Here is a 52,950-nt window from a genome sequence, read left to right on the forward strand (position 1 = left end):
AGTTCGATAATCCTTTCAGTTTTGAGTTTCGTCAACCCAATGCGCTTCCCAATCCGATCATCATGATGGATGAAGTATCCGCAGGCTATGATAACAACCTGATCCTAGAAAAAATTCGTTTCAATCTTGTGCCTGGCAGCCGTATCGGCTTACTGGGCCGAAATGGCGCAGGGAAATCAACTCTGATCAAGTTATTATCGGGAGAACTAGCACCTCAAAGTGGCGATCTCAATTACTCACAAGGAGTGAAAATAGGCTATTTTGCCCAGCACCAATTGGAAACGCTCCACCCGCAAGAAACGCCTCTACAGCATATGATGCAGATCGCGCCGGACAAAAATGAACTTGAACTGCGCAATTATCTGGGCAGCTTTGGTTTTCAGGGTGACAAAGCCTTAGAACCAGTCGAACCCTTTTCTGGAGGAGAAAAAGCTCGCTTAGTTCTTGCGCTAGTTGTATGGCAAAAGCCCAATTTACTACTGCTTGATGAACCCACTAACCACTTAGACCTCGATATGCGTCAGGCATTAACGTTTGCCCTGCAGACCTTTGAAGGAGCAATGGTGATTGTGTCCCACGATCGTTATTTGCTGCGCGCGACCACCGACGACCTTTATCTGGTGCATGATCAGCAGGTTGCACCTTTTGACGGAGACCTTAACGATTACTACAAATGGCTAACTGAACAACAAAAGGCAGAACGTCGCGAAACACAGGCTCTATTGCCAGAAAAAAACACCGCCAACAGTGCTGCAGCAAAAAAAGAACAAAAGCGGCGTGATGCTGAACTTCGCAAACAAACAGCCCCTATCCGCAAAGCATTGACCAAATTAGAAGCTCAAATGAATAGTTTAAGCTCGGCACTCAGCCAAACAGAGTTAGAATTATCCGATACCTCACTGTATGAGCCGGAAAATAAAGCTAAACTTAATCAAGTATTAACGACTCAAAGCCAAGCCAAAATAAAACTTGGAGACATCGAATTAGAATGGATGACATATCAAGAAGAACTAGAAAAAATGGAACAGGAGTTTAATAGCCAATGAGCTCAAAGCACGTATCAGTGTCCCTAACATTAGAACGCCTGTGGCAATTTAGCTTGCAATATTATAGCGTCCGGGAAGTCAAAGATGCGTGCCTCAATCTTCAAAACCAGTTCAAAGGCAATGTAAATCTTCTCCTGCTGCTTAAATGGCTGGATGAGCAGCAAGCCACTTTCCTTGACGAAGATTGGCATAAAATCGAACAATGCCTAGGACGTTCTGAAACCTTGCTACACAGCTACCGAGATATACGTCGCAAGCTTAAGTCTCATGTCCCAGAGACCTTGTATCGTGAATCACTCCAGTTTGAACTGCAACTTGAAAAGCAACAGCAATCTGACCTAGTTGACTGCATCAACAGTATAACCTTATTACACAATAAAAATGATCCTCTGACATTAAGGTACTGTCGTCAACTCGGGGGAGAACACTTACACCAAGCGTTTGCCCAGCCAATAGATGACCTTACTCACCAATAGGATTTGCTATGACCCATTTCACTGCAGCCAAAGGTTTATCCAATCCGCATTTACAAACGTTAGCTCCTCGCTTTATTCGAAAAAAAGCATTATTTGAGCCAATTTGGCAACGACTTGATACGCCAGATAATGATTTCCTTGATTTAGCATGGAGCGAAGATTGGCAAACCGCACAAGCACAAAAAAAACCGATTTTTATTCTCTTTCATGGCCTAGAAGGTTGTTTTTATAGCCCATATGCCAATGGCTTAATGCATGCTTTTGCAAAACAAGGTTGGTTATCTGTTATGATGCATTTTCGTGGTTGCAGTGGCCAACCTAACCACAATGCACGTAGTTATCACTCGGGTGAAATAGAAGATGCGCGTTATTTCCTTGAGCATATAAACTTCCAGTTTCCCAACCAAACAAAAGTTGCCGTTGGTATATCACTAGGTGGTAACATGTTGGCGAATTATCTCGCACAATATAATCAGGATCCTATGATCTCTGCTGCAACAATCATATCAGCACCTTTAGACCTCTCAGCTTGTTCTACGCGTATCGAACAAGGTTTTTCAAAAATCTACAAGACTTACTTACTCTCTTCACTGAAAAAAAATGCACTGCGAAAACATCACTTAATCAAAGGTGAGTTAGACGTTTCTTACCAAAGCATTAAACGTGTAACTAAGCTTTATGAATTTGATGATTTAATCACAGCACCATTACACGGTTTTAACGGTGCACAGGACTATTATCATCGCTGCTCTGGCATTAACAAACTCAAGAATATTCGTCTTCCCCTACAAATCATCCATGCAAAAGACGACCCTTTTATGACAGAGGCAGTGATCCCTAAATATGCATTACCTAGCAATATCGACTATCGATTATTTGAGCAAGGCGGCCATGTAGGCTTTGTAACTGGAAGTGCTTTAAGACCTAAGTTCTGGCTTGAAGAGGCACTGCCTGCTTACTATCAAAGTTGGGCTTTATCTAAATAAAGCATGACGCATCATCGAACATAAAAGACAGAGGTATTTATGATCGTTCCTTGGCAACAAATTGCTCCAGAAACGTTAGATAACTTAATTCAAGAATTCATACTGCGAGAAGGTACCGATTACGGCGTATCAGAAGTCTCTTTACCCGACAAGATCGACCAAGTTAAACACCAGCTCGCATCTGGAGAAGCTGTCGTGGTGTTCTCAGAACTTCACGATACAGTCGATATCCAGCTCAAACAAAAATTTTCTTTTTAAAACACAGCATACAGTGCTCTCTCTACAAAGCATGTTATAGTGAAATGCAACAATGGACAGTTATTCATAGACAAGGGTTGGCATGTCAGCAAAACATCCAGTTATCGCCGTTACTGGCTCTTCAGGTGCCGGAACTACAACTACATCCGAAGCTTTTCGCAAGATGTTCAACATGATGAAGGTTAAACCTGCTTGGGTTGAGGGTGATAGCTTCCACCGCTTTACGCGTCCCGAAATGGACGTAGAAATTCGCAAAGCCAGAGAGCAAGGACGACATATTAGCTACTTTGGGCCTCAAGCAAATGACTTCCCTACCCTGGCAGAGTTTTTCCGTAAATATGGTAATGACGGTATTGGTAAAATCCGCCGTTACCTCCATACTTTTGACGAAGCAGTACCCTACAATCAGATGCCGGGAACATTTACTCCTTGGCAAGAGCTCCCAGAGAGCTCTGATGTTCTTTTTTATGAAGGGTTACATGGTGGTGTCGTTGATGGTGATATTAACGTCGCGCAGCATGTTGACTTTCTAATTGGTATGGTACCGATCGTCAATCTTGAATGGATTCAAAAGTTTGTTCGGGATACTCGCGATAGAGGTCATTCCCGTGAAGCTGTGATGGACTCCATTGTACGCTCGATGGATGACTACTTAAACTACATCACGCCTCAATTTTCTCGAACTCATATTAACTTCCAAAGGGTCCCGACCGTTGATACCTCGAACCCGCTCAATGCTAAAGGGATCCCAAGTCTTGATGAAAGTTTTGTGGTCATTCGTCTCCGCGGGATTAAAAATGTTGATTTCCCTTACTTACTGGCAATGATAGATGGCTCATTTATGTCGCGCCATAACACCATTGTTGTACCTGGCGGAAAGATGAGTTTTGCTGTTGAGTTAATTGTTCGTCCGATACTTCAACAATTAATTGAAACCGGAAAAATTGGTTAAGACTTACTTATATACACGATTACTTTTCATACCGTGATCATGTGCACATTTCTGCGTACGAAATAGCCAATCACAGGCGATTAAAATCAAGAAATCAATTCAAAAAAAAGATACTATTTGAAACAGAAACAAAGATGGCTTGCAGCATTTGAAAAGTGCTCTTATCCTAGTAAGTCTTGATTCAAGGCTTAGCTAATACATGGAAAGTAGCAAGCGTACCCTGCAGAGGAAGTGAGATATTATGGTTCTAGGTAAACCTCAAACTGATCCAACATTAGAGTGGTTCCTTTCACATTGTCATATTCATAAGTACCCATCTAAGAGCACATTGATCCATGCTGGCGAGAAAGCGGAGACGCTTTACTACATTGTCAAAGGTTCAGTCGCGGTACTTATCAAAGACGAAGAAGGCAAGGAAATGATACTGTCTTACCTAAACCAAGGTGACTTTATCGGTGAGCTTGGTTTATTCGAAGAAGACCAAGAACGTACAGCATGGGTTAGAGCTAAGTCGCCTTGTGAAGTAGCTGAGATTTCGTTTAAGAAATTCCGTCAACTTATTCAAGTCAATCCTGATATCCTAATGCGCCTTTCTTCACAGATGGCGAGTCGCTTGCAAGTGACCAGCCAGAAAGTGGGTGATCTTGCTTTCTTAGATGTCACTGGCCGTATTGCTCAGACACTACTAAATCTAGCAAAACAGCCTGACGCAATGACACACCCAGACGGCATGCAGATCAAGATTACTCGCCAAGAAATTGGCCAGATTGTTGGCTGTTCACGTGAAACGGTTGGTCGTATTTTGAAGATGTTGGAAGAGCAAAATCTAATTTCAGCACATGGTAAAACGATCGTCGTATACGGCACTCGATAACCATCAATCTGAAGATTAAGCCGAGTGCAAATTTGCTCGGCTTAGATTTTAAATTTGTCAATTAACTAGCCCTATCCTAACCTTAGTTTGAATTTTAATCATAATTTTCAAACAGGATAGACTCATGCTAACAAGGCTTACCTCTCAACTGTTATTGGTTTGCAGTCTTATTTCATCATTGGCAGTTGCCCAAACCACCATAATTCACCCTATTCCACGAGAAGGCTCAGAGCTCGATCGCTACGCCATTGACCTCATTCAGTTTCTTGTCGATAAATCAGGTGAAGGCATATTACTCCAGCCTTATAAAACACCTGTTGATTCTCAATCTCGCAAAGTTAGCTTGCTTAAAGATGGTAAAATCACCATTGATTGGCTTGGTGCAGATAAAACTCTGGAACAAGAACTAATCCCTATTCGCTATCCTGTTTTTCGAGGGCTACTCGGTCACCGTATTTTTATCACCAACAAAGCGACTGCAGCCAAATTGGGAGACATAAACAATATAGAGGAATTACGTAAACTCGGTATAATACAAGGCCAGGGCTGGGCAGATGTCAAAGTCTTAAAGTCTGGAGGGTTTAAAGTCAGAGAAGTCCCCAGTTTTGATAATATTTTTCGTATTGTTGATAGCGAGCGTACCGATTTATTCCCCAGAGCTGTTATCGAGCCCTATAGTGAAGTTGCCCAGCGTAGCCAGTTAACTAATTTAGTCGTCGATGACAAACTCATGCTGATTTACCGTTTCCCGATGTTGTTGTTTGTTAGTCCCAATAACCCTGACGTTGCCGATATTTTGCAAAAAGCTTTTGAAACCTCATACCAGGATGGTTCTTTTGTCGCCTTCTTTGAACAATCACCTCTAGTGAAAAAAACCTTCGAACAAGCGGGCATAAGAAGCAGAAAAGCATTTACCATAGATAACCCTCACCTAAGCGAAAAGACTCGCTCAATTCCCGACCAATACTGGCTCAGTGTGACAGAATAAGAAAAGGCGCCTATATTAGGCACCTTTTTACTAATAGGTTACAGCCTCTCCTAACAACAGATAGCCACTTAAACCAACTAGTTATTGGTACTTTCGAATATCTTATCTGCCGATGCAGCAACAAACCCAGAGTACAGTTCCCCATTATTCATTGGGTAACGCTTTGCGAACTCATAAAAACCGCCAGGGACTGTTTGAACGCTCTCTGCAAAAGATACTGGCACTTTATCTGCCATCGTCGAGGACTGCTCAAGCAACACTTGCGGCGATCCCTTTATCTCACCACCCGACTCGTTAATTGTGAAACCTGCTTGGCGAAGGTAATCATTAACTTGTTTAGCTTCATCAAATGCACCAAGTTGATTAACACTAACGGTAAAATGATTTGCACCATAGCCATGAGCGGCAAGCCAAGACGCATATTCACTCTCTTTTGCTAATTGCTGGTAGTCTTCAAAACTCAGCTCCCAAAGACGACCAGCGGATAAGAATTCATGACCCTTTAGCTGATTAGCGTCCACTTGTTTAACTAATTTGGTTACTATTTCCTGTAATTCTAAGGAACACTCTTCTACTTTTAATTCGCTAATAAACACTTTAGGTTGCTTAGGATCAGAGTGTTCATAGTGTTTGGCAACCAACTTTTTCGCCACAAACTGATAATCACCACACGCCACATAGCCTACATCAATAAAAGGTTGAGCTATGGCTTCCATACCCACTGGGTTTAAGTTAAACGTGCGCAATGCAATATGATCGTTGATAAGTGGTTCACTTTCTTGCAGCAGTTGGTGAACTTTATCCGCAGAAGGACACAAGCGTTGAATATAGTCATTCCATAACGACTGAAACAAAACATCTGGCGTCATAACGCCTCCTTGTCGGGTTATCTAGTTGGAATTAGGCTCGCTGATAAGTCAATTTAGCAAGCCTTCACAGCCCTAAAATCAATAGGACTCAGTGCGATTTATAACTCCACACCAGGACTAAGTGTTGCAGGTAAAATTGTTTCACCACCTTCCATTGACGCCATAGGGTACGCACAATAATCAGCAGCGTAATACGCGCTAGGGCGCAAGTTTCCTGATGCACCAGGCCCACCAAATGGGGCATCACCACTTGCACCAGTAAGCTGGCGATTACGATTCACAATACCAGCACGAATGTTATCCACAAAATAGTTCCACTCATCATCATCAGTTGAAACTAAACCTGCCGACAAACCAAAGCGCGTGTCATTGGCCAGCTCAACAGCTTTCTCTAAGCCTTGATATCGAACAACCTGAAGCAAAGGACCGAAGTATTCCTCATCAGGTAAATCAGCAATTGGCGTTACATCGATGATACCCGGCGTAACAAACGCAGCTTCACCCGCTTTTGCTTCTAATAAGCTTTGCCCACCAAGTTTGACCAAATTGGATTGAGCTTGCAGAATAAAGTCCGCCGCCGCTTTTGAAATCTGTGGCCCCATAAAGGGAGCTGGCTCTGAAAATGGCTGACCAACAACAATCTTCTGTGTTGCTTCAAGTAGCTTACTTACCAATACATCGCCTTTTTCTCCACTCGGGATGTAAAGGCGACGCGCACATGTACAACGTTGACCTGCGCTAATAAACGCCGATTGAATAATGGTATAAACCGTCGCATCCAGCTCACCGTATTGCTCGGAAATCACCATGGGGTTATTGCCGCCCATTTCTAGAGCTAGCATTTTATCAGGTTGTCCTGCAAATTGACGATGGAGAATATGACCGGTATTAGCACTACCAGTAAATAGAACGCCATCAATGCCTTTTGACTCAGCCAGTGCTACTCCTGTTTCCTTCGCTCCTTGAACCAAGTTAATCACACCAACAGGCAAGCCTGCTTGCTGCCACAGCTTCATCGCAAATTCACCCGTTAGTGGCGTCTGTTCCGATGGTTTAAAGACCACGGTGTTACCGGCTAATAGCGCGGGGACAATATGTCCATTGGGTAAGTGGCCAGGGAAATTATAGGGACCAAACACGGCCAATACACCTAGGGGGCGATGGCGTAAAACAATATGATTACCAGCAGCTTCACGCCGCGATCCACCGGTACGGTCATGGTAGGCACGAATTGATATGGCAATTTTTCCAGCCATTGCCGCCGCTTCCGTTCTCGTTTCCCATAAGGGCTTACCCGTTTCTTTAGCGATAATCTCAGCGATTTTTTCACTGTTCTGTTTCAATTTTTCGGCAAAATCGAGCACTACTGCTTCACGTTCAGCGTAGGTACTTTTCTTCCAGCTTGTAAATGCAGCTCGAGCCGCATTAACAGCAGATTCAACCTGCTCAGGCGATGCACTATCACCTTGCCAAATTACTTCATTGTTGTATGGGCTTGTGGAGTTCATCGATTCACCTTGCCCAGCAAGCCACTCACCCGCAATCCAATGTGTCATATTTTTACTCCTATCTTATTATTGAGCCAACATGCGCACATAGTCGCCCTGATTGACTTTCAATGCCTTGGCAACGTCCGGTGACACAATGACAGATTCAGACTCTTGATCGTAAGCAGCCTTAGTTGCCACCGCTCTAAAATGCTCAAATGAAGTATTTGAAATCAGGTAATCTTGCGAGCTAGAATGCTCTGAAATGGTCACTTTTGCTCGGAAAGAATGACGGACAGACTCAATATTTCGTACATCGCACTCAACCGAAGGGCCGCCATCGAAAATGTCTACATAGTTACGACAAGTAAAACCTTCTTTTTCAAGCAAGCGTAGTGCAGGTTTGGTATTTTCATGTACTTGCCCTATCACTGCCTGAGCCTCCTTACTGAGTAAATTGATATAGATTGGTAACTTAGGCATAAGATCAGCAATAAAGCCTTTCTTACCAATACCTGTCAAATAATCAGCCATAGTGAACTCAATAGAGAAAAAGTGTTCTTGCAACCATTGCCAAAATGGTGAGTTGCCTTCATCGTCCGATACGCCGCGCATTTCAGCAAATACCGTGTTAGAAAAACGATGAGGGTGCTCTGCCATCATCAGAAAGCGGCACTTTGACATCAAGCGACCATTGAGTCCGCCACGAAAGTTAGGCCTTAAAAACAAAGTACAGATTTCACTACAACCTGTGTAATTATTCCCAAATGTCAAAAGCTTAACTACATTGTTGACATCGAGCTTGGGTGAAGAATGCACTATGGTACTGATATGATAAGAGTAAAACGGCACATCCCAACCAATAGATGCTTCAATGCCAGTACATCCAGCCACCTCACCGCTGTCGCTATCAAAACCAACCATTAAGTAACCTTCGTCGCCGGGTTCAGTCACATTAGGTTTATTGAAGCTATATTCGGAGTGTGTAATTCGATTGGTCAACAATTCTTCATTAACCGGAAGTGATGTAAATCCATGTCCAGATTCTACAGCGCATGTATGCAAAGCATCATAGTCCGACATTGTTATCGGGCGAACAACTAGCATCGATATTCCCTCCTGATGCATGTGCCAGTACCACTTATCATCGACTTACTGCTAAGTTTTGCCATGGCAGCCAAGTGGTATTCACAACAGGTTATATGTGTTTAAGAGCCAAGTATCGTCTTAGTGTTGGGAATACATAATGTGTGGAACCGGAAAAGGAAGATCGCCCCGCTAGGACGATCTTCCGTGTTTCTTAATTATTTACTGAGTGTTGCTAGAGCTTTATCAAGCCTTGATAAACCCTCTTCAACTTCTTGCTTAGTGATGACCAAAGATGGTGTAAAGCGAACAACATTGGTACCCGCGACAAGAACCATCAAGCCTTCTTGACCTGCAGCAACTAAGACATCACGAGCGCGGCTTTGCCACTCATCATTTAGCGCAGCGCCAAGCAAAAGACCCTTACCACGAATCTCAGCAAACATCTGATACTTTTCATTGAGTTTATTTAGGCCATCTCTAAACCATGTTTCGCGCTCAGCAACACCTTGTAGAGTCTGTGGGTCGCTAACAATATCAACAACAGCTTCAGCCACAGCACATGCCAGCGGGTTACCACCATAAGTTGAACCATGAGTACCAATTTTAAGATGCTCCGCAAGCACGGCCGTGGTGAGCATAGCGCCTATTGGGAAACCGCCTCCAAGTGATTTTGCTGTACTCAAAATATCTGGAGTGACACCAAGGCCTTGGTAAGCATAAAAGTGCCCAGTACGACCATTACCTGTCTGCACTTCATCAAAAATGAGCAGAGCATTGTGCTTATCACACAATTCACGAACCGTTTGTACAAACTCGTCTGTTGGCGAAATGATGCCACCTTCCCCTTGCAAAGGTTCCATCATGATCGCACAAGTGCGATCTGAAATATGAGCTCGCAGAGTGTCGATGTCATTATATGGTAAATGGGTTACATCACCCGGTTTTGGACCAAAACCATCAGAATAGGCCGCTTGTCCACCGACGGTAACGGTAAAGAAAGTTCGGCCATGAAAACCTTGCTTAAAGGCGATAATTTCAGACTTCTCTGGACCAAATTTATCGGCAGCGTAACGACGAGCTAGCTTGAGGGCAGCTTCGTTTGCCTCTGCTCCTGAGTTGGCATAAAACACTTTCTCTGCAAAACTCTTTTCGGTGAGTTTTTTCGCCAGACGAAGCGCAGGTTCATTGGTCATCACATTGCTCAGATGCCAAAGCTTTTGGCCTTGCTCGGTCAAGGCGCTTACCATCGCAGGGTGGCAGTGACCAAGGCAGCTCACTGCGATACCACCAGCAAAGTCAATGTACTCTTTACCTTGCTGATCCCAAACGCGAGCACCTTCACCTTTGACAGGCACTATTTCCATTGGGTTATAACAAGGTACCATGACCTCATCAAACAAACCGCGTTCTACTTTATTTTCAACTGTCATTGCACATTCCCTCTCGATACCGCATGCCAGGCAATTTTTGCATCCTTGCTTCCTTATTAAGGAAAGCACATTTTGTTTTGCATATAAGCAATTACGGCATTGTATTTACATTTAATTAACCATTTCAATAGTGAATTATTCTTTTTATTCGACTATGAAAAGACGTCTCTTCACTTACATTGAGTATTTATGCACTAAGTCACTGCTTTTATGAAGCAATATATTCTTATAGTTGGCATAAGCTGTCGTTAAACATAGTGATAACAAGGCTCGAAGGATAGACACCAAAGAGACGACGAATAGTTTTTCACAACATATTCGCAGGGTGAAATATGAGAAAAATGTTAAAAAAGTGATCGCTATCAGAATTTAGCTGGAGATAAATCACTCATCGACGTAAGAAATTAGCCAGTAGCTCGTGGCCTTGTTCGGTTTTAATTGACTCAGGATGAAACTGAACTGCTTCAATAGGCAGGGTTTTATGTTGAAAACCCATGATTTCATCCATTGAACCATCTTCTCGCGTTGTCCATGCGGTCAGTTCGAAGCAATCGGGTAAGCTGTCATTTTTCACCACCAGCGAATGGTAACGGGTCACAGTGAGTGGGTTATTGAGTTGGGTAAATACACTGCGGTTATTATGGCGAATAGCAGATGTTTTACCGTGCATCACCTGACGTGCGCGCACGACTTCTCCGCCAAATACTTGCGCAATGGCTTGATGGCCTAAGCACACGCCCAAAATAGGCAGTTTACCCGCAAAGTGCTTAATAGCACTCAGTGAGATGCCTGCTTCGTTCGGCGTACATGGACCTGGTGATATCACTAAATGAGTGGGGTTAAGCGCTTCAATCTCTTCAAGGCTAATTTGATCGTTACGCACCACCTTGACCTCTGCCCCCAACTCGCAAAAGTACTGATACAAGTTGTAGGTAAATGAGTCGTAATTATCGATGATCAGCAGCATAGCTCTCAAGTGGTTTTGATAAATCGCATATATGAGGCGGTATTGTGCATTACCAAAGCCGAAAGGCAAGTATTAACTCTACAAAGCCAGAGAAAAAGGCTTGGCACATAAGGCCTGGTTAAATCGTCGCTCAATAACGAAATGATTTATCGAACATTTATAGAACAATCACTACCTATTGATAATTATTATCTCTATACTTTGCCGCTTATTAAAAGTTAACATGATTGTTATCAAATAAGATCGTTATCAAATAAACGAGAACTATAAATGAGACTACAACATATTGCAGTGGCTGGACTTTCAACCTTCATATTAAGTGCCTGCCAAACCACCCCAGTTGAAAATATCCACACCACGGCCTCGCAAGAAACCATCGATGAAGCGAGAAAAAACTTCAAGGATATAGAAAACTTTAAAGTGTTAGATAACGGCGTTATCTATTATTCTCGCTATATATCAGGAAACTATCGCTGGAGCCCTGCTCGTTCGAAGGAGTTAACCTACCGCCTAGCATGTGAAGACTTACGTTGGTATTTAGAGCGTGGCATGGTATTAAGAGCGGCTAGAAGAGGCAAAGGTGCGATAACGCTAGACTATGATTTAGAGCGCTGCGAAACCGAAACACCGACCAATATTTATGGGTAAAAAATAGCCGCTTATATAGGCGGCTATTTTTAATGTTAGTAATCCAGCGGTGGTGGGTTGCCAAGAGTGACATGTAAAGCAGTACACCATCCAGCACGAAGCTGATTTTCATCAAAGTGCACAGCGACAGACTTTCCTGCAGTAAAAGCTGCAAGAACCATGGAATATGCTGCTGTATCATCAGCAAAAAATAGTACACCGTTACCTTCCCACTTTTTACAGCTGCCTGCTTTGTCGAGCTTTAAAGTAAACCAAAACAGATTTTTTTGTGAGGCGGGCTTATCAAAACTTTGTGTACGAATATATTCAATCTCGCCACTTACCACTCCAGCAGCTGACACTGGCGCTGATAACAAACTAACCACAATCGTTAATACACCGAATAATTTTTTCATTATTGTTCCTAAATAGACATAGATTATGGGTTATGGGTTAAATAAGGTCACTCATAGACTCACCAAACAAAAGACAAGCCTATCTGGCTTAACTTAAATATTGATGCGGATGTGACTCCTGTAACAAAACCACTTATTTAATGTTTCATCACCAAGAATGCTTATATTATCGCATTGTTATTATTCAAAAAATAAATATCATTCGCAATCTTTATATTGAACTGTCTTATTGGTAGGAATAACCCAATGAAAAAACTTCTATTTGCTTTATTGCTTCTCACTTCCCCTGTTTCTTTTGCTCAAGAAGCCAAGGGGGTGATTGAAGCTATCAAAATCTGTGGTACTGGCGCTCGTGGGTATAACAATAATGGTGTCGATTGGGCCAGAACCTTACAATTTAAAGTTGATGGACGATGGTTTGGTACTTACGCCGACTACTACGGCTCTCCTAACGACAATGATAATAATATTTCTACCTCACTCGTGTTTATGGCTTATTCACAAAAACTGCCCTTACATATTAAGGCCACTGATGCTTGGCATAACCATATGAAAAAATGTGGTGTCAGCGAAGGCGCCATTTTTCAGCGTAATGCTGGCGACTTTATCAGTATTGGCGAATAAGCAGTCCAATACTTGTGATGATACTCACTCTATTCTGGCCGCTACTGATTTAAGTGGCGCGGCATAACTCAACTCTAACTCTTACTACCCATTTTTGAGAAAACTTTTATGAAAAAACTTCTATTTGCTTTATTACTTCTCACTTCCCCTGTTTCTTTTGCTCAAGAAGCCAAGGGGTGATTGAAGAAATCCAGATTTGCGGAACTGGTCAAGTACAACCTAATAATTGGCATCGCTCATTACAATTTAAAGTTGATGGTAAATGGTTTGGTACTTGGGCAGATTACTATGGGCCAATTTCAACTGACTACGAAAACAACCTAGCTACCTCTATGATTTATATGACTTTTTCACAGGGAACGCCGGTACATGTGAAAGCGACCACAAACTGGCACCCTCTATTTGAAAAATGTGGTGTTAGTGATGGAAGAATTTTTAATAGTAATGCCGGCGACTTTATCCGTATTAGCCGCTAATAAAAAATGTCTTTAATAAACCCCGCCACAGCTTTTAGTGGCGGGGCTTATTTTGCAGCATTTGGTTTACCGCATTTATTTACAAGCTTTATTTTACAACCTTTATTTTAAAGTAAAGGCTAGTTACGTCTGCGCCATAGGGCTAGGCCAAATAAAGATAAGACAGCGCCAAGACCAAATGAGCCACCTTTTTCTGAGTTGATTGTAAGTTCAAGCACCGCAGGGTCGTGATCTGATGAGCGAAGGTGATCGGTATATTTTGGCAAATCACCTGTGTATCTATCACTGTATTCAAATAGGGTCGACTCACCACCATTAATATGCCACTCAGTGGCATCGACCATATACTCTTCAAGACTAGGACTTATCAAGATATGATCGAGCGCGCCCACTTCATCATTGTATGAGAAGCTCCAATTATTTGGATGCTTGGCGGCTACCGCATTAATGTAGCCATAGCTGTGATGAATGACCTCGCCCTCATCGCCAACCTGCTCAGCGCCGCCAATATAAGTATTGCGCGCCGCTTTAATCACTTTGCCATACTGCTTTTGGCTGTAATCGGTTAAAACCAGCATGGGATCTTCTTTACCGTAAGCATTTAAATCGCCCAAAATTACCTTGTGACCTTTAATGTTTTTCAGTGCATCCCCCAAGGCAACTGCCGCAGAAACTCGAAAGTTTTCACACGCGCCTTGCTGATCGACATCTTGTCCACCCTGACCGCCCTGCTCGATTGGCGCAGCGTCTTCCCAACATTTGGAGCCTTTTGACTTAAAGTGGTTAACCGCAACAGTGATCAGTTCCTCTGTATCTTGCTTTTGGTCTTTGTTTTTTATCCTGAAGGTCGGAGCGAGTGTATTTCGCTGGTAATTCTTACCATCTTCAATAACCTTGCCATCATCATCAATCACTTCTGGCGCTTGTTGATTTGGCATCTCAATGACTCGTGAGCTTTGTAACTCAACCGATTTAGAGCGATAAAGGACTCCTGTGGTAATCGCATCCGTACCGATATAATCATTTTTGTCGATGGTTTTGTCGCCATTGCTATCAATAGCAACAAACCTATAACGATCTTTTTTGTTATCAATCTGCTGGTTTAACTGCTCAACAAGCTGGCCAATCGCGCCATTTTCACCCAAGCCATTATTTTCAATTTCCATTAAACCTATGATATCGGCATCAAGGCGTAAAATGGCATTAACAATTTTGGCTTGCTGAATTTCAAATTCAGGGTAAGTCTTGGCACCTCGATTGCCCCCATTGGGATTCGAGTCTCCCCCAAAAGGAGAATTGAAATAATTAAGCACATTAAAGGTCGCAATTCTTAAATCACCCTTCTCTTTCACCTCTGGCGATTGAGTACGTGGGTCGCGGCGAACAAAGTTATCTTTGCTTAACGTGTTGGTGGCAATTAAGCGATAGTCACCATAGCTATAACTTAGCACCCCTTCCAAACCAACAATGGTATCGCCAATACGAATATAATCTTCGGTCGAGCCATCTTGATTAACGTCGGTGAGACCAAAGTCAGGGTAATAAGGGATAACGCCATTGGGCGCTTTGTTGTCAGATTCAATAAACAATCGCCGCTGACTATTATCAATACTTTGCTGCTTAGCCTTCTCTGAGCCTGCGGCAAAGAGTTGGTTTGGGTGCATATTGATGTTCCCCTGCGCCAGTACCATATTATTGCGCTTAGCCGCATAATCGTAGCCGAAGGTGCGCGTGACTCGCATATCAAGACTAGCACTTGTCTTAACCAACATACCTTCATAGCGCTCAAGGGTTTGTTCAAAGCTGCCATCATCGGCAAAAATATCAATACCTGTTGCAACTGGGGGAGTTTGCTCACCCTGCTTAACCCAAGTGTTTTTACCTGCTTTTAGCTGAGTCTGCTGATAGTTTTCCTGCACTTTACCTTTAACACACACTAAATCGCCTGGTTTAAGCTCAGGCTGAGATTGATTGGTTTCAACAAACAGGCCTTCTGAAGTTTTCGGGTTGCCATCATCGTTGAGCGCTTGCAGATAAAACCCCTTAGTCAGGCCTCTGGTGGCGGCGCTGACTACACCTTGTACATACACTTCCTCATCAGATATGAAGGCATCATTATCGAGCAATGGAGAGCGACTGCCCTCACCTTGAATGTCATGAATTGAGGTAAAGACTGGGTCCTGACCGTCTTGCTCGCAAGCAAACGGCTCTGGCGCTTGACCGCCATTAAGCTCACCCAAACCTTGAATGTCATTTTTATCTGACTCTAGCCAATTTGAAGCTTGATAACGAGAAGAAGGAGAAAAATCATCTTGGCTGCGCGTCAAAGTGACGTCTTTTGCAAAATCATTGCCGCCCATTTGACCAATCACATCATGTATTTCATCACCCTTAAGCAAGGCAATCGGATCATTACCGTTAAAGCCAAGCACATCCTTATCTAGAAAATGACTGATGTTTTTAATGTCATCGCTTGATTGCGAGTGACCAATCACTAAGACGCTTTTAGCCTGTATGACTTTACCGTCCAATGGCAGCTCGCTATCCCATTGACCACGGCCATTAATTGATTTAGCCAAACTATAACCATCAAGCAACACCTGACTATCGCCGGTATTGGCAATTTCAATGGCTTTATTATTACTGCTACCTTCGACATATTGAGAAATAACGATCTCAGACATTACTGGTGTAGAGAGAACACTTGCGACCATTGCTGCAAGTAGGGTAGGAGTTAGTTGTTGTTTCATTCTGTCCACCTTGCATCGCTTCCTTTATTATGCGGTTTAGAAAACGCGTTTCAATTCACTTTTCCTGTTGAGAAAAGACTTATAAAGCTCGACCAGTGTTGATGTTTTTTATGAAACTAAAAACAACATTCAATGACATTGAGATTTCGATCTCATAGACAAGATGAATATTTGAATAAGCGTCAAACTTTAAACCGGATTGAAATGCGTGTTACAGCTTAGGGATCAGGTGGGTAATCGCTTTTACTCAGAATTGAATTAAAGCTCAATCATAAAAAGGCGCTAGAGTACCGCGCCTATGTACTCACTATGGCTTATTAAGATGATTGGTGTCTTCATCATTTTTACGCTGATATTCACCCTCGAAGGTATGGCCATCATTATCGCTACCTTGTCCAAAATGACCACCAAAACCAGCAGCGGATTTTACCACCATTTTAGTCATAAGATATTTGGCTAAAGCACGACGTGGAGCAGGTAATAGCACTACCATACCGACCATATCGGTTAGAAAACCAGGAATAAAAAGCAATACACCAGCAACCGCAAGCAACACACCTTCAAGTATTTGTTGTGCTGGTAGCTCCCCTTGCTGAAGACGACTTTGAACAGAAAGTAGTGTTTGTAAGCCTTGGCTACGAACCAGAGAGGCGCCAATAAATGCGGTCAAAAAGACCATCCCAATTGTTGTCCATAAGCCAAAATAACCTCCGACCGAGATAAACAGACTTATCTCGATAACGGGGACCAATACAAATATTAAGAATACGATAGCAAACACATGCCCTCCTTTGTTAGGACTAGTGTAAGCTCAAAGCTAACTTAAGCTCAAACTAAAGCGACAAAATTCACTGCGGCCTAACGATTTGAGCAATATTTAGTATTTAAAAATGTTCAGCTAACCCAAAAATAAAAAAGGTGATCAAGATACTATTTTTATCCGCTGAGTGAAGTATCATGAGCCACATAAGTCAGGACGTATTTTACAGCCAAAAACTCTGACGAATGGATTCTTAAGTTGCAGAATGGCGAGCATTTGTATTTATCACCAGAATAATTATCTAAGGATCCTATAATGGCCACCCTAACTGATACCCTACACCCTGTTAATGCAACTCGTGTTGAAGAAGACCTTCTCGGCGAGAGACATGTCCCAGCAGACGCCTATTATGGCATCCACACCTTGCGCGCCATTGAAAATTTCAATATCTCTAACGTCACCATTTCAGATGTACCTGAATTTGTCCGTGGCATGGTGATGACTAAGAAAGCAGCAGCGCTTGCAAACAGCGAGCTTGATGTCCTGCCTAAAGAAATCGCGCAATACATAGTCCAAGCGTGTGATTTGATCCTAGACACAGGAAAATGCATGGATCAGTTCCCATCGGATGTGTTTCAAGGAGGAGCTGGTACCTCTGTCAATATGAATACCAACGAAGTTATTGCCAATGTCGCGCTAGAGCTCATGGGTAAAGAAAAAGGGCAATATCAATTTATTAACCCTAATGATCACGTCAATAAGAGTCAGTCGACCAACTGTGCCTACCCAACGGGTTTTCGTATTGCGGTTTACAATAGCGTCCATACGCTCATCGAAGCAATAGAATACTTAAAAGGCGCATTTGCTCTGAAAAGTAAAGAGTTTCAAAGCATCCTAAAAATGGGTAGAACTCAGCTTCAAGATGCTGTTCCTATGACTGTTGGCCAAGAGTTTCATGCATGGTCTGTGACACTAAATGAAGAGATCCGCGCTCTTGAATACACCTCCAAACTCTTGCTTGAAATTAACTTAGGTGCGACGGCAATAGGCACAGGCTTAAATGCAGCCCAAGGTTATCAAAAATTAGCGGTTAAGCATTTAGCGCAAGTCACTGGGTTAAGTGTCGTACCCGCTGAAGATCTGATTGAAGCAACGTCTGACTGCGGCGCTTATGTGATGACCCACGGCGCACTTAAACGTCTAGCGGTTAAACTGTCTAAGATCTGTAACGATCTTCGCTTGCTTTCTTCTGGCCCTCGCACCGGCATCAATGAACTCAACTTGCCTGAGCTACAAGCAGGATCGTCAATTATGCCCGCTAAAGTCAACCCTGTAGTGCCTGAAGTGGTCAACCAAGTTTGCTTTAAAGTACTCGGTAATGACAATACCATTTCTTTTGCAGCAGAAGGCGGACAATTACAGCTCAACGTAATGGAGCCTGTGATTGCTCAAAGCATGTTTGAATCCATTTCTTTGCTGTCGAATGCATGTATCAACCTACGCGACAAATGCATTGATGGCATCACAGTAAATAAAGAAGTTTGTGAAGCATACGTCTACAATTCGATTGGTATTGTCACCTACCTCAATCCATATATTGGCCACCATGAAGGCGATATTGTCGGCAAGATATGCGCAGAAACCGGTAAGAGTGTACGAGAGGTGGTACTTGAGCGAGGCCTTCTTAGTGAAGAAGATCTCGATGATATCCTCAACGTCGACAATTTCATGAACCCCAAGTACAAAGCAAAACGCTACCAATAAGCGAATGATGTAGGGCCTAGATGAGGCCCTTTTTTAGGTATTAAATTTTAATCCGCATATTTAATGTGGATTAATGCTATCAATCTCTAATTAACTGAATTTTTCTCTTTTAAGTGTTCAGACATCAAAGAATTTAAAATATATACGAGGTAACTATCATGGTTATGGTTGAACTATTCGTTGTCCTACTCTTCATATATCTGGGAGCAAGGATTGGTGGTATTGGCATTGGCTTTGCGGGCGGTGCTGGCGTTATTTCTTTATCCTTGTTTCTCGGCGTACCAACTAGTCAGGCCTATATTCCTGTTGATGTTATTCTGATCATCATGTCAGTGATTACTGCCATTGCAGCGATGCAAGTTGCAGGGGGAATGGATTGGTTAGTTCAATTGGCGGAAAACTTTCTCCGTAAACACCCAGAACGAATCACTTTTTATGCGCCTATTGTGACCTTCCTAATGACACTAATGGCGGGAACTGGTCACACTGCTTTTTCAACGCTACCTGTCATAGCCGAAGTAGCTAAAGGGCAAGGTGTTCGCCCATCGAGACCATTGTCAATTGCCGTTGTCGCTTCGCAGGTAGCCATTACCGCTTCCCCTATATCAGCAGCCGTAGTGGCGTTCTCATCAATGCTTGCGCCAAAAGGAGTGGATTACCTAACTTTGCTTGCTGTATGCATCCCGGCTACCTTCATTGCTTGTATGGTAGGTGCATTTGTCGCCAACTTCATGGGCAGAGAGCTAAAAGACGACCCCATCTATCAGCAACGTTTAGAACAAGGTCTGATTAAGTTGGCATCAGATAAACAGCGTGATATTTTACCAACCGCTAAAACGGCTACCTACATATTCCTAATCGCTATTGCATTCGTTGTTTGCTACGCAGCCGCTATCTCGACATCAGTGGGGTTGATTACCGACCCTGCCTTAGGCCGTAATGAAGCCATAATAACCGTCATGCTAACCGCTGCCGCCGCAATAGTCCTTTTCACCAAAATTGATGCCTCAAAAATACCTAACGCCGCCACTTTTCGCTCTGGGATGACAGCATGTGTTTGCGTTCTTGGTGTTGCCTGGCTCGGCTCAACATTCGTCAACGCACATGTTGATGGTATAAAAGAAATAGCCGGCGTGCTTGTTGCGGATTACCCATGGATGTTAGCCATAGTACTCTTTTTCGCATCAATGCTACTTTACTCTCAAGGAGCAACAACTGTGGCTCTTATGCCAGCCGCACTAGCAATAGGAATTGCCCCGCTCACCGCTGTTGCATCATTTGCCGCAGTCAGTGCCCTATTTGTTTTACCTACCTACCCAACACTACTCGCGGCAATCGAAATGGATGACACCGGATCAACACGTATCGGCCGTTATATCTTTAATCACCCGTTCTTTATTCCTGGTGTTGTTACCATCATTTCTGCCGTTGCACTTGCTTTCTCTTTGGGTGGGTTACTTATTTAGTCAATAAAAATGGAGGCAATACAAAGCCTCCAGGGTAAAAAGATAATTTAATATTTAAAATTCACATTAAATAACAAGCCTTCCATTACAAGATATAGAAGCTTACTCCTCATATAAAATACTAAAATAAACTTATAGGGCACTTATTAAAATATAAGGCAAAAATATATAATGCTTTTGTGAAGGATAACAAAGCCAAACTCTCTTATATTAATTAAGATTAAATTCAATATCATTGGCTTAATATCATTAAAAGTATGCCAGCTTTGATTCACTTCTATTTACTATTTATCAAATAGAAGTAAGGAGATCATCATGACGACACAACCTGAACCCACTGAAAAAAAAGAAGGTTTTTTTGCCAAACTTAAGTTTCCGTCCGCCTACACCATACTATTCATCCTGATTGCATTAGTTGCTCTGCTAACTTGGATTATTCCAGCTGGGCAATACCAGCGGGCAATGAACCAAGATTTAGGCCGTGAAGTACCCGTTACAGGCACTTATCAAACAGTCGAAGCAAACCCCCAGGGGATTATTGATATATTCCTCGCCCCCATTAATGGCTTTTACGACCATGAAAGTTATCAGGCTGCGGCCATTGATGTGTCTTTGTTTATCTTAATCATGGGTGGGTTTCTTGGCCTAGTCACCAATACAGGAGCAATTGACGCAGGTATCGAGCGTGTCACCCATACTTTCCGTGGTCGCGAAGAAATGATGATCCCTATACTCATGGCTTTATTCGCCGCTGGCGGCACTGTCTATGGTATGGCAGAAGAATCGCTGCCTTTTTATTCCCTACTAGTTCCCGTGATGATGGCCGCTCGTTTTGACCCTGTTGTGGCCGCTGCAACTATATTACTCGGAGCTGGGATAGGTGTTCTTGGTTCAACAATTAACCCCTTTGCAACTGTCATAGCAGCCAATGCGGCAGGTATTCCGTTTACCGATGGTATTTTATTACGTGTAGCCATGTTAGCCATTGGTTGGGTTATATGTGTCGCTTATGTCATGCGTTATGCTCGTCTGGTACGTAACGATCATACTAAATCAATTGTTTACGACAAATATGAGGAAAACAAACAGCGCTTTCTAACTAACCAAACCGGAGAGTCTGTAGAATTCACTGGTCGTCGCAAAGCTATTTTATTTATATTTGGTGCCTCCTTCGCGGTAATGATATATGGCGTTTCAATTGCTGGTTGGTGGATGGCAGAAATTTCAGCCATGTTTCTAGCCGCTGCCATTTTAGTTGGCTTGATTGCACGTATGAGCGAAGAAAACTTTATCAACAGCTTTATTGACGGCGCCCGTGATTTACTTGGTGTTGCACTTATTATTGGTATTGCTCGTGGTATTGTCGTCGTGATGGATAAAGGAATGATTACTGACACCATTCTTTTTTCCGCAGAGCAAACGGTGACCGGTTTATCTTCTGTTGCCTTCATTAATATGATGTTCTTTTTGGAAATTTTACTGTCCTTTTTAGTCCCTTCCACTTCAGGTTTAGCCGTACTAACCATGCCAATAATGGCGCCACTTGCAGATTTTGCGGGTGTTGGTCGAGACCTTGTTATTACCGCATACCAATCAGCATCTGGCTTAGTAAACTTAATTACTCCTACCTCAGCCGTTGTCATGGGAGGGCTCGCTATCGCACGAATACCTTATATTCGCTGGTTAAAATGGGTGGCGCCATTGCTAGCCATTCTCACGACATTTTGTGTGGCCATGATAAGTCTAGGTGCCGTTATCTGAACTAATAACTCGATCTGATAAAGCCGCCTTGAGCGGCTTTTTTATAGCATCATTCACGGTAGGATATCGTTTAAAAAACACTCACACCAAGGAGTAATGTTACTTAAATATAAAATACTTACCATCAAGGCAACCAAAAATAAAATAATTATTCTTCTGTTAACACATTTAGATGAATACTATTTTATCTTGGGGCTTCTCATTGTTATTAATAATTAAAGTTTTAAAAAAACCTAGCACTTACATCTATACTCACCGCGTTAACAAACTTCAAATATATAAATAGATATTATTAAATTCTTAAGCCTACATCTATTTTATGCAGGTTCTAACGGTCACAATCCTCATGTGAATTTATTAGGCAAGGAGGTGTTTAGCCTCAAAAGGGTGGCTTACACATACTTCAGGATCAAGCGGGTACCTATATCACCCAAGGTTAATTGAGTTGTTGCACCAGCATCTAAGATCAGTTTTTTGTTTGGTGATCCCTTTCAAAAAGCCGCATTTTATTTGGTGGTAATATGTCCAAACATCAAGGCTACCATAGAAGTGGCACTATTTGGTTTAAGGCATTTCAACGGACTGAAGCGCCATAAATAGCAAGGATAAAAACCCTTTACGTTATGCTTTTTTGAGGAGTTCCCATGAGTGAAACTCTAAGCCCAATGTCAGTTGAAAAAACTGAAGATCAAACCCTAATCACTGCCTGTAAAAGGCTGCTTCAACAGCAAAGTTTCTCAACGCAAAATGACCTTCGGGAAGCTCTAGTCGATTTTGGTTTTGTCGGAATTAGCCAGTCCACCGTCTCGCGCTTATTGTCACAATTAGGGGTAATAAAAGTACAGAATGCCTGCGGCAGAAAAGTTTATTGCATTACTATAGAAACAGCCCCTGTACGTGTTGAATCTTCCATTTCTTCTCAAATTGAATTTGTTACTCATAATCAATCTATGGTCGTGGTAAAAACTCACCCAGGCAGCGCTCAATTAGTGGCTCGACTAGTAGACATAGATCCACACATTGATATCCTTGGTACTGTCGGGGGTAACGATACCGTGTTAGTCATCCCAAAAGACATAAAGTATATTGATGACTGTGAAAAAGTCGTTCGTTCTAGATTAGGGATAGCTTAACTCCCTAACAAAAATGAATATTTGACCTGGCATGAAACTTAATGCCGCTTTTCTCTGTCTGATTGAGTTAAAATGATTCAAAATTTGACTTAAGTGACCTTTATATGCGTGCCATTTTATCGCTTGTTTTACTTTATCTGACTGTTTTTTCTGCGCCTACTATGGCAGTTTTTGAACAGACCAAATCTATACCCAGCTTTGGCAACCAAAGTAATAGCTTTGTACCTGTCGATGAAGCCTTTCCGTTCAATGCCTATCAACAAGGAAATCGTGTCTACCTTGATTGGCAGGTCAAACAAGGTTACTACCTCTATCAACATAAGTTATCAGTCAATGGCGAAAATGTTAGGCTCAATAACCTGAAGATGGAAGAAGGCACACCACATCAAGATGAATTCTTTGGTGAAGTCAATATCTACACCACACCATTATTTATTGAAGTACCTCTAGTAGGTTATCAAGATGGGGCTCGCTTGGTTGTTCAATATCAGGGATGTGCCGAGGCAGGCTTCTGTTACCCTCCTGAAACTCGCGTGGTAGACTTAACGTCTTTTGAATCTCCAAACACAAACAGCCAAGAAGACTCCACTCCTACAAAAACCGACTTAAACTCCCCTCAATTGGCTTCGCAGGAGTCCAATTTGGCGACAAGCCTGAGCGATAACTGGTGGACACCCCTGCTTTTCTTGGCTCTAGGAATTGGATTGGCTTTCACCCCGTGTGTATTACCCATGTACCCCATTCTCACCAGTATCGTACTAGGAAGCGGAAAGCTAAACCATGGCAGAGCATTAGGGCTCGCCTTTATTTATGTTCAAGGTATGGCATTAACCTATACTTTACTTGGATTAGTGGTGGCATCAGCCGGCTTACAATTTCAAGCAGCAATGCAGCACCCATATATTCTAATTGGCTTAAGCGTTATGTTTGTTGCTTTGGCACTATCAATGTTCGGTGCTTACACCATTCAGCTACCAAGTGGTGTGCAAACTTGGCTTAATAACTTGAGTAATAAACAGCAAGGCGGTAATTCACTGGGTGTCTTTGCTATGGGGGCAATTTCAGGCCTTGTCTGCTCACCCTGCACAACCGCCCCGCTGTCAGGCGCTTTACTTTATGTCGCTCAAAGTGGCGATTTGGTGACAGGTGGTGTAGCACTCTATGCTCTAGCTTTAGGCATGGGGATCCCGTTAATGTTAGTCGCCGTATTTGGTAATAAACTTCTGCCCAAAGCGGGCAACTGGATGGATAAAATCAAAACTCTTTTTGGCTTTATTCTCCTCGCTGCCCCCATATTTCTACTTGAACGTATTCTTCCTGAAACTTGGGCGACCGGATTATGGTCAGTGCTTGGGCTAATGGCATTTGGCTGGCTATATCATGTCAAAAGTTCATTACCACTAGGCGGCTGGAAACAAAGTATAATTGGAATCATCGCGGTACTCGGCCTGTTAATATCTGCGCAGCCAGCCATCAATTACTGGTTTGGTAATCATGTTAAGCAATCACAGACAAATATTCAGTTCACACGCGTAGCAACAATAGATGAACTCGGCAGTCAACTTGAGCAAGCCAAACTGTCTGGCAAACCTGTAATGCTCGATTTTTATGCAGATTGGTGTGTAGCTTGTAAAGAATTTGAGAAATACACTTTCCATCAAGCAGATGTTGAAAATAAGTTGAAAAACTTTGTCTTACTCCAAGCTGATGTGACTAAAAGTCAACCGCAAGACATAGAACTGTTAAAAGCAATGAATGTACTTGGGCTTCCTACCATCGAGTTTTGGGATGCTGAAGGACAGCACATACCCAGTGCAAGAATTACCGGATTTATGCAAGCCGAGCCTTTTTTGCAGCATATTGATACTCATCGATTGTAAACTTCTAACACAGCTTACCGCCAGTTGCACAATTGGCGGTTTAGCCCAGTAATATTGAGGATTATGCAGAAAACCCGATATAGTTCAGAGTTTTTATGTATAGGCATTGTTCACACCTTCAAAGCCGACAATAATTCGCCTAAGCCAACTTTTAATTGATACGATCAAACCATATGGATTCAACCTACACCATTGTTATCGCTGACGACCATCCGTTATTTCGTAATGCACTATTTCAGTCGGTACATATGGCGATAAGTAGAGCCAATCTAGTTGAGGCCGATTCTCTTAATGGTTTGCTCGCTGTTCTCAATAATGGACAAGATCCTGATTTATTACTCTTAGACCTCAAAATGCCTGGTGCAAACGGCTTGTCCGGACTGATTCAATTGCGTGCAGAATATCCAGATTTACCGATAGTGGTTATTTCTGCCAGTGAAGAACCTTCGGTGATCACACAAGTCAAAAGCCATGGTGCATTTGGCTTTATCCCAAAATCTAGCGATATGCGTGAACTTATAAAAGCATTGACGCAGGTGCTCAATGGTGAACCATTTTTCCCTGAAGGAACAACGGACACGGTATTTAGCAGTGAATTGACTAATAAAATCGCAACTTTAACCCCACAACAAAACAAAGTCCTTACAATGCTATCCGACGGTCTGCTAAACAAACAAATTGCCTATGAGTTAAATGTCTCTGAAGCCACAATAAAGGCTCATATGACAGCAATTTTCCGGAAGTTAAATGTAAAAAATAGAACTCAGGCAGTTATTTTGCTTCAGCAGCTGGAGTATGAATATTCTTAGCGTTTTTTCACTATTGGTGTTATTTATCTGCTAAGATACTCACGTTGATCATATGATCAACATATTCATCCCTCTGTTTCACCAACTCTGGGAGTCAAGATATTGCTTAGCGTATTATTCACTCAATTTGTCGTGCTCTGGGCTGTGATCGACCCAATCGGTTCTGTGCCCGTTTATCTTTCTCAAACTCAGCATCTCACAGCAAAACAGCGCCGTTTAGTCGCACTAAAAGCAGTGGCAATTTCAGCTGGAGTGTTGCTATTTTTCTTACTTGTAGGGCAACTGCTACTCGACGCAATGCAAATACCCTTACCGGCTTTCCAAGCTGCAGGCGGCCTTGTTTTATTACTGTTTGCACTAACTATGATATTCGGTGAATCTAAGCCTGAGCAAGAAACAAAAATATCTGAAGAAGTCAGTCACTCTGATTTAGCCGATCTCGCTGTCTACCCTTTAGCCATACCCTCTATAGCATCTCCTGGGGCCATGATGGCGATAGTGATGCTTACCGATAACCATAGATACGCTATCGCTGACCAATTTATGACAGCAGCTGTCATGATTGGTGTGCTATTAATCACTTTAATTTTACTGCTAGGTGCCACTCATATCCAAAAGTGGATAGGCAATGTGGGTGCTGCCATTATCAGTAGAGTAATGGGGTTAATTCTCGCGGCAGTTGCATTAAATAACCTATTGTTAGGTATAAAAGATTTTTACCTTGGTTAACTATACATAACACTTGATCTAATCATTAGACTTTGGTCTTACCTAACGATCATAAAACACTCTCCATCATTCCAAAAATAACCATAAGCACCTGTTATAAAGGTGCTTTTTGGTATTATAAACAAGACTAAAGTTGAAAAGCACTCCTAAACTTCGCTTGGTAAGGTATCTAATGAAACATTTCATTAACAACCAATCGTAAGGAGGCTGTAATGGCATTTGAAAGTCAAGAACGAGCCAAGGCCTATTGGAATAAAAACGTAAAACTGATGGTTAGTCTAATGGTTATCTGGTTTTTTGTTTCATTTGGTTGCGGCATTTTATTTGTCGACCAACTAAATCACTATCAGATCGGTGGATATAAATTAGGATTCTGGTTCGCTCAACAAGGCTCCATTTATTCATTCCTCGCCATCATCTTTTTTTACGCATGGAAAATGCGACAAATAGACCGCGAGTTTAACGTCGACGAATAAGGAATATCTTAGATGGATCTGAAAACTACTACCTATCTTATCGTTGGTGCCACTTTTATCCTCTATATTGGTATCGCAATCTGGGCACGAGCAGGGTCAACAAAAGAGTTTTATGTCGCAGGTGGAGGGATAAATCCCATTGCTAACGGTATGGCGACTGCAGCCGACTGGATGTCTGCATCTTCCTTTATTTCTATGGCTGGTCTAATTGCTTTTATGGGCTACGGTGGTTCGGTGTTTCTAATGGGATGGACTGGCGGATATGTGCTGCTAGCTCTCCTACTGGCACCATACTTGCGCAAATTCGGTAAATTTACTGTTCCAGAGTTTTTGGGAGAGCGTTTCTATTCTAATGCCGCACGCATTGTTGCTGTTATCTGTTTAATTATCGCATCAGTGACTTATGTGATTGGTCAAATGAAAGGTGTAGGCATTGCTTTCGGTCGGTTTCTGGAAGTGGATTATTCCACTGGCCTTCTGATCGGCATGTGTATTGTGTTTATGTACGCGGTTTTAGGAGGGATGAAAGGAATTACTTACACGCAGATTGCTCAATATTGCGTGCTAATCTTAGCCTATACCATACCTGCAATTTTCATATCACTTCAATTAACGGGTAACCCCATCCCTCAAATTGGCCTAGGCAGCACAATGTCTGGCACTGATGTCTATCTACTTGACCGTCTTGATCAGGTAGTGACTGAATTAGGCTTTAGCCAATACACCACTCAGGTAAGAGGCGATACCCTCAATATGTTCGTCTATACCATGTCTCTTATGATAGGTACTGCAGGTCTACCTCACGTTATCATCCGCTTCTTTACGGTCCCCAAAGTAAGAGATGCTCGCACTTCAGCAGGTTGGGCTCTGGTATTTATCGCCATTTTGTACACAACCGCACCAGCAGTCTCAGCAATGGCAAGATTGAACCTCATGGATACGGTCACCCCAAGTTCTGGACAAAACCTTGCCTACGATGAACGCCCAGATTGGTTTATAAACTGGGAAAAAACCGGCCTGCTGGGTTTTGATGATAAAAATGGTGATGGCAATATACAGTACACCTCTAATGCAGCAACCAATGAACTGAGAGTAGATCAAGACATCATGGTATTAGCCAACCCAGAGATTGCAAAACTACCTAACTGGGTGATCGCGTTGGTCGCCGCAGGCGGCTTAGCCGCTGCGCTATCAACAGCAGCGGGCCTACTACTGGCAATATCATCATCTATATCACATGACCTTATCAAAGGAGTCATCAACCCCAACATATCAGAACAAAAAGAGCTACTTATTAGTCGAGTTTCAATGGCAGCCGCCATTGCAATCTCTGGCTATCTTGGTCTTAATCCCCCAGGGTTTGTCGCTGGGACAGTCGCTCTGGCTTTTGGCCTTGCTGCATCCTCGATTTTTCCTGCATTGATGATGGGGATCTTCAGTAAAAACATTAATAAAGAGGGTGCCATTGCAGGAATGATTACAGGTATTACGATTACGCTCTTTTATGTTTTTCAGCACAAGGGGATCCTATTTGTTGCTGACTGGAAGTACTTACAAAGCTGGGGCAGCAATTGGTTTTTGGGTATAGAGCCTAATGCGTTTGGCGCCATTGGAGCCGTATTTAATTTTGGCGTTGCTTTCGTAGTATCTAAAATCACGGCCGAAACACCTCAAGAAGTAAAAGATCTTGTCGAGAATATCCGAATACCTACAGGTGTTAGCAAGGCTCTTGAGCACTAAATAATACCCCCTCTGTGAATGCAAACATAGAGGGGACTTTTTCCCGCGACTGTATTTCGTTACCTTAGGCTTTAGCTTCGCCAACAGGAAACCAAGATGTTAAGAAACAAGCACTTTATTGTTGCCCTTATAATAACCCCTATTCTCTCAATTATCGCTTATTTCGCCGCTGATATAGCCGTTAGTGAAAAACCTCATGCTGCACAAAAAGGTCAGAGCTATAGGATGGTAAGTCAATCGAACTGTCGCTATACCAGTGGGTTGTGTAATATGGAGAATGGCGACTTTAAGATCAGGTTTCGTTCTGAAAAACTGGTGAATAATCAGCTCGAACTTTCACTTCAGGCAAAATATCCCGTTGACGACATAAAAGTTTCTTTGGTCGATAGTCAAGAACTGAACATTCCTCCTCTTGAAATGCAACCTCGAGACCAAACTGGGAAAAACTGGTTCATTAGTTTACCCCAACCTACTTCACCTAGCAGTTGGCTGCGAGTCGTTGTCAAGGCTGAAGGCACCTTATATTATGGCGAAACTCAAATGGCATTTATTAAATACGAGACCTTGTTTACAAAGTGATCACGTTGTCTTCACTTATGAGGTCACTGCTTCCTTTTCCGATATACGATTTAGTAAAGTTCTCAGCCTTAGAGGCTTTACTGGTTTGGGAATAAAATGAAAACCGTTAGAACAAATACCATCCATCATGTCATTCGTTCTATCGGCACTAATAATAATACCTTCAAATTGATTACCCAATCTCAACCGGCATTGCTGTAAAACCTCCAAGCCAGTTCTGCCATTATCAAGCCGGTAGTCCGACATAATGACATCCGGCTTCCAATCTTGCTCAAGACATTTTAAACCTGAAAAAAGATCCCTGGCAGTACGAACATTACATCCCCAGCGTTGAAGTAGGTTTTCCATACCGATCAAAATATCAGGCTCATTGTCGACGCATAAAACATTAAGATCATATAACGCCGATTCCATCTGAGGCTGGCTATCTGGCAGCTGATTAAGCACTTGCTCACCGCGGCATAGTGTAATTGAAAATACGCTACCTTTTTCAGGCCATGAGCGCATGGATATTTCATGCCCCAGAACATGAGCAATACCTTTTGAGATAGCGAGCCCAAGACCAAGCCCTTGCTCAGAACGAACTTGGCTACCTTGGTTGAATTCCTCAAAGATTTCTTGTTGCTTATCTAAAGCAATACCGACGCCGTTGTCCCATACCTCTATTCTGGCTTGAGAACCAACAAGCCTAACCCCCAATACAACTTTACCTTTAGGATTATATCGAAAAGCATTAGTTAGAAAATTCTGTACCACTCTTCGCAGCAACTTGGGATCGGATAAAACAACCAACTTACTTGGCACCATTTCAAAGCTTATCCCTTGCTGTTTAGCAAGAGCACTGAATTCGACATTGAGGTTTATTAATACGTCTTTGACTGCAAAGCTATATACGTTAACATCTAGTTTGCCCGATTCTAGCCTTGAAATATCCAGCAGATCACCGATCAAGTCTTCTGCCGCTTCCAGTGCAGTTTCAATATGTCTCGACAAACTCTGAACTTCTACTTCTTGAGCTATTTCAGATAATGACGAGGCGAATAAACGAGCAGCATTGAGCGGTTGCATCAAATCATGACTTACCGCGGCAAGAAAGCGAGACTTTGATTTTGATTCGCGTTCAGATCGCTGCGTTGCCGTCACCAAACACTTATTCAATTGTTCGAGTTCACGGGTTCGTTGATGAACCCGCTCCTCTAAACTTTCATTGGCTTGTTGCAATGCTTTTTCGGCATCACGGAAAGCCGTAATATCAGAAAAACTCATAACAAAGCCACCACCTGGCATGGGGTTACCTTGCACCTCAATTACCCTTCCATCAGGGCGAATCCTTGAAGACGTATGTTTCGTGCCTTGATTAAGGTGATACAAGCGACGACGCACATGCTCTGCTGGATCTCCGGGACCACACAATCCCTGCTCCGCATTATGACGAATAACATCGGCAATAGGCCTACCAACTTGGATAAAACCTTGCGGAAAGGTAAACAATTCAAGATAGCGCTGATTCCACGCTACCAGCCGCTGCTGCTTATCAACCACAGCAATTCCTTGCCCAATATGCTCAATTGCACCCTGAAGTAATCCACGGCTAAAATCATATAGCTCAGAGGCCTCATCAACTATGGTCGCAACTTCCTCCAACTGCATATTCCGACCTTGTAGAGCAGAAGATAACACCAATTTAGCTGAAGACGTCCCAAACACACCTGCTAGTAATCTTTCAGTATGACGAATTAAGCCTGCTGGAGCCTGATAGCTAGGCGTAGCATACTGGTTGTGCTGCTCAAAAAATTGATCAAACGCTGTTCGAACACGCTGGCTGCCAACAAAACGTGCTGCCAACATCTCAAGTTCACCAATAGTGACTTTACTCTGATAGAGGCTGATATTATCACTTTCTACTGTCGGAGAACCGATAAATACGCCAGATTGTAATCGTTCACTTAAACTCGTTCTCGTAACCAAGGAAACTAAGGCATAGCAGGCCGCATTCAATAATAAACTAATGACCATACCCCAATCTGTACTCTCAATATTGAAAGCAATAAAAAGCCCTGGAGGAGTGACAAGCCAAGACATAAGTTCATGGATTTCCTCAGCAGCTAGCATTCCTGGAGTTTGGTTTAACAAGGTAATAAACCAAACGACAAACCCAACGCTCAAACCTGAATATACGCCTTTACGATTACCCTTACGCCAGTACATGCCTCCTAATATTGCAGGAGCAAACTGAGCCACAGCAGTAAATGACAAAAAACCAATAGTCGACAAAGAGTATGCTTTTCCTAGAGCATGGTAGAATCCCCATGCTCCAAGAAAAAGTACTACGATGAGAACACGCCGAATAATCAATAGTAACTTAGAAAAATGGTGATGCCTGCGCTGAGCTAGCTTTGTCCAGCGAAGCATAAGTGGAATAACCAGATCGTTCGACATCATAATAGCCAAAGCAATTGTTGAAACAATGACCATTCCACAAGCGGCTGAAGTTCCACCTAAAAATGCTATTAAAGCAATTTTTTCAGCACCTAACGCCATTGGTAAGCTAATCATGTAAGTATCTGGACTTGTGCCACTAAGAACGCCTTGTCCAACCCATGATATTGGTAAAACAAATACAGCCATAAGCAACAAATAAAATGGGAATACCCAGCGGACAGTTTTTAAATCTTTCGCTCGTTCATTTTCCACTACCATACTATGAAACTGGCGTGGTAAACACAGTATTGCCAGCATAGTGAGCAAGGTATGAATCAGTAACGTTGCAAGATTTGGCGGATGATAGGTTGTCTCTGCAATAGAGAGCAATTGGATATCACTACGCTCGAGAGAGATAAATACAATAAAACAACCAACAGTGAGAAAAGCAACCAGTTTTATCACAGATTCAAAAGCAATCGCCTTCATCAAACCACGATGATGCTCGGTATTATCTATATTGCGTGTACCAAACAAAATAGTAAACACAGCCAAAGCAGCTACAACAAACAAAGATATGTCAATCCCCTGAGTTGTAATGGCTTTTGATAATTGAGGAGAAATAAGTTCAAGGCCCATAGTAATTGCGCGAAATTGTAGAGCGATATATGGCAAAATACCGATCACAGCAATAAGGGTAACCACTATCGCTAACTTTTGAGATTTACCGTAACGAGCAGCGATAAAATCGGCTATTGACGTAATATTTTCTCGTTTAGCGGTAATCAAAAGACGAGCTAGTACTCGCCATAAAAGCGTAAACACGAGAATAGGCCCAAGATAGAGCGGCAAAAAAGACCAAGGATTAGCACTAGCTTGCCCAACCGTGCCATAAAAAATCCAAGAGGTGCAGTACACTGTAATTGATAGGCTATAGATGACAGGGCGCCAACGCGACAACCAATTAGGCTTGCGGTCACCATACCATGCAATAATAAATAGCAGCCCGAGGTACATCAATGATACTGCGATAACCTGCCAGCCTTGCATCTTCTTTCCTTACGTATCTGATTAAATGACAAAGATTAAAAAACCTCCCCTTCCGGGAGGTCCTATTTAACTCGGTATAGCCACTTAACTCAATTCATTGTGATTCAATTATGTGTTTTCGTCTCCATAACTGAGCAATGACTTCGAGTAGGCTCTACACGTATAAACAGCGCAAAAATACCCATTGCAGCCATAGCCCAAAACACATTAGATCCCCAATATTCATACCCCCAACCACACAAAGCAGTCAATAAAGCGATTACAGCACCAAGCGGAATTGCATTGTATAAAGCCTGTAATGCCACCATTCTATTCACTTCAGAATGTTGGATGTATTGAATAGCGGCAATGTGAGCGACACCAAAGGTAACACCATGTAAAAGCTGAATTAAAATAAGCCATGAAAGCGCAGTCGTTGATGCAGTAAGCCCCCACCGGATAGACACGCCAATTGAGGCAACAACAAAAAGTGTTCTGAGTGACCAGCCAGTAAAAAGCCGCTTGCTCAGAGCAAACACTACCACTTCTGCGACAACTCCTAAGCTCCATAAATAGCCAATCATATCTTCAGCGTGCCCTACTTCTTTCCAGTAAATAGCACTAAAACCATAGTACGCAGCGTGACTGCCCTGAATAAGCGCAACCAGGGTCATAAATTTAACAACAGACCGATCTTTAAGTACTTCACCTAGCTTTGGGCGATAGACGTCTCCTTCTTCTACCGTTTTTGGTGAAGGATGAATATTGCGCATCCCAAGCAAAATAGAACATAACATACCCACTGCTGCAGTATACAAAATCATCTCACTACCAAACTCAGCAGCTAGATACCCGACAACCGTTGAACCAACAATAAAAGCAATAGAACCCCAAAGCCGAGTCCGACCGTAGTCAATCATTTTTATGCGTGCATAATAATTGGCCATGGCATCTGAAAGAGGCACTATTGGCCCGAAACATAAGTTGAATAACACGGTAGCTAGTGCCATTAGCCAAAAACTAGTAGTGGTAAAGAAATGGAATACAACAAAAAGAAGCGCAGCCACGCTTAACCAGCGTAGGGCAGGCATCAGATATTCGACTTTATGAATTCGTGGCGTAATCATGATGTTAGCAACACAACGAGTGGCAAAACCTATACCGACCAACAAGCCTATATCGGTTGCAGATACCCCTTGATCCTCAAACCACAGCGCCCAAAAAGGCAAATACACACCGTAAGCAAAGAAAAATCCGGCAAAATACTGAGATATCCAGTTGAAAGGAGAAGTGGTCGACATGAAAACCTCGCAAAGCATATGAAAACTGATGCGACATTATCCCTATTTATCCGTTCAATAAAAGAGAATATTGCAGGGAAACCCTTCCGTATATGTGACTTATTATTAAGCTCACTATACGGAGCGTTGATTACCCGCGTTCACTATAAGTAGCCATTTGTATTCAAAGAAAATATCAAACATAAGAACCTATAATCTCTAGTGTCTAATTTCTCATCCTAAAGTCTAATTGTCGAATTAGTCCAAGTACTAGAAAGTGATAGCTATAGTGGTTTTCAGCGACTAAAACGTATTTTAAACGGACATTTGCTCAATTCGAAATGAACTGAGCCCAAGGAGAATAACCATGAGTGAAGCCCACATTTATCCGGTAAAAGAACACATAGAGAAAAAAACCCATGCGGATAATGACACCTATCTCTCTATGTACCGACAGTCAGTGGCAGATCCAGAAGCCTTTTGGGAAGAGCATGGTAAAATCGTCGATTGGATAAAGCCTTTCACTCAAGTAAAAAATACATCCTTTGATACAGGTCATGTAGACATAAGGTGGTTTGAAGACGGCACACTTAATGTTTCAGCAAACTGCATCGACCGCCATCTTGCCAAACATGGAGACGATGTAGCCATTATCTGGGAAGGAGATGACCCTTCGGAAGACAAATCACTCACATTCAACCAACTACATCAGCAGGTCTGTCGTTTTTCTAATGCTTTGAAAAATCAAGGAGTTGGCAAAGGAGATGTAGTGTGTCTTTATATGCCAATGGTACCAGAAGCGGCAGTTGCCATGTTAGCTTGTACTCGAATTGGCGCCGTTCATACTGTCGTATTTGGCGGTTTTTCACCTGAAGCACTATCAGGCCGAATTATAGACTCAGACGCCAAAGTAGTCGTCACTGCTGATGAAGGTATTCGTGGTGGTCGAGCGGTCCCCCTCAAGAAAAATGTTGATCAAGCATTAGCAAACCCCAATGTCACAACCATAGAAAAAGTATTGGTGCTGAAAAGAACGGGAGGAGCAATTGATTGGCACCACGATCGCGATGTGTGGTGGCACGAATCAACCGCTTCCGTTTCTCATCACTGCCCTCCTGAAGAAATGAATGCCGAAGATCCACTATTTATCCTTTATACGTCGGGGTCAACAGGCAAACCCAAGGGCGTTCTTCACACTACTGGGGGGTATTTAGTTTATGCCACCATGACTTTCAAGTATGTGTTCGACTACCAGCCAGGCGAAACATTTTGGTGTACCGCAGATGTAGGTTGGATAACAGGTCATACCTATCTCATATATGGACCACTTGCCAACGGCGCTAAAACGATCCTATTTGAAGGTGTACCTAACTACCCAAATACCAATCGTATGAGCCAAGTCGTCGACAAGCACCAAGTAAACATCCTTTACACTGCACCAACAGCGATTCGTGCATTAATGGCAAAAGGGAATGGTGCAATAGAAGATACCTCGCGTAGCAGCTTGCGTATTATGGGTTCTGTCGGTGAACCAATAAATCCCGAAGCTTGGGAGTGGTACTACAAAACTATTGGTAATAGCCAATCTCCAATTGTCGACACCTGGTGGCAAACCGAAACAGGGGGAATTTTGATTACCCCATTACCTGGGGCGACTAAACTCAAACCTGGCTCGGCTACCCGCCCATTTTTTGGTGTTCAGCCAGCCTTGGTAGACAACATAGGCAATATCATCGAAGGCGCTGCAGAGGGTAATCTAGTGATCCTCGACTCCTGGCCTGGTCAAATGCGTACCGTATATGGCGACCATGACCGCTTCGAACAAACTTATTTCTCAACCTTTAAAGGTATGTATTTTACCAGTGATGGGGCACGACGAGATGAAGACAGTTACTACTGGATTACAGGCCGTGTCGATGATGTACTGAACGTCTCGGGCCACCGAATGGGAACAGCAGAAATCGAATCAGCTCTAGTGGCATTTGATAAGATTGCTGAAGCCGCCATTGTAGGCATACCGCACGATATAAAAGGTCAAGCAATATATGCCTATATCACCCTCAATGATGGGGCATTTCCAAGTGCGCAATTGCATAAAGAAGTCAAAGATTGGGTTCGCAAAGAGATAGGACCCATTGCGACTCCAGATATATTGCATTGGACGGATTCTTTGCCTAAAACTCGTTCAGGTAAAATCATGCGACGAATACTACGCAAAATCGCGACAGGTGATACCAACAACCTCGGAGATACTTCAACTCTCGCCGACCCTAGCGTTGTTGACAAGTTGATCGCTGAAAAAGCACAAATTGCATGAATTGGGTCGTGATTAATGCGTAGAGCATTCATCTCTTATACCCTAATCGCTTGAATTTGTATTTTTGTATCAGAATACATTCAAATAAGTTACTACCGTCACAGTTGTGGCGGTTTTTTATTCATCTGAACCTATCTATTGCAATGAAGTCCAAATCAAAGTAGTGAAATTTGTTACCTTGATAACAGTTCATCGGCTTAACATTAGGAGATTAGACCAGTAATTTGCTGCTAAATGCTCTGAATTAGCTATAATCTGTTTCTATTTTAAAGACTCAGTATGATTTTTTACAAAATATTCATGCTGAATCGACAATATTATGGGAAAATTCCAGTTAATCTCATGAAGTAGGAAGATAGCAGCACAATGACAGCCAAATCACGCATTCTTGTCTTAAATGGTCCAAATTTGAACCTGTTAGGACTACGTGAGCCAGATCACTATGGCTCTCAAACCCTATCACAGATTATCGACATATTGGTCAAGCAAGCCCATTCTACTGGCATTGAGCTCGAGCATCTGCAATCAAATCGTGAATATGAGTTGATAGAAAAAATTCATGAGTCTTTGGGCAAGATTGATTTCATCATTATCAATCCTGCCGCTTTTACACACAGTAGTGTAGCCCTAAGAGATGCCTTACTCGGCGTTTCAATTCCATATATTGAAGTACATTTGTCCAATGTGCACTCTCGAGAGCCTTTTCGCCATCACTCTTATCTATCCGATAAAGCACAAGGCGTCATTTGTGGCTTGGGTGCACAAGGCTATGAGTTTGCTTTGTCTGCAGCAATCAAAGCTCTACAAACAAAGTAACTTAACATGACACTCTGCAGCTCTAATTGAGCTGTCTTATTCACAAGATGAAAGAAAGAGAAAGAAAGATGGATATCCGTAAAATCAAAAAGCTTATCGAGTTAGTTGAAGAGTCTGGCGTTGCTGAGCTAGAAATCTCTGAAGGTGAAGAATCGGTACGTATTAGTCGCAATGGCGTAGGTATTGCTCCTGCTCCAATACAATATGCAGCTCCAGCACCTGTCGCAATGCCAGCAGCTCCAGCGCCTGTTCAAGCAGCAGCACCTGCTCCAGAGGTAACAGTACCTACAGGGCATCATGTGCTTTCTCCAATGGTTGGTACTTTCTACCGATCTCCAAGTCCTGATGCAAAGTCATTCATCGAAGTGGGGCAATCTGTCTCAGCAGGTGAGACACTATGTATTGTCGAAGCAATGAAAATGATGAACCAAATTGAAGCCGACAAATCTGGTGTCGTTACTGCGATTCTAGTCGAAGACGGTCAACCAGTTGAATTCGACCAACCACTTGTTGTTATCGAATAATAGAGGCTATCTCTTATGTTAGATAAATTAGTCATCGCGAATAGAGGCGAAATCGCTCTCCGTATTCTTCGCGCATGTAAAGAGCTAGGTATCAAAACCGTTGCCGTACATTCAACAGCAGACCGGGATCTGAAGCACGTTCTTCTTGCCGATGAAGCAATCTGTATTGGCCCTGCCCGTGGTATCGACAGCTACCTAAATATCCCACGTATTATTTCAGCTGCTGAAGTTACTGGTGCCGTTGCCATCCACCCTGGGTACGGCTTCCTATCAGAGAATGCAGATTTCGCCGAACAGGTTGAGCGCAGCGGCTTTATATTCGTAGGCCCAAAAGCTGAAACTATCCGTATTATGGGAGATAAGGTTTCTGCGATCACTTCTATGAAAAAAGCCGGCGTTCCATGTGTCCCAGGCTCAGATGGTCCTCTAAATGAAGATGAGTCGGCTAACAAAGCTCATGCAAAGCGCATTGGTTATCCGGTAATCATTAAAGCCTCTGGTGGAGGTGGTGGCCGTGGTATGCGGGTTGTGCGTTCAGAAAGTGAACTGGTCGAAGCCATTGCCATGACCAAAGCAGAAGCGAAAGCTGCATTCAACAATGACATTGTTTATATGGAGAAATTCCTTGAAAACCCACGTCATGTTGAAGTGCAAATTATTGCCGATGGCCAAGGTGGTGCGATTCACTTGGGTGAACGTGACTGCTCTATGCAGCGTCGCCACCAGAAAGTAGTTGAAGAAGCACCAGCACCTGGAATCACTGCGGAAATGCGCAAATATATTGGCGAACGCTGTACTCGAGCTTGTCTTGAAATTGGTTATAGAGGTGCTGGCACATTTGAGTTCTTATACGAAAATGGTGAGTTCTATTTCATTGAGATGAACACTCGAATTCAGGTAGAGCACCCAGTTACCGAGATGGTCACTGGTGTTGATCTTATCAAAGAGCAATTACGTGTTGCTGCCGGCCAGCCACTATCATTTACTCAAGATGATATCAAAATCCGTGGTCATGCTATTGAGTGCCGTATTAACGCAGAAGACCCCGAGCGTTTCCTCCCATCACCAGGTAAGATCGAACGATTCCATGCACCCGGTGGAATGGGAGTACGTTGGGAGTCACATATATATAGTGGTTATACTGTACCCCCACACTACGATTCAATGATCGGTAAATTGATCACCTTCGGTGAAAATCGTGACGTCGCGATTGCCCGAATGAAGAACGCATTAGGTGAGATGATTGTTGAAGGGATAAAAACGAATGTTACCCTACAAGAAAGCATCATGAATGATGAGAACTTCCAGCATGGTGGAGCCAACATTCATTACCTAGAAAAGAAACTCGGCCTCCAGTAAGACCAAGGTAAGTATCTAGTTCCCTTATATAGGCAGCATCCGCTGCCTATTTTTATTTCTGCTCTGTTTTGTAGAACTCTACTGCTAGTTTTGCCACAATACCGCTTTTGTATAGTGCTTTAACAAGCAATTTATACTCCAATTCTTAGCGTAAATTGTTAACTCAACTGGATTAAAGCGATGAAAACCTTGTCTGAGCGCTACCAACAGGCTTACAGAGAAGCTAGGTGGGCAGTGTATCTTGCCCTAGCTTACTTTGTTTGGTGGTATGCATCTGCTTACCTCATTTTTCCTAATCTCCCCAGAGAAACACTACCTACTCTCTACTGGGGATTACCCTTGTGGTTTCTATTTTCTTGTGTCATTGGGCCGCTCATTTTTACTGCGTTGTGCGCATTGATGGTTAGATACATCTATCAAGATATGTCTTTTAGTACCGAAGAGGAAGAAAACCATGAATAGTGAGCTGATTATCCCATTAGTTATCTATCTTGTTAGCGTTTTTGCTCTTGCGTTCTATAGCCAGTCTCGTAGTGACAAAAAACAGAACTTTCTCAGCAACTACTTTCTTGGCAACCGAAGTATGGGTGGCTTTGTCCTAGCCATGACTCTCGCGGCAACCTACGCAAGTGCAAGTTCATTTATTGGTGGACCTGGAGCCGCTTATAAAATGGGCCTTGGCTGGGTTTTACTCGCCATGATTCAACTACCCGCAGCATGGTTGACATTAGGCGTGTTGGGCAAAAAATTTGCTATTGAAGCAAGGCGTCACAATGCGCTAACTCTCAACGATATGTTATATGCTCGTTATCGTAATCGAGCTGTAGTTATATTAGCCTCATTGACACTATTACTCGCTTTTTTTGCCATCATGGTGGTGCAGTTTGTCGGTGCAGCCCGCTTACTTCAAACCGTTACAGGACTGAGTTACTTACAAGGTTTGACTATCTTTGCAATCACTGTAGGTTTGTATACAACTATTGGAGGCTTTCGTGCCGTAGTAATGACAGATGCGGTACAAGGGATCATGATGATCATTGGTACAATCGCTTTACTTGTCGGCATTATACACGCGGGCGGCAGCTTAGGTGAGTTGGTCACCGATTTACACCACATCGATCCTAACCTCATCACCCCTTATGGACCCGATAATTTTCTCAATCAACCTTTTATGCTCAGCTTTTGGATATTAGTTTGTTTTGGTGTAATCGGCTTACCACATGCTGCAGTACGGTGTATGTCATATAGCTCCAGCCAGTCCCTTCATCGTGGTATGGTAATCAGCACTGCCATGGTAGCATTTCTTATGCTTGGGATGCACCTTTCAGGGGCACTTGGCAGAGCATTAGTGCCAGATATTGCAAGCCCTGACCAAATTATGCCAACCTTGATGATAACTGTATTACCCCCAGTAGTTGCAGGTATTTTCTTGGCCGGCCCAATGGCTGCAATTATGTCAACAATTGACTCCCAGTTGATTCAGGCTTCAGCAACTTTGCTAAAAGATTTGTATCTTAATTACATTAATCCTAACATTGCTCAAGAGCCAAACTCGGACAGAAAATTATCTAAACTATCATTGTGGATCACTGGTATTTTTTCTACCTTGGTGTTTATTGCTGCAACCAATCCACCAAATATGATCATTTGGCTCAATCTACTTGCATTCGGTGGCATGCAAGCCGTCTTCTTGTGGCCATTAATACTTGGTCTATATTGGAAAAAAGCGTCAGCTAGAGGGGCTCTTTTTTCGATGGTAAGCGGCTTGACATGCTACATCAGCTTATCGGCCTTAAAAACTAACCTATTTGGTGTTCACGCTATCGTACCGACATTAATAGTCGGTTTTGTCACTTTCGTGCTAGGTAGCCTATCCGAGCCAACCAAAAGCAGTCAAAGCGCTTATTAAATACTACCTTTTTATACCCATGGAAGATCGTGGTAGACTCCGTCCTCTTAGACCACGCCAACCATATCGGACAGCCCATGCCTTGGATTCAAATTAAGCTCAACGCGACCAATAATAACGCGGAACAAATTGGTGACATGTTAATGGAAGAAACCGGAGCACTATCCGTCACTTTCTTAGACGCACAAGACACCCCTGTGTTCGAACCGCTTCCTGGTGAAACTCGCCTTTGGGGAGATACCGATATACTAGCTCTTTATGATGCCAATTCAGACACCAAGCAGATTCTTAAACAAATCAAGCTAAGTACCTTTTTGGCAGATGGTTTCGCCTACAAAATCGAGCAACTTGAAGATAAAGATTGGGAACGTGAATGGATGGATAATTTTCATCCAATGAAGTTTGGTCAGCGGCTATGGATTTGCCCAAGCTGGCGTGAAGTCCCCGAACCTAATGCTGTAAACGTCATGTTAGATCCAGGGCTTGCATTTGGAACGGGTACTCACCCTACTACTGCGCTATGCCTTGAGTGGTTAGAAAGTCTAGATTTATCAGGCAAGACAGTGATTGATTTTGGTTGTGGGTCAGGGATACTAGCCATAGCAGCAATAAAATTAGGCGCAGAAAAAGTCATTGGGATTGATATCGACCCACAAGCCCTACTCGCCTCAAAAGATAATGCTAAGCGCAATGGTGTAGCAGATAAACTTGAAGTCTTTCTTCCCCAAGAGCAGCCACAAGGTTTAGCGGCCGATGTGGTTGTGGCAAACATTTTAGCTGCGCCGCTGCGTGAGCTTTCCAGTGTGATTACTTCTCTTGTGAAGCCAAGCGGAAAACTTGCCATGTCTGGCGTACTTGATACTCAAGCTAAAGACGTAGCTACCTATTATCATGATACATTCACTATTGAACCCATAAAAGAACAAAATGAATGGTGCCGTATTTCTGGTCAAAAATTCGCTTAAATAAGACTTTAAGGGTTAATTGATTGATTTTTATGCATTTTACAAAAACAATTTGTAAATGCTCAAATATTAGTCTTTTCACAGCGTAAAAAAATGCGTAAAATGCGCGCCCTTGCTGGTTTAGAACTGTGATTAAGTGTTTTGAAAATCGGAACTCATCAACTCAAGAATAATCTTATCGTTGCCCCGATGGCGGGTGTGACTGATAGGCCTTTTCGGGAGTTATGCCTCCGCTATGGCGCAGGAATGGCTGTCAGTGAAATGATGTCGTCAAACCCTAAGCTATGGAAAACATCTAAATCGAAACAGCGCATGGTACATCAAGGCGAATCGGGCATTCGCTCTGTACAAATTGCAGGAGCCGATCCTCAACTGATGGCTGATGCTGCTCAGTTCAGTGTTGAAAATGGTGCACAAATCATTGATATCAACATGGGTTGCCCTGCCAAGAAAGTGAATAAGAAGCTAGCCGGATCTGCATTGCTTCGCTATCCAGATATCATTCAAGATATTCTCAAAGCGGTAGTCAATGCGGTAGATGTCCCCGTGACATTAAAAACCCGAACTGGCTGGGGCCCAGATAACAAAAACTGTGTCCAAATCGCTAAATTAGCCGAAGACTGCGGCATACAAGCTTTAGCGCTCCATGGACGCACTAAAGCCTGCATGTACAAAGGTGAGGCCGAATATGACAGCATTAAAGCGGTTAAACAAGCAATCTCAATTCCGGTTATCGCTAACGGTGATATTGATAGCCCAGAGAAAGCAAAGTATGTGCTGGAGTACACTGGCGCAGACGCATTAATGATTGGACGCCCTGCCCAAGGGCGACCATGGATTTTTCAGGAAATCCAACACTTTTTGGAAAGCGGCACCACGATACCTGAGCTTCCAACTTTGGAAGTTAAAGGCATCTTGCTTGGCCATGTTGATGCTCTACATGCATTCTATGGTGAGTATTTAGGTCCACGTATCGCGCGAAAGCACGTTGGTTGGTACCTAAAAGAACATAAGCAAGCAAGTGAGTTTCGCCGTACCTTCAATGCTATCGATGTAGCAGAGCTACAGCTTGAAGCATTAGAAGGTTATTTTGATAACGTTGCATCATAATTAGAGAAGAGCTAGACCGAATATGTTCGAACAAAATCTGACTTCAGAAGCCTTAACAGTAACTACAGTAACATCCCAAGACCAGATTACTCAGAAGCCTTTACGCGACTCTGTTAAAGCATCTCTCAAAAACTACTTGGCCCAGCTCAACGGTCAAGAAGTCACAGAGCTATACGAATTAGTTCTAGCCGAAGTTGAACAACCCCTATTAGACACCATCATGCAATACACTCGGGGTAACCAAACTCGTGCAGCAACTATGATGGGTATCAACCGTGGCACTCTTCGCAAGAAACTAAAAAAATACGGCATGAACTAATCCATCGCTCATATTGATTAAAATGTGCAAAAACCGCGATCTAATCGCGGTTTTTTACTAAGCAAAATCAGTTTCCTTTAACCAAGAATGCATCCCGTGGTTCTTGCCAATCCATAGCAACGTAACTTTCACCATAGTAATGTTTGACCTCACTATCGAGCCAGCTCCGAACAAAGTTTAATGCCACGAAGATACTAATCCTATCCAAGCCGTGAGGTTCACCATTAGCCAGCTGAATATTTGACGGATTGGCTCTCGCTGCAATAATCCCAACTAATGCACCATCTTGATTAAAGACTCCCCCACCACTCATACCATCCTGAACGGGCGCATCCATAACACTTGCAGGGCACTTAGCAAAGTAATGTGAATCAACAAGAGTTAAGTCTCGGCGATAAAAGCCCTCCCCTTTAAGTACATTACCACCTGGACTCATACCATATGCCTCGACATTTTGATGCGGATAAACTAAGCCCAGTTTGGGGTGATTACTCAGTGTATTTCGAGACTCAACTATCGCAATATCGCATTGAGGATGATAGGCAACCACCTTGTCATAATTGAGCTTAGCTACATGGGCAACGGTAAGACTAAGCTCGGGGGTGATAGGCGTACTAGTCCCAAATCCAAAAAACAGTAACGGGACACCTGTCAGTTCATAATCAAGAGCAGGATGGTCCTCCACAACCCTAAGTTGACCATTGTTACCAGTACAACCCGCTAGTAACGAGGACACTAAAACTACAAAGCTATAACAAATTACATGTAAAAAGCCACTGTAAGAGCGCATCTATCCCCCTTAATACTATTTTATCCTGCTAGGCTCGATGTCGTAGTAACACTGAATAAAGAAATATTAATTAAGTGTAGGAATTATTTTGCAAAAGGTCTCATGAGAACAATATTTTATTCATTTTATAGTCAACATCTTAGGTACCACCTCCTGGACACTCACTGGCTAAGGCGCTTAATATTGAGCAATGGCTAGCATCATCATCCACATGACCACAACACGCATCATTGATTTTTTTTAGAGCACCACGTATTCGGGTTAACTCAGAAATTTTGTCATCAATGAGTACGAGTTTAGCCGTGGTAATCGCTTTCACTTCAGCGCAACTGTGCTCTGTCGCTTCCAAATTAATTTCCAATAATTCCCGAATTTCATCAAGACTCAAGCCTAAATCTTTAGCCTTCAGGATAAAACCAACTTGCTTTTGATTCTCTTCGTTATACAGGCGATAGCCTGACTCACTGCGGCCAATGGGTTTAATGAGATTATTTTTTTCATAAAAGCGAAGCGTATCTGTTGTCACACCACAGCGTTTTGCAAGCTCTCCTATCTGGAACATAACGACCCTTATTGGCTATTCGATTAATTTTAATATCAAAATACGCAAATTTTATAATAATCTCACCCATGCCAAACGATTGCGCGAGCTTTTTTGTAATAAATTAGTTAGAATATGCGCACTTCAACTTAGAAAATATACAAAAACTAATTTGGGTAAGGTTTTTACCAAAACTGACGACTATCTTGACGCTTAAATCTAATATCTGATTACAAGAAAAGCATGAGAACACATTCATTTTTGGCAAATATCTTTACCAAACGTATAACTCTGTAATTTTGAGGAAGTAGAAGCATGACTAACGCTCGTCCAATTCGCCGCGCATTAATCAGCGTATCAGATAAAACTGGTATTATTGAGTTTGCCAAAGCCCTTGCAGACCGCGGTATTGACCTACTATCAACTGGCGGCACTGCTCGTCTATTAATAGAAAATGGCATTTCTGTAACTGAAGTATCTGATTACACTGGCTTTCCAGAAATGATGGACGGCCGTGTTAAAACGCTTCACCCAAAAGTCCACGGTGGCGTACTCGGTCGTCGCGGACAAGATGATGATGTAATGGAAACGCACGACATCAAACCTATCGACATTGTGGTTGTCAACCTTTATCCATTCGCAGAAACCGTTGCCAAACAAGGTTGCACTCTCGCTGACGCTGTTGAAAATATCGACATTGGTGGCCCTACTATGGTCCGTTCAGCGGCTAAAAACCACAAAGATGTAGCGATTGTAGTTAATGCACATGATTATGGACGTGTTATCACAGAAATGGATGCCAACGATAAATCTCTAACGCTTGATACTCGTTTTGATCTCGCCATTGCAGCATTCGAGCATACCGCATCATATGATGGCATGATTGCCAACTACTTTGGCACTATGGTTCCATCCCATAACGCTTCCACGCTTGATGATGAAGGACAAAAAGCTGACGAAAAATCAAAATTCCCACGCACTTTCAATCAACAGTTAATTAAGAAACAAGATATGCGCTATGGTGAAAACAGCCACCAAAATGCCGCTTTCTACATCGAAGCAACCCCTGAGGAAGCCTCGGTTTCAACCGCTCGACAAATCCAAGGTAAAGCGCTGTCATACAACAATATTGCGGATACAGACGCTGCTCTTGAATGCGTAAAAGAGTTCGATGAACCAGCCTGTGTTATTGTCAAACACGCCAATCCATGTGGTGTAGCGTTAGGTGGCAATATTCTGGAAGCTTATGACCGTGCCTATAAAACAGATCCAACATCAGCATTTGGTGGCATCATAGCATTTAATCGAGAGTTAGATGCCGAAACAGCAGCTGCTATCGTTGAGCGTCAATTTGTTGAAGTGATCATCGCACCTTCCGTTTCCACAAATGCTATCGACGTCGTTTCAGCAAAAAAAAACGTTCGTTTACTTGAATGTGGTCAGTGGTCAGCCAAAACAACAGGCCTTGACGTTAAGCGCGTCAATGGGGGCTTACTTGTTCAAGACAGAGATCAGGGGATGGTAAACATCGATGACCTAAAAGTGGTTTCTAAACGCCAACCAACTGATACAGAAATGAAAGATGCACTATTTTGCTGGAAAGTCGCCAAGTATGTGAAATCAAATGCCATCGTTTACTCCAAAGGCGATATGACTATAGGTGTGGGTGCAGGACAAATGAGCCGCGTTTACTCTGCGAAAATTGCTGGAATTAAAGCCGCTGACGAAAGTTTGCAAGTGGAAGGTTGTGTTATGGCTTCCGATGCTTTTTTCCCATTCCGCGACGGTATAGATGCTGCAGCAAAAGCTGGCATTAAATGTGTGATACAGCCAGGTGGCTCCATGCGTGATGATGAGGTAATTACCGCTGCAGATGAGCATGAAATGGCGATGATTTTCACTGGAATGCGTCACTTCCGCCACTAGTTTCTCGTTAAGGTTGGTGCTATGGCATTACTCTGGGTATATATCTAATCTAGCTTTAGCGCCTCGACTTAAATAAACGATATTTTGAGATTAAGGAATTTTGAATATGCGAGTTTTAATTATTGGCTCAGGTGGACGTGAACACGCTCTAGCTTGGAAAGCAGCACAAAACCCAAGTGTTGAAGTCGTATATGTTGCACCCGGAAACGCAGGTACAGCACAAGAACCAAAGCTAGAAAATGTGAATATTGACGTCGAAAACATTGCTGATTTGGTCGCCTTTGCACAAGAGAAAAAAATCGAACTCACCATTGTCGGACCTGAAGGACCTTTAGTCATTGGTGTCGTCGATGCTTTTCGTGAAGCTCACCTACCTATATTTGGCCCAACTCAAGCAGCAGCTCAGTTAGAAGGTTCTAAAGCTTTTACCAAAGATTTTCTTGCTCGTCATAACATCCCTACAGCAGCCTATGCAAACTTCACAGAGATTGAGCCTGCATTAGATTATGTACGTCAACAAGGTGCTCCTATTGTGGTAAAAGCTGACGGTCTTGCTGCTGGCAAAGGGGTCATTGTTGCAATGAACCTTGAAGAGGCTGAAGATGCCATTAAAGACATGCTTGCTGGCAATGCCTTTGGCCAAGCAGGTAGCCGTGTTGTTATCGAAGAGTTCCTCGAGGGCGAAGAAGCAAGCTTTATTGTTATGGTCGATGGTCAGAATGTTCTACCAATGGCAACCAGCCAAGATCACAAGCGTGTCGGAGAAAAAGATACTGGTCCTAACACTGGTGGTATGGGCGCTTATTCTCCAGCCCCCGTCGTCACGCCAGAAATACATGAGCGTATTCTTCAAGAAGTTATCTACCCTACCGTACGTGGTATGGAGGAAGAGGGGTACCCATATACTGGTTTTCTGTATGCAGGCTTAATGATAGATCAAGCAGGTGTACCAAAAGTGATTGAGTACAACTGTCGTTTTGGTGATCCGGAAACGCAACCGATCATGATGAGAATGGAGTCAGATTTAGTAGAACTCTGCCTAACCGCTATCAATGGAAAACTTAATGAGGCTGAATCTAAATGGGACCCTCGCGCATCAATTGGTGTCGTCCTAGCCGCCGGTGGCTACCCGCTAGAATATACAAAGGGTGATGTCATTAGCTTTCCGAATGAACAGCTTGTGGGCCAAAAAGTATTTCACGCTGGAACAACCCAAAATGATGCAGGTGAAATTGTCACTAATGGAGGGAGAGTCCTCTGCGCTGTTGCATTAGGAAATAGTGTCTCAGAGGCTCAGAGGCAAGCATACGAACTAGCAAAGGGAATTAGCTGGGAAGGTATGTTTTATCGTAGTGACATCGGCTACAGAGCGCTAGAGCGTGAAAATTCATAAATAATAATTGAAGCTAAAAAAGGCGCTCATAGCGCCTTTTTAAATACGCGTACTGCTATTTTTCTAACAAGTTGGGACGATCTATACAAGCGTGCTCTTCACTAGATAAAAGTAATAACTCTTCGACCATCACTAGGTCTTTTCTCCTAGAGCCAACAAAAGCAACGTAGTTCTCTACATCAGCTAAACGATTCACCACAAATGATGGTAATGTCTGGTTAAATTCTAAGTGATCGTAGCTTTTTCCAGCACAAGTCTCAAAATGAGCACCGTCCCAAAACCCCTGAATCAACCTAAAACCTTTTTTGTCTTGGGCTTTTGCTACACTCGCCGCTCTTTGCGCTTCCTCCACATAGCCCATCAGCTCTTCAGGCTTAATCGGCAATATTTTCCCATCAAGACGGTATTGCTGATAAATTGCCTCCCCATCTTTATTAAAACGGATATGGACTCGGTATTTGACCAGACTACCATCTTTTAATTGCTCACCTTCACGAATCATTTCTCTAAGCTTACCTTGAGACCAACGGTAATCACTATGATACCAACCGTAATCTCCTGCCGTAACATAATCAGCAGTAGAACTCGGAGAAGCTGCCTTTTCAGTGTACCAATATAAGCTAGTAGCATCTCCAGCGCTTTTTCCGCCAGTATAGTACGAGTATTGATCTTGATTAGGCACTGGCAAGCTAGAAGAACATCCAAGTATTAGAAAAGTGATTAGGGAAGAGAGTAAACATTTTTTCATGATAACGATGCGCCAAGACAGAAAACCACCTTAGCGCATTATAAATTATTTTACAGAATCTTTCAGGGCTTTACCCGCTACAAATGCTGGGACATTCGCGGCAGCGATTTGAATCTCTGCACCAGTTTTAGGATTGCGACCAGTACGAGCTGCACGGTGGTTTACTTTAAACGTACCAAAACCAATTAGCTGAACTTGGTCACCCTCTTTAAGCGTATCTGTCACTCCATCGAGAGTAGCCTCAAGAGCAGCTTTCGCTTGAGCTTTAGATAGATCTGCTTTCTCTGCAATAAAGTCGATTAGTTGGGTCTTGTTCATTAGGTTTCCCTTCTTATAGGTTATCGAATTCTGCTCACTCTAAAACATAAATGCCCCATCTGGCAAAGGTTTGTAAGCGATCTTTCGCTTTAATGACGTACTTTTAACCATAATATGAGTATTAACTCACAATTTGTTACCTTCATCTCCTTTTACGTTATTTTTTTTCGCACTAGAACAGCCCCACTTATAGAATAAAAATCTCCTGCAAAGCCTGACATGGTGGGGACTGAGGCGAAGAAAAAACGCTCGAATATAAGATATCTTTAAATATTTACAAAAAAATCATTAGATACTGAAAGATTTTCTGGTGATTATTATTACACTTCACAATTGAAGTCAGTTTATACGAAAAACTTAAACCAATAGTACTAAGCTTTTTCATCATTATTTTATTGTCTTTTGATTATATAAATCACCATAGGAAATTTATGTTACTGCTAACCATATATGTCTCAATTGCAATTGGCATATCTTTTATCTGTTCAGTTCTTGAAGCAGTTCTACTGAGTATTACACCCAGCTACATCGCACAACTTCGCCAGCAAGAACATCTGGCTGCAGATAAGTTATCAGAACTCAAAAAAGACATAGATCGACCTCTAGCATCCATTCTGACTTTAAATACAATTGCTCATACTATTGGAGCGGCCAGTGCTGGTGCTCAGGCAACAGTCGTATTTGGAAGTGAGTGGTTAGGCGTGTTCTCTGGTGTTTTAACTCTTGGGATACTAATACTCTCAGAAATCGTTCCCAAAACTCTAGGCGCCACATACTGGCGTCAATTGGCTCCTTTAACAGCCATTGTCCTGCGCTGGATGGTTTGGGCTCTAACACCATTTGTCTGGTTCTCTGAGCAAATTACAAAACGTTTAGCAAGTGGCCATCAGATACCCAAGATGCGAGAAGAGTTGTCAGCTATGGCAATCTTGGCCAAAGAGAGTGGAGAATTTGCTGAAGGGGAGACTAAAATACTAAGCAATTTACTTGGTATCCAAGGTGTTTTAGTCACCCAAGTAATGACACCTAGGCCAGTGGTGTTTCGCGTAAAGGCTGAAATGACCATTGACAAATTCCTCTCTCAACATAGTGACACACCCTTTTCTCGACCTCTGATATACAGCCAATCAAAAGATAACATCCTAGGATTCGTTCATCGTTTAGAGATGTTCAAATTACAGCAAATTGGTGACGGTAATAAACAGTTAGGCTCTGTAATGCGTCCAGTACATGTCCTTCTTAACACCTTGTCATTACCAAAAGCCTTTGAACAGATGATGGCCAGAAGACTTCAACTAGCCATGATTGTCGACGAATATGGGACAATCCAAGGTATATTAACTTTAGAAGACATTTTCGAGCATCTGGTTGGCGAACAAATCATTGATGAAGCAGATAGGGCACCAAACATGCAGCAGCTTGCCTTTGAACGCTGGGAAAAGTGGAAAACCGAACATGGGGTTATTGAAAATAAAGACGAGGATGACTACACCACCTCCGTAAATGGAAAGAACGATACCAAAAGGTAATAATTAGGGGCTGAGGGCCCCTAATTACTTTCAAATCGACAAGCCAATATTACTTACGCCTTCTTCTCTAAGCTCAAGTCGCAAGTCTTTAATTAAATCAATATCTCTTTCCTGTGCATCTTTCAATGGCCGAAAAATAGCCCACTGCACATCCCATTCATCACTGACTGCTTGGTTATCCTTTTGGTTTTCATTGGTCACTTCAATGTCAGTTTGAGCCTGTTCAAGATCGGCAACTGTTTGTACAGACAGCTGGCTCACCTTTTGCACACTCTCAAACAAATCATCACGATCAAGCAGACCATGAAGCAGCGTAGATAACCCCACGCAAGCATCAATGGCAGGAAAAACGCCATAAAACTCGAAATCTTCTGAACTAGGAATGATTTCTTCTAGCTTCTCCAACTGACGCTCATAGTTAACCTTAGCGCTTTTGACTGTTAGCTGCTCCCAAACACTGTCAAGAATATCTCGATAGATTCTAGATTCTGAAAACTCTGTACTGTCGCAAAACATCGCATAATTAGGGTACATACGTTCACACAGACACGCCATAAAGGTAATCTGTTTCCATGGTTCTAACTTCTCAAGGCGAAGTTGGAGAGGATTCTGTAGCATAAAGACTCATTGGTTCAGAAATGGACTGCCGAAGTTTACTTGATAACCAAAGTGGAAAAAAGCCAAGCCGATGAAGAAAATCACCAATAAAGTTTATTTACTGTCCGAACATAACAAGGTTTACCAGAAGCTACTGGCTGAGCTAGACCTACCAGAGCTAGAAATTACTGATAAACCTTACGAGGCGAGCATTCTGCTCGCTTCTCCGCCGCTGGCCGTTAATATGCTAGAAGAATTCACATCTCTTGAATGGATTCAATCTGTTTATGCTGGTGTGGATGCACTGGCATCAACCAAAAGTGACCGTTTTTTGCTCACCAATGTTAAGGGAATATTTGGCCAACAGATTTCAGAATATGTGTTCGGGTATTTGATTGAGCACTTTCGCCATTTACCCCATTACCGAGAAGCACAGTACCATTCTCGTTGGCAGCCCAAAAGCTACAGCACCCTAGACGGCCTAACCATGCTGACACTCGGTACTGGCTCTATAGCAAGTCATTTAGCAAAAGTTGCTCAAGCGTTTGGCATTAAGGTTATCGGCATCAATCGCAGTGGTATACCCGCGATTAACTCTCCATTTGATGAAACCTACCACATCCAAGAGTTAAATAGTGTATTGAAAAGGACTAACATCATAGTCAATACGCTACCCAGCACACCACAAACATACCATATATTGAATGAAAGTAGCTTATCTCAATGCACCTCTACGTTGTTGTTTAATGTCGGACGTGGCAATGCTGTCTGCGAAAAGGGACTAATTGGCGCACTTCAAAACCGCTCAATTCAACACGCATTTCTTGATGTATTTGAACAAGAGCCACTAGAAGCATCCAACCCAATCTGGCTCCACCCAAATATCACAATCACACCACATATTGCCGCCCTTAGCTTTCCCGACAAGGTTATAGGGATTTTTGCAGAGAATTATCAACGCTGGCGTGATGGTTTCACATTAATTAACCAAGTTGATTTAACAAGAGGTTATTAATGCTTGACGCACTCCTAAAAGAAATTCGCCAATGCAGATTATGTGAGCCAGATTTACTTCTTGGTGCTAGGCCTATTATTCAAGCCAGTAGCAAGGCAAAACTACTGATCATAGGTCAAGCACCTGATACAAAAGTTCACCAGACGGGAATACCATGGAATGACCCAGTGGTGATAGGTTAAGGAGCTGGCTGAATATTAAAGAATCGACGTTCTATGACGCAAATAAAATTGCCATCATGCCGATGGGCCTATGTTACCCAGGTAAAGGTAAAAGTGGTGACCTCCCACCCCGAAAAGAATGCGCCCCACTATGGCACGATGATGTTTTAAAACTATTGCCCAATATCAGTATGACACTACTAGTCGGGCAATATGCTCAAGCTCATTACTTAAAATGATAAACCAAGAACCCTAACTGAAACTGTTCGTGCATGGCATAAATGGGCTCCGGATTACCTACCCCTACCTCACCCTTCACCCTTCACCCTTCACCTTGCAATACTCATTGGCTAAAGCGTAATCCATGGTTTGAATTTGAAGTTGTGCCTTTTATACAAAAATACGTTCACAAGAACTTGGAATAATCTTAGCTTTTTTGTAAGGAGAAATAGAAAAACCCCAGCATTGCTG

48 protein-coding genes and 1 pseudogene (1 of these 49 cut by a window edge) are annotated in these 52,950 nt (G+C 42.7%); 34 read left to right on the top strand and 15 right to left on the bottom strand.

Annotated elements, in window-relative coordinates; all coding sequences use genetic code 11:
• The 7 genes from KO511_RS01100 to KO511_RS01130 form a co-directional block, all read left to right on the top strand.
• On the top strand, window positions 1-1,046 hold the 3' portion of the coding sequence (locus KO511_RS01100) for an ABC transporter ATP-binding protein (RefSeq protein ID WP_215985655.1). The gene continues 877 nt to the left of window position 1, outside the view; the window shows 1,046 of its 1,923 coding nt (coding positions 878-1,923); its start codon lies beyond the left edge, outside the window; the stop codon is at window positions 1,044-1,046.
• On the top strand, window positions 1,043-1,522 hold the full coding sequence (locus KO511_RS01105; RefSeq protein WP_215985656.1) for a TIGR02444 family protein: 480 nt from the start codon (window positions 1,043-1,045) through the stop codon (window positions 1,520-1,522). The genes KO511_RS01100 and KO511_RS01105 overlap by 4 nt, the downstream gene beginning before the upstream one ends.
• 8 nt (window positions 1,523-1,530) lie before the next feature.
• On the top strand, window positions 1,531-2,508 hold the full coding sequence (locus tag KO511_RS01110; RefSeq protein ID WP_215985657.1) for a hydrolase: 978 nt from the start codon (window positions 1,531-1,533) through the stop codon (window positions 2,506-2,508).
• A gap of 39 nt (window positions 2,509-2,547) precedes the next feature.
• Window positions 2,548-2,766, top strand: a complete 219-nt coding sequence (locus KO511_RS01115; RefSeq protein WP_215985658.1) for a YheU family protein — start codon at window positions 2,548-2,550, stop codon at window positions 2,764-2,766.
• A gap of 82 nt (window positions 2,767-2,848) precedes the next feature.
• Window positions 2,849-3,718 carry a phosphoribulokinase gene (locus KO511_RS01120; RefSeq protein WP_215985659.1) on the top strand — a complete coding sequence of 290 codons (870 nt, stop codon included), beginning with the start codon at window positions 2,849-2,851 and terminating at the stop codon, window positions 3,716-3,718.
• 241 nt (window positions 3,719-3,959) lie between these two features.
• Window positions 3,960-4,592 (top strand): cAMP-activated global transcriptional regulator CRP, encoded by a 633-nt coding sequence (gene crp, locus KO511_RS01125; protein WP_009602948.1) that lies wholly within the window; start codon window positions 3,960-3,962, stop codon window positions 4,590-4,592.
• 124 nt (window positions 4,593-4,716) lie between these two features.
• The gene (locus tag KO511_RS01130; RefSeq protein ID WP_215985660.1) at window positions 4,717-5,580 is read left to right on the top strand and encodes a hypothetical protein; all 864 of its coding nucleotides are present in this window, start codon (window positions 4,717-4,719) and stop codon (window positions 5,578-5,580) included.
• 77 nt (window positions 5,581-5,657) lie between these two features.
• Here the strand turns inward: KO511_RS01130 and KO511_RS01135 are convergent, their stop codons facing one another.
• The 5 genes from KO511_RS01135 to KO511_RS01155 all read right to left on the bottom strand — a co-directional run bounded on the left by KO511_RS01135 (window position 5,658) and on the right by KO511_RS01155 (window position 11,422).
• Entirely contained in the window at window positions 5,658-6,449 is a 792-nt protein-coding gene (locus KO511_RS01135) for a DUF1338 domain-containing protein (protein ID WP_215985661.1), read from the bottom strand.
• 98 nt (window positions 6,450-6,547) lie between these two features.
• A complete protein-coding gene (gene astD, locus KO511_RS01140; protein ID WP_215985662.1) occupies window positions 6,548-8,005 on the bottom strand; it encodes a succinylglutamate-semialdehyde dehydrogenase in 1,458 nt (485 codons plus the stop codon).
• 18 nt (window positions 8,006-8,023) lie between these two features.
• Entirely contained in the window at window positions 8,024-9,043 is a 1,020-nt protein-coding gene (gene astA / locus KO511_RS01145; protein WP_215985663.1) for an arginine N-succinyltransferase, read from the bottom strand.
• 197 nt (window positions 9,044-9,240) lie between these two features.
• Window positions 9,241-10,455 (bottom strand): aspartate aminotransferase family protein, encoded by a 1,215-nt coding sequence (locus tag KO511_RS01150; RefSeq protein WP_215985664.1) that lies wholly within the window; start codon window positions 10,453-10,455, stop codon window positions 9,241-9,243.
• A 388-nt stretch (window positions 10,456-10,843) separates the two neighbouring features.
• On the bottom strand, window positions 10,844-11,422 hold the full coding sequence (locus KO511_RS01155; RefSeq protein ID WP_215985665.1) for an aminodeoxychorismate/anthranilate synthase component II: 579 nt from the start codon (window positions 11,420-11,422) through the stop codon (window positions 10,844-10,846).
• Window positions 11,423-11,692: 270 nt separating this feature from the next.
• Between KO511_RS01155 and KO511_RS01160 the strand changes: the two genes are divergently transcribed.
• Window positions 11,693-12,070, top strand: a complete 378-nt coding sequence (locus KO511_RS01160; protein WP_215985666.1) for a hypothetical protein — start codon at window positions 11,693-11,695, stop codon at window positions 12,068-12,070.
• Between the two features lie 35 nt (window positions 12,071-12,105).
• Here KO511_RS01160 and KO511_RS01165 read toward each other — a convergent pair whose 3' ends face one another.
• Window positions 12,106-12,465 carry a hypothetical protein gene (locus KO511_RS01165; protein ID WP_215985667.1) on the bottom strand — a complete coding sequence of 120 codons (360 nt, stop codon included), beginning with the start codon at window positions 12,463-12,465 and terminating at the stop codon, window positions 12,106-12,108.
• Window positions 12,466-12,711: 246 nt separating this feature from the next.
• Between KO511_RS01165 and KO511_RS01170 the strand changes: the two genes are divergently transcribed.
• Window positions 12,712-13,089, top strand: coding sequence for a hypothetical protein (locus KO511_RS01170; protein WP_215985668.1), 378 nt, complete (start codon window positions 12,712-12,714; stop codon window positions 13,087-13,089).
• 176 nt (window positions 13,090-13,265) lie between these two features.
• A complete protein-coding gene (locus tag KO511_RS01175; protein WP_215985669.1) occupies window positions 13,266-13,565 on the top strand; it encodes a hypothetical protein in 300 nt (99 codons plus the stop codon).
• 119 nt (window positions 13,566-13,684) lie between these two features.
• Here the strand turns inward: KO511_RS01175 and KO511_RS01180 are convergent, their stop codons facing one another.
• Window positions 13,685-16,315, bottom strand: coding sequence for an ExeM/NucH family extracellular endonuclease (locus tag KO511_RS01180; RefSeq protein ID WP_215985670.1), 2,631 nt, complete (start codon window positions 16,313-16,315; stop codon window positions 13,685-13,687).
• Between the two features lie 307 nt (window positions 16,316-16,622).
• Window positions 16,623-17,096, bottom strand: a complete 474-nt coding sequence (locus KO511_RS01185) for an FxsA family protein (RefSeq protein ID WP_215985671.1) — start codon at window positions 17,094-17,096, stop codon at window positions 16,623-16,625.
• Between the two features lie 294 nt (window positions 17,097-17,390).
• Between KO511_RS01185 and aspA the strand changes: the two genes are divergently transcribed.
• The 10 genes from aspA to KO511_RS01235 all read left to right on the top strand — a co-directional run bounded on the left by aspA (window position 17,391) and on the right by KO511_RS01235 (window position 29,412).
• Window positions 17,391-18,839, top strand: a complete 1,449-nt coding sequence (gene aspA, locus KO511_RS01190; RefSeq protein WP_215985672.1) for an aspartate ammonia-lyase — start codon at window positions 17,391-17,393, stop codon at window positions 18,837-18,839.
• 158 nt (window positions 18,840-18,997) lie between these two features.
• A complete protein-coding gene (locus tag KO511_RS01195; RefSeq protein WP_215985673.1) occupies window positions 18,998-20,305 on the top strand; it encodes an anaerobic C4-dicarboxylate transporter in 1,308 nt (435 codons plus the stop codon).
• A gap of 315 nt (window positions 20,306-20,620) precedes the next feature.
• Complete coding sequence (locus KO511_RS01200; RefSeq protein ID WP_215985674.1) at window positions 20,621-22,066, top strand: YfcC family protein; 1,446 nt, start codon at window positions 20,621-20,623, stop codon at window positions 22,064-22,066.
• A 644-nt stretch (window positions 22,067-22,710) separates the two neighbouring features.
• Window positions 22,711-23,199, top strand: a complete 489-nt coding sequence (locus KO511_RS01205; RefSeq protein ID WP_215985675.1) for an arginine repressor — start codon at window positions 22,711-22,713, stop codon at window positions 23,197-23,199.
• Between the two features lie 104 nt (window positions 23,200-23,303).
• Entirely contained in the window at window positions 23,304-25,079 is a 1,776-nt protein-coding gene (locus tag KO511_RS01210; RefSeq protein WP_215985676.1) for a protein-disulfide reductase DsbD, read from the top strand.
• A 173-nt stretch (window positions 25,080-25,252) separates the two neighbouring features.
• Window positions 25,253-25,888 carry a response regulator gene (locus KO511_RS01215; protein WP_215985677.1) on the top strand — a complete coding sequence of 212 codons (636 nt, stop codon included), beginning with the start codon at window positions 25,253-25,255 and terminating at the stop codon, window positions 25,886-25,888.
• Between the two features lie 102 nt (window positions 25,889-25,990).
• Window positions 25,991-26,617, top strand: coding sequence for a MarC family protein (locus tag KO511_RS01220; protein WP_215985678.1), 627 nt, complete (start codon window positions 25,991-25,993; stop codon window positions 26,615-26,617).
• Between the two features lie 212 nt (window positions 26,618-26,829).
• Window positions 26,830-27,093, top strand: coding sequence for a DUF4212 domain-containing protein (locus KO511_RS01225; protein WP_215985679.1), 264 nt, complete (start codon window positions 26,830-26,832; stop codon window positions 27,091-27,093).
• A gap of 12 nt (window positions 27,094-27,105) precedes the next feature.
• A complete protein-coding gene (locus tag KO511_RS01230) occupies window positions 27,106-28,833 on the top strand; it encodes a sodium:solute symporter family protein (protein WP_215985680.1) in 1,728 nt (575 codons plus the stop codon).
• 96 nt (window positions 28,834-28,929) lie between these two features.
• Window positions 28,930-29,412: a hypothetical protein gene (locus KO511_RS01235; RefSeq protein ID WP_215985681.1), complete on the top strand. Its 483-nt coding sequence runs from the start codon at window positions 28,930-28,932 to the stop codon at window positions 29,410-29,412.
• Between the two features lie 15 nt (window positions 29,413-29,427).
• On the opposite strand, the gene KO511_RS01240 is transcribed toward KO511_RS01235, so the two are convergent.
• The gene (locus KO511_RS01240; RefSeq protein WP_215985682.1) at window positions 29,428-32,883 is read right to left on the bottom strand and encodes a PAS domain-containing hybrid sensor histidine kinase/response regulator; all 3,456 of its coding nucleotides are present in this window, start codon (window positions 32,881-32,883) and stop codon (window positions 29,428-29,430) included.
• Between the two features lie 104 nt (window positions 32,884-32,987).
• The gene (locus tag KO511_RS01245; protein ID WP_215985683.1) at window positions 32,988-34,163 is read right to left on the bottom strand and encodes a 3-phenylpropionate MFS transporter; all 1,176 of its coding nucleotides are present in this window, start codon (window positions 34,161-34,163) and stop codon (window positions 32,988-32,990) included.
• A 346-nt stretch (window positions 34,164-34,509) separates the two neighbouring features.
• Here KO511_RS01245 and acs point away from each other — a divergent pair, with 346 nt between their 5' ends.
• The 9 genes from acs to fis all read left to right on the top strand — a co-directional run bounded on the left by acs (window position 34,510) and on the right by fis (window position 43,461).
• Window positions 34,510-36,459 carry an acetate--CoA ligase gene (gene acs / locus KO511_RS01250; protein ID WP_215985684.1) on the top strand — a complete coding sequence of 650 codons (1,950 nt, stop codon included), beginning with the start codon at window positions 34,510-34,512 and terminating at the stop codon, window positions 36,457-36,459.
• 366 nt (window positions 36,460-36,825) lie between these two features.
• Window positions 36,826-37,275 (top strand): type II 3-dehydroquinate dehydratase, encoded by a 450-nt coding sequence (aroQ, locus tag KO511_RS01255; RefSeq protein ID WP_215985685.1) that lies wholly within the window; start codon window positions 36,826-36,828, stop codon window positions 37,273-37,275.
• A 68-nt stretch (window positions 37,276-37,343) separates the two neighbouring features.
• Complete coding sequence (gene accB / locus KO511_RS01260; protein ID WP_215985686.1) at window positions 37,344-37,799, top strand: acetyl-CoA carboxylase biotin carboxyl carrier protein; 456 nt, start codon at window positions 37,344-37,346, stop codon at window positions 37,797-37,799.
• Window positions 37,800-37,814: 15 nt separating this feature from the next.
• Window positions 37,815-39,158 (top strand): acetyl-CoA carboxylase biotin carboxylase subunit, encoded by a 1,344-nt coding sequence (gene accC, locus KO511_RS01265; protein ID WP_215985687.1) that lies wholly within the window; start codon window positions 37,815-37,817, stop codon window positions 39,156-39,158.
• 180 nt (window positions 39,159-39,338) lie between these two features.
• Complete coding sequence (locus KO511_RS01270; RefSeq protein ID WP_215985688.1) at window positions 39,339-39,620, top strand: YhdT family protein; 282 nt, start codon at window positions 39,339-39,341, stop codon at window positions 39,618-39,620.
• Window positions 39,613-41,067 carry a sodium/pantothenate symporter gene (panF, locus tag KO511_RS01275; protein WP_215985689.1) on the top strand — a complete coding sequence of 485 codons (1,455 nt, stop codon included), beginning with the start codon at window positions 39,613-39,615 and terminating at the stop codon, window positions 41,065-41,067. The genes KO511_RS01270 and panF overlap by 8 nt, the downstream gene beginning before the upstream one ends.
• Window positions 41,068-41,144: 77 nt before the next feature.
• Window positions 41,145-42,032: a 50S ribosomal protein L11 methyltransferase gene (gene prmA, locus KO511_RS01280; RefSeq protein ID WP_215985706.1), complete on the top strand. Its 888-nt coding sequence runs from the start codon at window positions 41,145-41,147 to the stop codon at window positions 42,030-42,032.
• Window positions 42,033-42,173: 141 nt separating this feature from the next.
• The gene (gene dusB, locus KO511_RS01285; protein ID WP_215985690.1) at window positions 42,174-43,142 is read left to right on the top strand and encodes a tRNA dihydrouridine synthase DusB; all 969 of its coding nucleotides are present in this window, start codon (window positions 42,174-42,176) and stop codon (window positions 43,140-43,142) included.
• A 22-nt stretch (window positions 43,143-43,164) separates the two neighbouring features.
• Window positions 43,165-43,461: a DNA-binding transcriptional regulator Fis gene (fis, locus tag KO511_RS01290; RefSeq protein WP_000462885.1), complete on the top strand. Its 297-nt coding sequence runs from the start codon at window positions 43,165-43,167 to the stop codon at window positions 43,459-43,461.
• Between the two features lie 67 nt (window positions 43,462-43,528).
• Here the strand turns inward: fis and KO511_RS01295 are convergent, their stop codons facing one another.
• Both KO511_RS01295 and zntR read right to left on the bottom strand, forming a co-directional pair.
• On the bottom strand, window positions 43,529-44,251 hold the full coding sequence (locus KO511_RS01295; protein ID WP_215985691.1) for a serine protease: 723 nt from the start codon (window positions 44,249-44,251) through the stop codon (window positions 43,529-43,531).
• Window positions 44,252-44,390: 139 nt separating this feature from the next.
• Window positions 44,391-44,813: a Zn(2+)-responsive transcriptional regulator gene (gene zntR, locus KO511_RS01300; RefSeq protein WP_215985692.1), complete on the bottom strand. Its 423-nt coding sequence runs from the start codon at window positions 44,811-44,813 to the stop codon at window positions 44,391-44,393.
• Window positions 44,814-45,107: 294 nt separating this feature from the next.
• On the opposite strand from zntR, the gene purH reads away from it, so the two are divergent.
• Window positions 45,108-46,718, top strand: coding sequence for a bifunctional phosphoribosylaminoimidazolecarboxamide formyltransferase/IMP cyclohydrolase (gene purH / locus KO511_RS01305; protein WP_215985693.1), 1,611 nt, complete (start codon window positions 45,108-45,110; stop codon window positions 46,716-46,718).
• A gap of 106 nt (window positions 46,719-46,824) precedes the next feature.
• Window positions 46,825-48,111 carry a phosphoribosylamine--glycine ligase gene (gene purD / locus KO511_RS01310; protein ID WP_215985694.1) on the top strand — a complete coding sequence of 429 codons (1,287 nt, stop codon included), beginning with the start codon at window positions 46,825-46,827 and terminating at the stop codon, window positions 48,109-48,111.
• Window positions 48,112-48,166: 55 nt separating this feature from the next.
• On the opposite strand, the gene KO511_RS01315 is transcribed toward purD, so the two are convergent.
• Window positions 48,167-48,859, bottom strand: a complete 693-nt coding sequence (locus tag KO511_RS01315) for a DUF1481 domain-containing protein (protein WP_215985695.1) — start codon at window positions 48,857-48,859, stop codon at window positions 48,167-48,169.
• A 45-nt stretch (window positions 48,860-48,904) separates the two neighbouring features.
• Window positions 48,905-49,177, bottom strand: a complete 273-nt coding sequence (gene hupA, locus KO511_RS01320) for a nucleoid-associated protein HU-alpha (protein WP_215985696.1) — start codon at window positions 49,175-49,177, stop codon at window positions 48,905-48,907.
• Window positions 49,178-49,608: 431 nt separating this feature from the next.
• On the opposite strand from hupA, the gene KO511_RS01325 reads away from it, so the two are divergent.
• Window positions 49,609-50,706 (top strand): CNNM domain-containing protein, encoded by a 1,098-nt coding sequence (locus KO511_RS01325; RefSeq protein WP_215985697.1) that lies wholly within the window; start codon window positions 49,609-49,611, stop codon window positions 50,704-50,706.
• A 30-nt stretch (window positions 50,707-50,736) separates the two neighbouring features.
• On the opposite strand, the gene KO511_RS01330 is transcribed toward KO511_RS01325, so the two are convergent.
• Entirely contained in the window at window positions 50,737-51,324 is a 588-nt protein-coding gene (locus KO511_RS01330) for a YjaG family protein (RefSeq protein WP_215985698.1), read from the bottom strand.
• Window positions 51,325-51,394: 70 nt separating this feature from the next.
• On the opposite strand from KO511_RS01330, the gene KO511_RS01335 reads away from it, so the two are divergent.
• Together KO511_RS01335 and KO511_RS01340 are read left to right on the top strand one after the other, a co-directional pair.
• Window positions 51,395-52,318 carry a D-2-hydroxyacid dehydrogenase gene (locus tag KO511_RS01335; RefSeq protein ID WP_215985699.1) on the top strand — a complete coding sequence of 308 codons (924 nt, stop codon included), beginning with the start codon at window positions 51,395-51,397 and terminating at the stop codon, window positions 52,316-52,318.
• Window positions 52,318-52,904 (top strand): annotated as a pseudogene (locus KO511_RS01340) (uracil-DNA glycosylase family protein). The gene KO511_RS01335 and the pseudogene KO511_RS01340 overlap by 1 nt, the downstream one beginning before the upstream one ends.
• The last annotated feature ends 46 nt before the right edge of the window (window positions 52,905-52,950 follow it).

It is taken from the genome of Vibrio hepatarius, from assembly GCF_018860525.1.
In the GTDB taxonomy this organism is placed as follows: domain Bacteria; phylum Pseudomonadota; class Gammaproteobacteria; order Enterobacterales; family Vibrionaceae; genus Vibrio; species Vibrio hepatarius_B.

What these genes read in the sequence shown, in the direction of transcription:
- KO511_RS01105 (WP_215985656.1), top strand. Translation starts at nt 1,043, where the DNA reads ATGAGCTCAAAGCACGTATCAGTGTCCCTAACATTAGAACGCCTGTGG.
- KO511_RS01110 (WP_215985657.1), top strand. Translation starts at nt 1,531, where the DNA reads ATGACCCATTTCACTGCAGCCAAAGGTTTATCCAATCCGCATTTACAA.
- KO511_RS01115 (WP_215985658.1), top strand. Translation starts at nt 2,548, where the DNA reads ATGATCGTTCCTTGGCAACAAATTGCTCCAGAAACGTTAGATAACTTA.
- KO511_RS01120 (WP_215985659.1), top strand. Translation starts at nt 2,849, where the DNA reads ATGTCAGCAAAACATCCAGTTATCGCCGTTACTGGCTCTTCAGGTGCC.
- crp (WP_009602948.1), top strand. Translation starts at nt 3,960, where the DNA reads ATGGTTCTAGGTAAACCTCAAACTGATCCAACATTAGAGTGGTTCCTT.
- KO511_RS01130 (WP_215985660.1), top strand. Translation starts at nt 4,717, where the DNA reads ATGCTAACAAGGCTTACCTCTCAACTGTTATTGGTTTGCAGTCTTATT.
- KO511_RS01135 (WP_215985661.1), bottom strand. Translation starts at nt 6,449, where the DNA reads ATGACGCCAGATGTTTTGTTTCAGTCGTTATGGAATGACTATATTCAA.
- astD (WP_215985662.1), bottom strand. Translation starts at nt 8,005, where the DNA reads ATGACACATTGGATTGCGGGTGAGTGGCTTGCTGGGCAAGGTGAATCG.
- astA (WP_215985663.1), bottom strand. Translation starts at nt 9,043, where the DNA reads ATGCTAGTTGTTCGCCCGATAACAATGTCGGACTATGATGCTTTGCAT.
- KO511_RS01150 (WP_215985664.1), bottom strand. Translation starts at nt 10,455, where the DNA reads ATGACAGTTGAAAATAAAGTAGAACGCGGTTTGTTTGATGAGGTCATG.
- KO511_RS01155 (WP_215985665.1), bottom strand. Translation starts at nt 11,422, where the DNA reads ATGCTGCTGATCATCGATAATTACGACTCATTTACCTACAACTTGTAT.
- KO511_RS01160 (WP_215985666.1), top strand. Translation starts at nt 11,693, where the DNA reads ATGAGACTACAACATATTGCAGTGGCTGGACTTTCAACCTTCATATTA.
- KO511_RS01165 (WP_215985667.1), bottom strand. Translation starts at nt 12,465, where the DNA reads ATGAAAAAATTATTCGGTGTATTAACGATTGTGGTTAGTTTGTTATCA.
- KO511_RS01170 (WP_215985668.1), top strand. Translation starts at nt 12,712, where the DNA reads ATGAAAAAACTTCTATTTGCTTTATTGCTTCTCACTTCCCCTGTTTCT.
- KO511_RS01180 (WP_215985670.1), bottom strand. Translation starts at nt 16,315, where the DNA reads ATGAAACAACAACTAACTCCTACCCTACTTGCAGCAATGGTCGCAAGT.
- aspA (WP_215985672.1), top strand. Translation starts at nt 17,391, where the DNA reads ATGGCCACCCTAACTGATACCCTACACCCTGTTAATGCAACTCGTGTT.
- KO511_RS01195 (WP_215985673.1), top strand. Translation starts at nt 18,998, where the DNA reads ATGGTTATGGTTGAACTATTCGTTGTCCTACTCTTCATATATCTGGGA.
- KO511_RS01200 (WP_215985674.1), top strand. Translation starts at nt 20,621, where the DNA reads ATGACGACACAACCTGAACCCACTGAAAAAAAAGAAGGTTTTTTTGCC.
- KO511_RS01205 (WP_215985675.1), top strand. Translation starts at nt 22,711, where the DNA reads ATGAGTGAAACTCTAAGCCCAATGTCAGTTGAAAAAACTGAAGATCAA.
- KO511_RS01210 (WP_215985676.1), top strand. Translation starts at nt 23,304, where the DNA reads ATGCGTGCCATTTTATCGCTTGTTTTACTTTATCTGACTGTTTTTTCT.
- KO511_RS01215 (WP_215985677.1), top strand. Translation starts at nt 25,253, where the DNA reads ATGGATTCAACCTACACCATTGTTATCGCTGACGACCATCCGTTATTT.
- KO511_RS01225 (WP_215985679.1), top strand. Translation starts at nt 26,830, where the DNA reads ATGGCATTTGAAAGTCAAGAACGAGCCAAGGCCTATTGGAATAAAAAC.
- KO511_RS01230 (WP_215985680.1), top strand. Translation starts at nt 27,106, where the DNA reads ATGGATCTGAAAACTACTACCTATCTTATCGTTGGTGCCACTTTTATC.
- KO511_RS01235 (WP_215985681.1), top strand. Translation starts at nt 28,930, where the DNA reads ATGTTAAGAAACAAGCACTTTATTGTTGCCCTTATAATAACCCCTATT.
- KO511_RS01240 (WP_215985682.1), bottom strand. Translation starts at nt 32,883, where the DNA reads ATGCAAGGCTGGCAGGTTATCGCAGTATCATTGATGTACCTCGGGCTG.
- KO511_RS01245 (WP_215985683.1), bottom strand. Translation starts at nt 34,163, where the DNA reads ATGTCGACCACTTCTCCTTTCAACTGGATATCTCAGTATTTTGCCGGA.
- acs (WP_215985684.1), top strand. Translation starts at nt 34,510, where the DNA reads ATGAGTGAAGCCCACATTTATCCGGTAAAAGAACACATAGAGAAAAAA.
- aroQ (WP_215985685.1), top strand. Translation starts at nt 36,826, where the DNA reads ATGACAGCCAAATCACGCATTCTTGTCTTAAATGGTCCAAATTTGAAC.
- accB (WP_215985686.1), top strand. Translation starts at nt 37,344, where the DNA reads ATGGATATCCGTAAAATCAAAAAGCTTATCGAGTTAGTTGAAGAGTCT.
- accC (WP_215985687.1), top strand. Translation starts at nt 37,815, where the DNA reads ATGTTAGATAAATTAGTCATCGCGAATAGAGGCGAAATCGCTCTCCGT.
- KO511_RS01270 (WP_215985688.1), top strand. Translation starts at nt 39,339, where the DNA reads ATGAAAACCTTGTCTGAGCGCTACCAACAGGCTTACAGAGAAGCTAGG.
- panF (WP_215985689.1), top strand. Translation starts at nt 39,613, where the DNA reads ATGAATAGTGAGCTGATTATCCCATTAGTTATCTATCTTGTTAGCGTT.
- prmA (WP_215985706.1), top strand. Translation starts at nt 41,145, where the DNA reads ATGCCTTGGATTCAAATTAAGCTCAACGCGACCAATAATAACGCGGAA.
- fis (WP_000462885.1), top strand. Translation starts at nt 43,165, where the DNA reads ATGTTCGAACAAAATCTGACTTCAGAAGCCTTAACAGTAACTACAGTA.
- KO511_RS01295 (WP_215985691.1), bottom strand. Translation starts at nt 44,251, where the DNA reads ATGCGCTCTTACAGTGGCTTTTTACATGTAATTTGTTATAGCTTTGTA.
- zntR (WP_215985692.1), bottom strand. Translation starts at nt 44,813, where the DNA reads ATGTTCCAGATAGGAGAGCTTGCAAAACGCTGTGGTGTGACAACAGAT.
- purH (WP_215985693.1), top strand. Translation starts at nt 45,108, where the DNA reads ATGACTAACGCTCGTCCAATTCGCCGCGCATTAATCAGCGTATCAGAT.
- purD (WP_215985694.1), top strand. Translation starts at nt 46,825, where the DNA reads ATGCGAGTTTTAATTATTGGCTCAGGTGGACGTGAACACGCTCTAGCT.
- KO511_RS01315 (WP_215985695.1), bottom strand. Translation starts at nt 48,859, where the DNA reads ATGAAAAAATGTTTACTCTCTTCCCTAATCACTTTTCTAATACTTGGA.
- hupA (WP_215985696.1), bottom strand. Translation starts at nt 49,177, where the DNA reads ATGAACAAGACCCAACTAATCGACTTTATTGCAGAGAAAGCAGATCTA.
- KO511_RS01325 (WP_215985697.1), top strand. Translation starts at nt 49,609, where the DNA reads ATGTTACTGCTAACCATATATGTCTCAATTGCAATTGGCATATCTTTT.
- KO511_RS01330 (WP_215985698.1), bottom strand. Translation starts at nt 51,324, where the DNA reads ATGCTACAGAATCCTCTCCAACTTCGCCTTGAGAAGTTAGAACCATGG.
- KO511_RS01335 (WP_215985699.1), top strand. Translation starts at nt 51,395, where the DNA reads ATGAAGAAAATCACCAATAAAGTTTATTTACTGTCCGAACATAACAAG.